A 57,671-nucleotide genomic window follows, 5' to 3' on the forward strand; every position below is an offset into this window, starting at 1 on the left:
ATAAATGATGTTTTAACAAAAGAATTTGCTTGGCGACCATAGCGCTTTGGACCCACCTGATTCCATGCCGAACTCAGAAGTGAAACGAAGTAGCGCCGATGGTAGTGTGGGGTTTCCCCATGTGAGATTAGGACATCGCCAGGCTTTGAATTGCAAAATGCTGAATAGACACTGCGGAGTGGTAGTTCAGTTGGTTAGAATACCGGCCTGTCACGCCGGGGGTCGCGGGTTCGAGTCCCGTCCACTCCGCCACTTTTTCTTAAATTAAGAAAAATACAATTTACTTTTTGAGCCAAGAAAAGTAATATAAACAAAGTTTTAGGGGTGTAGCTCCAATTGGCAGAGCAGCGGATTCCAAATCCGCGTGTTGGGAGTTCGAATCTCTCCACCCCTGCCATATTAAGGCCTTAGCAGAAATGCTGAGGCCTTTTTACTTTGTAGGCTTAAGAGACGGTGTCAAAGCAGCGGATTCCCCTAATACCAAAATAGCGCGTGTTGAAAATTCGAATCTCTCCACCCCTGCCATATTAAGGCCTTAGCAGAAATGCTGAGGCCTTTTTACTTTGTAGGCTTAAGAGACGGTGTCAAAGCAGCGGATTCACCTAATACCAAAATAGTGCGTGCTGGAAGAGCGAATCTCGCCACCCTTGCTATATTAAGGCTCTAGCAGAAATCCTGGAGCCTTTTTGTTTTGATGGTTTTGCTGGAAATTATGAATACCAGTTATATTCAAATTTCATTCAAGGCACTAAGTTTACTTAATATCTTATGGTAGAGTGATGTATCAACAAGAGGGAGCACTATGAACACTGTTATTGAAACCATGCTGAGCCATCGCTCTATCCGTAAGTTTACTCAACAGGCAATTTCATTTGAGCAGCTAGATACTATTTTGTCTGCAGGTATTTCTGCTTCATCATCCAGCTTTCTACAAACCACATCGATTATTCGAGTTACTGATCCACAAAAGCGTAAAGCGCTAGCTGAATTTGCTGGCGGACAACAATACGTTGAAACGGCGGCTGAATTTTTGGTTTTCTGTATTGATTATCAGCGTCACTTCCAACTTTCTCCTGAAGTAAAACCTGAATTTACTGAGCTCACATTGATTGGGGCAATTGATGCCGGGATCATGGCGCAAAATACCTTATTGGCTGCGGAATCGTTAGGATTAGGTGGTGTGTATATCGGTGGTTTACGTAATGCACCTAAAGAAGTTGATGAATTATTAGGGCTGCCTAAATATTGCGCTGTGATGTTTGGCATGTGTTTAGGTCATCCCGATCAAGATCCGCAAATTAAGCCGCGTTTACCACAGAAAGTCATGGTTCACCAAGATTCTTATCAGCCGTTATCTGAACAAGATATTGCGGAATATGATGCTGAAACTAGTCATTACTATCAGACACGTGGCAGTAATCAGAAAACCGGTTCATGGTCAGATCATATCCATGGTCGTTTAAGTAAAGAGTCACGCCCATATATTCGTGACTACTTGAACTCTAAAGGACTAGCGACTAAATAAACCTCGCTTGTAGCCATAGAAAAAGGCCTGACGATAAAGTCAGGCCTTTTGACATTTTGCGTAGTGGAATGGTTATGCCAAACCCTGAATCACTACAAATTTTTCTAGCAACTCTTCTTCCGTTTCAACATGCTCAGGGTCGGTAATGATGCAATTATTAATTGGGCATACCGATTGGCATGTTGGCTTATCGTAATGTCCTTTACATTCAGTGCATAAGTTATGATCAATTTCATAAATGCTGTCACCCATGCTGATTGCACCATTAGGGCATTCTGGGTCGCACATATCACAGTTGATACACTTATCTGTAATTAATAAGGCCATATTACTTCGCATCTACTGCATCATTTACGGGGTTACGCGTGTTTTGACCGTTCGATAAGTTACGCATAAGAAGTCCATAACTTAAATCCAAATCTTCAGGAACAGGAATAAACACAAAGTGACCATTGCCTTTTGCGTCATCCACTTTTTCTGATTTACGGTTTTCCATCTCTTCTAAAGTGAAGTTGATATTACCGTTTGGTGTCATAAGCTCTAAGCTATCACCTAATAGGAATTTGTTTTTCACTTCGACTTCTGCTAAGTAGCCACGACGTTTACCTGTAAACTCGCCAACAAATTGTTGAGAATCGGAAACCGAGTAGCCGTAATCGTAGTTTTGATACGAATCATGGGTATGACGACGTAGGAAACCTTCGGTATAACCACGGTGAGCCAGGCTTTCTAACGTACCCATTAGGCTTTCATCAAATGGTTTACCGGCAACCGCATCATCAATCGCTTTACGGTATACTTGCGCAGTACGAGCACAGTAGTAGAAAGATTTAGTACGACCTTCGATTTTTAATGAATGGACGCCCATTTTAGTCAAACGCTCTACATGTTGAATCGCACGTAGATCTTTTGAATTCATAATGTAAGTGCCGTGTTCATCTTCAAACGCCGCCATTTGTTCTTCTGGGCGATGCGATTCAGAAAGTAGCACAACTTCATCGGTAGGTTTACCTAGGCCAAGGGTGTTGTCTGGACGCTCTTCTTTAACCTCGATCGCTTGTACTTGGCTAGGATCAAATTGCTCAACCGCTTGATTGGCTGGTACGATTTGACCGGCGTCGTTTTCAGTGCCTTTTTCGACTTTATATTCCCAACGACAAGCATTGGTACAAGTGCCTTGGTTTGGATCGCGTTTGTTCATGTAACCAGACAATAAACAACGACCAGAATAAGCCATGCATAATGCGCCGTGCACAAAGATTTCCAACTCAGTTTCAGGGCAATGTTCACGAATTTCCTCTATTTCTTCTAAGGAAAGTTCACGTGATAAAATCACTCGCTCAACACCTTGAGTAGACCAGAACTTCACCGTTGCCCAGTTAACTGCATTGGCTTGAACTGATAAATGGATTGGCATTTCAGGGAAGGCTTCTCGCACCATCATAATTAAACCAGGATCCGACATGATCAACGCATCCGGGCCCATATCAACGACGGGTTTCAAATCACGAATGAAAGTTTTAAGTTTTGAATTATGTGGTTGGATATTACATACCACATACAGTTTTTTACCTAAAGAATGAGCTTCATCGATACCGATTTTGAGGTTTTCATGATTGAATTCATTGTTACGTACACGAAGGCTATAACGAGGTTGTCCTGCGTAGACAGCATCGGCGCCATAAGCGAATGCATAGCGCATGTTTTTTAGGCTGCCAGCAGGAGACAGTAGTTCTGGTTTAAACATAATATATATCTCTAGGTCTGATTTCAGGTCAGATTTATACCACCAAGCGGTATAAATTAGGGGAGCGAATTTTACGCCAAGTTAAGAAGAAAAGCGAGAAAAGCACAGGATAAGTAGGGAATAAAAAACAGCAGGGCTTGGTTATGTCACAAAGCCCTACATCGTTGGGAGCACATTATTAATCGTTCTTCGGTAACCCACCTAGTGCATCAAACAGTTGCGGTAAAAAGGCATCAAATTCACCACACATTAAAGTGAAATCTGCATCAAAGCGCTGTGCCTGATCTTCGCGTGGAATGTCCTGATTGGTGTCTTTAAGTTCATCGCTGAATTTTAAGCGTTTGATGCTTACGTCAGAAGACAAGACAAATTCAATGTGTTCTTGCCAATCGAGTGCTAACTTGGTGACCACTTTATCGGCTGCAATGTGATTTTGAATTTCTTCCGCGCTCAATTCTTGTTTCTTACAACGAATGATACCGCCTTCTTCCTGCAGTGAATGAAATTCAGCTTCATCTAAAAGTTGGAAGCCTTGCGGTAAGTTACCGGTTTTGACCCATTCCGTTAGGCTGGTTTCAATTGAAACTTCGGGGATAGCAGGCACAACAGGAAGACTACCTAAGGTTTTGCGTAGTAAAGCTAATGCATCTTCCGCTTTTTTACTGCTGCTAGAATCTACCACAATAAAACCAAGTTTTGGCATGATTAAAATAGATGTAAAGTTATGACGACTAAACGCTCGTGGTAATAAGTCGATTAAGATTTCATCTTTAAGATCGTCTTTTTCTTTTTTCTTAAGAGATCGACCTTCTTGTTGTTCAAGCAGATCAATTTTATCTTGCAGAGAGTCTTTAATAACGGATGCTGGTAGAAGTTTCTCTTCTTTTTTAGCTTTGATCAGAATGTGATCACCAGCAATATGAGTTAATACATCTGAGTGCTTATTTAGTACGCTCGTCCAGCCAAACTTTTGCTTATCTTGGCTACCACAAGGCGTGAACTTAAATTCAGCAAGTTGAGATTCTAGTTTATCAACATCAAAGTTAATTTCACGATTGAAACGGTACACTAAACAATTCTTAAACCACATAACTCTCATACTCAGTCTGGAAATTGGACGCCTATCATAGAAGATTTATTCGCTTAGTCAAAGCTAAGGGGAATATTCGAGAATAGTGCTGACTTAAAGCAATGGTTGCTGTGACAAAATAACCATGATTGGTTGACAGTTATATGAAAATTACTTTGCAGGAGTCACAAAACTGTCATACTTAAGACACATAATAAGTAGCAGATTAATTTTGGCTAATTTAAATTAGTAAAGTAGACGCGAAAGGATTTTTGGGTATGTCGAGAAGAATTTTGGTTGTTGAAGATGAAGCTCCTATCAGGGAAATGTTATGCTTTGTTTTAGAGCAAAAAGGTTACCAACCAGTTGAAGCTGAAGATTACGATACCGCCATTAATAAATTGTGCGAACCTTATCCTGATTTGATTCTATTAGATTGGATGTTACCAGGTGGTTCCGGTATTAATTTTATCAAACACCTCAAGCGTGAAGAGTTAACTCGAAATATTCCTGTTGTAATGCTTACAGCACGTGGTGAAGAAGAAGATAAAGTTCGCGGTTTAGAAGTAGGTGCGGATGATTACATTACGAAACCTTTTTCACCTAAAGAATTAGTTGCTCGCTTAAAAGCGGTTATTCGTCGAGTCACACCAACAGCAATAGAAGATGTTATTGATGTGCAAGGGTTAAAACTCGATCCTGTTTCTCACCGTGTGACTGCGAATGATTCTCCACTCGACATGGGACCAACAGAGTTTAAAATGTTACATTTTTTCATGACACATCAAGAGCGTGTCTATAGTCGTGAACAGTTATTGAATAACGTTTGGGGCACTAATGTTTACGTTGAAGATCGTACTGTTGATGTGCATATTCGCCGTCTAAGAAAAGCATTAGAACAAGAAGGTCACGATAAACTTGTTCAAACCGTACGTGGTGCAGGTTACCGTTTCTCAACGCGAGCTTAATTTATACTTTATCCGAATGACGGAGTACTGAACTGAATGGTTGAAAGGTTAACCAGAAAAAAGCTAGCTTGGTCGCTGGCTTTTTTTTACCTTCCGTGGTTAATAATTGGCTGGTTTTTTGGTTATATGGGGTGGTTATTGTTTGCCGCTACCGTATTACAATTATTATGGCAATTGCATAACCAAATACGCTTATCGGAATGGTTGTGGGATGAAAAACGTCTGAGCCCACCTTCAGGAACGGGGCATTGGGAACCTGTATTTAACGGTATTTATCGCTTACAACAAAAGCAACGCCGTCGTCGAAAAGAGCTCGCTAATTTAATTCGTCGTTTTCGAAATGGTGCTGAATCTTTACCCGATGCTGTGGTGGTATTTCGTAGTGAAGGTAATATTGTATGGTGCAATAAACTGGCTCAATCATTACTTGGTTTTCGTTGGCCGGATGATTCAGGTCAACCGATTGCCAACTTAATTCGTACGCCTGATTTCATAAAATATCTTTCTAAGCAAGACTTTACTGAACCGCTTGAAATGCTATCTCCACTTACACCTGAGCGTATTTTAGAATTGCGTATAGTGCCTTATACCGATGGTGAGCACCTGATGGTGGTGCGTGATGTGACGCAATTAAAACAACTGGAAGGGATGCGTAGAAACTTCTTTGCTAATGTGTCACATGAATTAAGAACACCGATGACTGTTTTACAAGGTTATCTAGAGATGACAGAAGACCCTGAAATATTAGCAGGGCCAATGTGGTCAAAAGCTCATGGTGTGATGACGGAACAATTGTCTCGCATGAATGCTTTAGTCGAACAATTGCTGACACTCTCAAAGATTGAAGCAGCACCAATTCATGAGCTTGATGAAATCGTTAATGTACCCGCGATGTTAGACATTTTAGAAAAAGAAGCCATAGCGTTAAGTGGCGATAATAAACATAAAATCGTGTTTGATATCGATAAACAAATGACGGTATATGGTGATGAAGAACAATTACGCAGTGCTATTTCCAATTTAGTGTATAACGCCGTTAAGTACACTCCAGCGGGAGCAGATGTACATGTTAAATGGTATGAAACGGTTGATGGCGCATGTTTGTCGGTTGAAGACTCTGGAGATGGAATTGAGCCTCAACATATTAACCGATTAACTGAACGCTTCTATCGAGTCGATAAAGCTCGCTCTCGGGAAACTGGTGGCAGTGGGCTTGGCTTGGCTATTGCTAAACATGCATTAAGCCACCATGAGTCTTATTTAGAAATCACCAGTGAAGTTGATAAAGGTAGCTGCTTTTCGTTCGTATTACCTAAGAAGCTTGTAGCTCGTTCAACGTCATAACGTGTCAAGGAATAATATGCGTAACGCAGTACTCGTTTGTTTGATCGCCATACTTTCAATGCCTTGTTTCGCAAATGAAATGGTTAGAGATGAGCTTGATACTTATCATAAAGTATCAGGAATGTCAGGAACGATATCTTCTGTAGGTTCGGATACCCTTGCGACATTAACCTCTGTGTGGGCAGAAGATTTCCAACGTATTTATCCTAATATTAACATGCAACTTCAATCTTCTGGATCATCAACTGCGCCAACAGCTTTGACCGAGGGAACATCACAACTCGGCCCAATGAGTCGTCCTATGAAAGCCAAAGAATTGGAGGCTTTTGAGCGGCATTATGGATACCCACCTGTTCAATTAAAAATTGCCATTGATGCAATTGGTATTTTTGTTCATAAAGATAATCCAATTAAAGGTTTGAATTTCTCACAAGTTGATGCCATTTTTTCATCAACATTGAAATGTGGGGCGACTGAGCCATTAAATAAGTGGCAACAACTAGGTGTAGATACCGACTGGGCTAAACTAGGCTTTCAACTTTTTGGTCGTAATTCGGTATCAGGCACTTATGGTTATTTTAAGCAACATGCATTGTGTAAAGGTGACTTTAAAAGGCAAGTGAATGAACAACCCGGCTCAGCTTCTGTTGTGCAATCTGTCGCTTCTTCAATTAACAGCATTGGCTATTCTGGTGTGGGTTATCAAGTATCAAAAGCGAAATTGATCCCTATTGCTCTTGAAGGGCAAGATTATATTTATCCAACTCGAGATAATATTTTAGATGGTCGTTATCCACTCGCTCGTTATTTATATGTTTATGTAAATAAAAATCCATTAAAACCTCTGCCTCGACCACAGGCTGAATTTTTAAAGTTTATATACTCTAAACAAGGACAAAGAGGGGTGGAGAAGGATGGTTATGTTCCGTTATCGCGTGAACTGGCCAATGCTCAACTGCAGAAAGTCGGCTTGCGTTAATTTATTAGAGAAGTCATTCTAAAAATGATAAACGTTTTCTAAGCAGCTTGCTTTAATCTCTAGAAATAAAAACAGCCTTGAAAAAGGCTGTTTTAACGATCAAAAAAGTTACCATGGCAATAAAGGGTATGTTGCTTTAAAAGCTTAGATTCCAGCCAGCATTAATCCAATATTGTTGTTCTGTTTGTAGATCGGCATGTAATAAGCGATTGTTATCTAACCAATCTTTATCCTCACAAGTCAGCTTCCAGAGTTGATCGCCACCTTCTTCATTTTTCTCGTCATTTACCGTTTCTATTGAAAGGGTTAATTTTGGCAGTTCGTTTTCTTCTTTTCTTTGTCCATTAACGACGATCGCTAAACGCAATATGGCAATTAAAGGCAGTATTTGTTTTTTCTTATAAATAGTTAATTCTGGCATTTCTTGCAGTTTAAGGGCTTTACGTTGAAAGCGAACTAATGCAGCAAGGACTTGTTGCTGTTCTTGGTTAAACCCCGGCATATTGGTGTGTTGAAGGATATAAGCAGAATGACGGTGAAAGCCTTTATAGCTAATACTAAGTCCTACTTCATGTAGCAAGGCTCCCCAAGATAGTAAGCTGCAAAGCTCACTTTTAGGTTTTATATCGAGTTCTGATCCTACTTGCTTTAAAAAGCGCTCTGCTTGATTACGTACATTTTGGGCATGGTTAACATCAACTTGATGTTTATCGGCAAGGTTTTCTGCAGTGCGCATGCGAATATCAGAACGTTGGAATCGCTCTTCCATTTCATACATTAAACCTTCACGTAATGCACCATCGGAAAAATGTAGTTGTTTGATGCAAAAAGACTCAAATATAGCTAATAAAATCGCGACACCAGCAGCAAATACAGGTTTTCGTTCATCGGTTAAACCTTCGAGCTTAATATCATCAATTTGGTCTAGTTTGCACAACTCTTCAACCAATTGATTGAGTCGTTCTAAGGTTATGATGCCATCTTCATGCCCCATTCCAATGAGAACTTCTCTGATTGCTTTTATCGTCCCCGAAGATCCTATTGCTGCATCCCAGCCTAATTTTTTGTATGGCTTACATAAGGCTTCTAACTTTTGTTGAGCGGCTAAGGTAGCTTTTGAGAAGTTCTTTTTGGATAACTTCCCATTGTGAAAAAACTTATTGGTATAACTGACGCAACCTAATTGTTTGCTATTGAGTAGTTGTGGCTCAAAGCCAGTACCAATGATCATTTCAGTACTGCCACCACCGATATCAATAACAAACTTTTTTTCCCATTCTGGTTGAGTATGAGCAACACCTAGATAAATTAAGCGTGCTTCTTCAACACCAGCAATCACTTCAATTGGAAAGGGCAGTACATGACGAGTACGAGAAAGAAATATATGAGCGTTATTTGCCTGACGCAGTGTGTGGGTTGCCGCGATTCTAACGTTATCGGCATCGAAGCCTTGTATACGTTCAGCAAACATGGCCAGACAATCTAAGCCTCGTTGTATCGAAGTATTGTCTAAGTTCATATGTGAATCCAAACCATCAGCTAACCGAACACGTTGTTTATGGCGACTAACAATTTGCAAATCATGCCCGGTGACTTTAGCCACTACCATGTGAAAACTGTTTGAGCCTAAATCTATAGCGGCAATATGCCTAATACTTGGTTCAGTTGGTAGATTCATAAATACCTATTTATTCTGTTTTTAAACGAGACTTTCTTTCAATTTGCTTTAAATAATCATAAATAGCAATTTGTGAACGGACTTTTTTTCGATTACCACGTGGTACATAGCTGTTACTCATTTCTTTATCAATACGTCTGGCTTTGACGGTATCAATAAAATGAATATTGAGAATATCGATGATCCGTTGCTTTAATCTTTGAGAATGGATAGGGGTTGCGACTTCAATTCGATAATCTAAGTTACGTGTCATCCAGTCGGCTGAAGAAATATAAACTTTTGGATCGCCATCATTTTCAGTCACAATTACCCTAGGGTGTTCTAAAAAGCGATCGATGATGCTGATGACCGAAATATTCTCACTAACTCCTGGGATTCCTGGAACGAGTGAGCACATTCCGCGAATGATCATGCGAATTTTAACACCAGCATTGCTCGCTCCATACAGCTTATTGACGAGTCCTTTATCGACTAAGTTGTTTACTTTTAAGGTGATACCTGCAGGACGACCTTCTTTCGCAATCGCTATTTCACTGTCTATCAACTTATAAATTTGTTGCCGAGCATTACGCGGTGACACCATAAGCTGAGTAAAACGCACTGGACGATATGGATTTTCAATATAACCAAAGACATTACGTACTTCAGCGGTTAATTGTGGATCTGCGGTTAATAAAGCGAAGTCGGTATAAATTCGAGCAGTTTTTTCGTGAAAATTACCCGTACCAATATGAGCGTAGCGCTTTAATTCATCATCTTCTCTACGAGTAATGAGTAATAACTTTGAGTGTATTTTTAATCCTGGGGCACCGAAAATAACATGAACACCAGCATCCGTTAGTAATTTAGCCCATTCAATATTGGCTTCTTCATCAAAGCGAGCTTGTAGCTCAACCACAACGGTGACTTTCTTTTTGTTATGTACAGCATCCATCAATGAATTCATCAATTTTGAGTTCTTCGCAACACGATAAATATTGATTTTGATACTGATCACTTTAGGGTCAAAGGATGCTTGCCGAACTAACTCGGTAATATGGTCAAAACTATGGTACGGGTAATACAATAAAATATCTTGCGCGCTGATGGCTTCAAAGTTATTTGGATATCCATCAAAGTCAGCACATTTAAGAGGAACTAATGGTTTGTTTTCTAAGTAATCTCTTCCCACATTAGGAAAACCAGTGAAATCTTTGAAGTTATGATAACGACCACCAGGAATTAAGCTGTCATAGCTACTCATATTGAGCTTTTCACATAAATATTTCAGAAGATCTTCCGGCATATCTCTTTGATAGACTAGTCGTACAGGCATAGCGGTAAGACGTTGATTGACCCCTTCAGACATCTGCTCTAATAGACTGTGTTCAACCTCATGCCGTAAATCATATTCAGCGTCACGAGTCATAGTCATGGTGTAGCTATTGAGTTCATCGTATTCAAAGAAGCCTTTGAAAATATCATCAAGACAAAAGCGAATAATATTATCAAGTAATATTATGGTTTTACGTCTCTTCCCTTTTTGCTCCGGTACCATAATGAAGCGTGGAAGATGATCGGTTGGAATATCAATTAAGGCATAATTCTTTTGATCTTGATGAATAATTTCAACAGTAAGATAGGAATGTTCATCCTTTAAAAAACTCAGTACATCGGTATCTTTATTCATTAAAAATGGGGTGATGTGAGGAAGCACTTCTCGTTGGAAGTATTTTTTGATCCATTTTTGTTGAGATTCTTGTAACTGTGATTCATTGACTAAAAATATGCGGCGTCGGGCCATTTCGAGTATTAATTCGTTATACAATTCGTCAAATTTTTGGTTAAGCTTTAATACTTTCGACTGCATCTTGGTTAAAAGGTGTTTAGGGCTGTCGTTGCTACTACTTTCTTGGCTGATTAAAATGCGGCGTTTTACATCAGCAAAGCGAACTTTATAAAACTCATCTAAATTACTAGAAAAGATCCCTAAAAAACGCACACGTTCAATCAGCGGAACTGTTTTGTCGGCCGCTTCTTGTAAAACGCGTTCATTAAAAGATAGCCAACTTAGTTCTTTTTCTATGTAGAGTTTCTCGGAGCTCATTGTACCATCCAGCATGTATTAGTGGAGAAGAGGAGAGAGAATGGAATCCTTTACCATATCTAAGAGTAAGTTAGTGGTTTTTTGTGACATTTTTATTTCAATGAGGCTTATATAAAGAAGCAATAGCAGTAAAATCAAGCACAAATCAAAGTATAGTAATAAAACTGTCACACAATCGACATATTATGTCATCAATCAAAAAAGGTAATGTGGAACATGGCTCAAGTCGATACTTTCTTTCAACAACGAGATAAAAGGCGCTGGCTGACAGATCGCTTTGCAAGCTCGGTGATTAAACTGGGAGGTATCAGTGTTCTTATCGCTTTAGTATTACTGATTTTCTATTTGATTATGGTGATTGCACCAATATTTTCTCCTGCAACCATAAAGTTAAAAAGTGAATATTTACTTACGGATAATCACACCATAAATAAAACCGTTGCTGTTGGTATAGATGATGATGGTAGAACGGCTTTTCGTTTTACTGAAGATGGACAATTGATTTTCTTTGTACTAAACCAATCCTTGAATTCTCCTATTGAGACAAATCAAAATAACACTCCGTTATTGGTAAACCAAATTGTTGACCACCCAGTAGCCTTCAAGGAGGCTGAAACCAGCTCTCGTTGGTATGCTTATACTGATAACCAAGGAGGGATCTACGCGGTGCGACCTAAGTTTTCGACTGTGTTTACCGCGGGTGGGCGTCAATCTTCCCCAAGCTTTAGTTCTTTTGCTGATACCCCGGTTTCCCTCGATAGTGATGGGGTAGCGATTCGTCAGTTTGATTTTTCTATACAGACAGATCAGGCGACCTTTATTGGTATTAACCAAAATGGGGAATGGCGTGCTCTCGGTTATCAAAATTCTTCACAATTTGGGGATGTTGAGTCACATTGGCAAAGTACTCCACTTAACCTGCCCACGATATCCTCAAAGGTGACTGATTTTGTTCTCACACCAGATGGAAAAACACTATATGTGTTATATCCTGATTCGATTAGTGTTTTAAAGCGTAATGATGTGGGTTTTCAACTACGAGAAACTGTCGCTTTAGAGAATGCTTCTACTAAGCATGATACTCAAAAAGAAAAGTCATCATCGGTACAAGGTGTTAATTTAGATCTACTTCCAGGAGCTTACTCCGTTTTGATCACTCAATCCGATGGTAAGGTTTCCCAATGGTTTGATGTGTTGAAAGATGGTAAGCGTCAGTTTACTCAAATTCGTGATTTTGATTCAGGAAGTAAAGCAACACCGGCTTTTGTTTTACCGGAGTTTTACCGAAAAGGTTTTTTTCTATTTGATGACACTGGCCGAGTAAATAATTTTTATACCACATCTGATAATAAAGTGTTTTCGAAAAAAATTGCTCAAACGCCTCCTATTACAGCTGCAACGTCACCTAATGAGCAGTTTTTAATGACCGCATTTCAAGACAAATTATCGCTATTTAAGATAGATAATCCTCATCCAGATATTACCTTTACCTCTTTGTGGCAAAAAGTCTGGTATGAGGGGTATCCTGAGCCTGAATTTATTTGGCAATCTACTGCTGCTAGTAATGATTTTGAAGCGAAATTTAGCCTGGTTCCTATCGCTTTTGGTACTTTAAAATCAGCATTATTTGCTATGATTTTTGCCGTGCCAATTTCAGTTTGTGGCGCGGTTTATACTGCGTATTTTATGACGCCAGGGATGCGCCGTTATGTAAAACCGACAATCGAGTTAATGGAAGCCCTGCCGACGGTGATTATTGGTTTTCTTGCTGGCCTATGGTTAGCCCCAATCGTTGAGTTAAATTTATTAAATACCGTACTGTTTATAGTGTTGTTGCCTATGGTTATTCTACTTACAGCACTATTGTGGCAAGCGGTTCGAAAATTTACTGGGCTCGGTGAATATCAAGGTTGGATAGCTTTATTTTTAGTGCCTGTAATGATGGGGTTTGCATGGTTAATATTCAGTTATGGTCATTACTTTGAATCTTGGCTATTTGGTGGAGATGTTCGGCTATTTATGGCCAATATGGGCGTCGATTTTGATCAAAGAAATGCATTAATTGTCGGTTTTGCAATGGGGTTTGCGGTGATCCCAACCATTTTTACGATTGCTGAAGATGCTATATTTTCGGTACCAAAACACTTATCTGATGGTGCTAGTGCACTTGGTGCGACCCCGTGGCAATGTTTAACTACTGTGGTTTTAGTAACGGCATCCCCAGGGATATTCTCAGCGGTAATGATGGGATTAGGGCGTGCGGTTGGTGAAACTATGATTGTCTTGATGGCAACTGGTAATACCCCTGTGATGGATTGGAATATTTTTGAAGGTATGCGTACGCTGTCCGCTAATATTGCGATTGAGATGCCGGAATCGGAAGTTGGAAGTTCTCATTTCAGGTTGTTGTTTTTATCGGCTTTTTTATTGTTTATTTTTACCTTTGTCGTCAACTCGATAGCAGAGCTAATCCGTCAACGTTTAAGGGATAAGTACAGTGCTTTATAGCTCAACGACAAAAGGTTGCTTGATATTTGGAGTCAGGGGGCTGCAATGTTAAGCGGTTATCAATTTACTTGGATTAAATCTGGCAATCCTTGGGTATGGCTGACAGCTGGTGCTGTGAGTATTAGCCTTATCTCAGTATTAGGTCTGTTGTTATTAATTGGTTGGAAGGGGCTGGTGTACTTTTGGCCTACGCCTTTATATCAATGGCAAGACGAGCATGGTCAGCACTTGATAGGTCAGATTTATCAGCAAAATTATGTTTCTCTTGATCAGTTATCAAATCAAGATAGGCAGTGGCCAGACTCGGTATTGCAATCAGGGCAAGCGCAGAGATTATCGATCAAAGTGGCTAATCGCGATATTTATCCACGAGATTTTATTTCGGTATTAGAAATAGATTTGCATCACCAAGATACACCTCAAGATCTTGCTGTTTTTGAACGTACACGTTCTGGGGACTTTTTTGGTCAACCCGTGTCACTTGAAAGTGAAGGGCATGTTTATAAAAACTCACTACCTAAGCACATTGGGCTTGCTCTACAAAGTGCTGATGCGGTTCGGGATCAAATTGATGATGTTTTGCAAAATGAGTTGCAAGGAGTAACTCAACAACTGAATAAGTTACGAGTTGAGAAGCGATTAAAGCAGCAAGAAGGTCAAGCGACAGCCGCTTATCTCAAAACCTTATATCAACGCCAAGATGAATTAGAGGCTAAGTTTACTCTGGCTGAAAATAAGATCTTAGCATTACAAGAACAATTATCATCAGCACGAGTGTTAGTGAAAGATATGAAAGGTGAGATTATTTCCTTACCTTTAGAGTCAATATTGGATGTTTGGTATCCCAATGCAATGAGTTGGGTTGAAAAAGCTCATCATTGGGCTAAGCAAGTTGGAAAATTTTTACTCGATAACCCAAGAGAATCGAATTCAGAAGGAGGGGTATTTCCTGCCATTTTCGGTACAGTATTATTAGTTATTATCATGTCGGTGGTGGTGATGCCTCTTGGTGTGATTGCTGCTATTTATCTGCATGAGTACGCTAGAAATACGATGCTAACACGACTGATTCGGATCTCGGTGGTTAATCTTGCCGGTGTCCCATCGATTGTCTATGGTGTATTTGGTCTAGGTTTTTTTGTGTATACCATAGGCAGTTCGATTGATGAGCTGTTCTACTCTGATACATTACCGACACCGACGTTTGGTACTCCTGGTTTGCTATGGTCTGCTATGACGTTAGCAATATTAACCTTACCTGTGGTGATCGTTGCCACAGAAGAAGGGCTTGCTCGTGTCCCTAACTCTGTTCGGCATGGTTCTTATGCTCTAGGGGCAACCAAGTTTGAAACGCTATGGAGGACCGTGCTGCCTATGGTTAGTCCAGCGATCATGACGGGATTAATTCTCGCAGTTGCGAGGGCAGCTGGGGAAGTCGCACCTTTGATGCTGGTGGGGGTAGTGAAACTTGCTTCTAATTTACCGGTTGATGGTAATTTCCCATACTTACATTTAGAAAGAAAATTTATGCATCTTGGCTTTCACGTTTATGATGTTGGTTTTCAAACGCCGAATATTGAGGCGGCAAGACCGTTGGTGTTTGCGACGTCATTTTTATTGATCACTGTAGTGGTAGGTCTCAATATCACTGCGATTATGATCCGTAATAATTTACGTGAAAAGTTTAAGATATTAGGAAACGATTAATATGCTTTCGATTCATTCGGCACTTGGATATCCAGAACCTTTAGATGTTCATAAGCTAACCGAAAAACAAACGGCAATTTCTATTGATGCTTTGAACTTGTTTTACCATAAAGCTCAAGCTTTGAAAGATATTAGTATGCGTATTCCTAAAGGTAAGGTGACGGCTTTTATCGGGCCTTCTGGTTGTGGTAAATCAACTTTATTGCGCTGTATTAACCGTATGAATGATTTAGTGGATGGTTGCCGAGTAGAAGGAGAGGTTCTTTTAAATGGTAATAATATTTATCACCCTAATGTCGATGTCGCGAGTTTGCGTCGACGAGTGGGGATGGTATTCCAACGTCCTAATCCTTTCCCTAAATCGATTTATGAAAATGTGGTGTATGGATTACGTTTGCAAGGGATAAAAGATTCTCGTTCTTTAGATGATGCGGTTGAACGTTCATTACGAGCGGCAGCCTTATGGACTGAAGTAAAAGATCGTTTACATGAAAATGCTTTTGGATTGTCAGGTGGTCAACAGCAACGTTTAGTGATTGCTCGGGCTATCGCCATTGAGCCTGAAGTCTTATTACTTGATGAGCCGACATCCGCTTTGGACCCTATTTCGACTTTGACGATTGAAGAGTTGATTTCAGAATTAAAAACAAAGTACACAGTGGTGATTGTTACACATAACATGCAACAAGCTGCGCGAGTCAGTGATCACACTGCTTTTGTGCATATGGGACAACTAGTGGAATATAGTGATACTGATTCGATCTTCACATCGCCAAAAATGAAGAAAACCGAAGATTATATTACTGGCCGATACGGTTAAATAAGGATTTTAAATAACATGCAACTTGGTCGTCATATTTCGGGGCAGTTTAATGTCGAACTTGAGTCTATTCGTACTCACGTATTAGCGATGGGAGGCTTAGTTGAAGAGCAGCTTTCATTGGCATTACACGCATTGTATAAACATGATTCTCAATTAGCGACTAAGGTTAAGCGTAATGATGACAAAGTGAATCAAATGGAAGTGGCGATTGATGAAGCTTGCACACGCATTATTGCTAAAAGGCAGCCAACCGCAAAAGATTTACGTTTGGTAATGGCGATCATTAAAACTATTTCAGATCTTGAACGAATTGGTGATGTCGCGACCAAATTGAGTCATGTCGCACAAGAAACATTTGCTCCGAAACAAGAAACGCTGATTGTTTCAGTCGAAGCGTTTGGGCGCATGGCCGTCAATATGTTACATCAGGTGTTAGATGCTTTTGCTCGTATGGATGTACAAGCCGCCGCAACGGTATATCGTATGGATGATAAACTGGATGCGGAGCATAAAAAAGTTCAACAGCAGATGATCAATTTTATGATGCAAGACCCTAGTTCAGTGCCCAAAGTCATGCAGATTGTTGCCTGTGCTCAATCGATTGAAAGAGTTGGCGACCGCTGTCAAAACATCTGTGAATATATTATTTACTTTGTACAAGGTAAAGACGTTCGTCACGATAAAGAGTATTTAGAATCTTTAATTTAAGGTGAGTGTTGACCTTTTCACTGTGAAAATGACGATCAATCGAGATCGCCATATTGATTCGGTTGGAATGTTAGTCTGAAATGACCGTTTTTTTAAATGTTATTGATAGTCTGTTTCACCGATTGAATCGTTTGTTTATTGGTTACCGGAATTGCAAAGTCATCGACTGAATCTGACCCCATTTTAGCGCTATCAATGTGAAGTTTCATATGGCTAGGGCGGGTTGTCTTTCCAGAAAGGTGAATCTCGTGAATGCCAGTCTGCTTAATTATTTGTGCTGCGTTATCAATGTTGACACCTGCGCCAGCCATAATTGAAAATCGGCCTTGGGCTTGTTCTACCATTTCAGCGATAACGTTAATACCTTGTTTTGCTGTACTTGCCAACCCGGATGTTAATATACGCTCACAACCTAGTTCAGCGATATCTTCTAATGCTTGTTTAGGATCGCGACATTGATCGATGGCTCGGTGAAAGGTCACCCCCATGCCGGATGCTGCTTCGATAAGTCGCTGACAAATCATTTTATCAACATCACCTTCAGCGGTAAGTGCACCAATCACAATACCTTGCAAGCCAGCTTGTTTGGCGCAAAGTACGTCTTCTAGCATCGACTCAACATCTTGCTCACTATACAAAAAGTCACCTTGTCTAGGGCGAATCATCGCGTAAATAGGAATGCTCGAGTATTGCGCGGCTTTTTTCATAAAACCATAGCTAGGGGTTAAGCCTCCTAACGCAAGTGATGAGCATAGTTCAATACGTGTCGCCCCCCCCTCAATCGCAAGGTGTAGGGATTCTAAATTATCAATACAGACTTCTAATTCGATGGTCATGATAGGCTGCTCTAAGCTAATAAATTGATGGTGTATATCCAGTAATTTCAAGATGTTGTGAATTCTGCATCTCGAAGTCATTTGGGTATATTGTAGAATAAAAAAAGCCCTGCACAATGGCAGGGCTCAATAAATCATTTAGGCGAGATTATTTTTTGCCTAGGTCATCTGAGTGCTCAGATAGGAATGAAGCAACACCTTTTGGAGATGCATCCATACCTGCTTTACCTTCTTCCCATTGTGCAGGGCAAACTTCACCGTGTTTTTGGTGGAAGTTTAGTGCGTCAACCATGCGTAGCATTTCATCGATATTACGACCTAGAGGAAGGTCGTTAACTACTTGGTGACGTACAAGACCATCTTCGTCGATTAGGAAAGAACCACGGAAAGCAACGCCTGCTTCTGGGTGCTCAACATCGTATGCTTTAACGATTTCGTGTTTAACGTCAGCAACTAGAGGGTATTTAACTTGGCCGATACCGCCGTCAGCGATAGCCGTGTTACGCCATGCATTGTGTGAGAATTGTGAATCGATAGAAACACCGATTACTTCAACGCCTTTAGCTTGGAAATCTTCGAAACGCTTATCGAAAGCGATTAGCTCTGATGGGCAAACGAATGTGAAGTCTAGAGGGTAGAAGAAAACAACGGCTTTCTTGCCTTTAGTGAATTCTGCAAAGTTGAATGAATCAACAATTTCACCGTTACCTAGAACTGCTGCTGCTGTGAAATCTGGGGCTTGACGACCTACTAGTACCATTTTATTGCTCCTAAATTTTGCTTTGATATAAAAATCAACACTCAAACTTCTGTGTCTGAGCTTGGTTTCAACGAGACAAACTATAGTACAAGTTGTAGTATGAAAAAAAGCGAAATAAACCGATTAACTTAATCGAAAAAAGCGATTATCTCTAATTTGTGATCACACCATGGTTTCACTACAACTTCATCGAAATTTAATATGACTAAATGGCCTAGTTTAAAACAATTACATTACCTAGTGACGCTTTATGAAACGCGTCACTTTAGCGAGGCTGCAGAACGTTGTTTTGTTAGCCAATCAACCTTAAGTAAAGGTATTCAAAATTTAGAATCCTTGATTGGTTGTCCACTTTACGAAAAAAAAGACAAAAAGAGTCCTTTAGTTTTTACTTTAGCGGGCAAGCAAGTGGTGAAACAAGGACGAGAATTATTAGCTAAAAGCCAAGATTTACTTGAATTAGGCTCGTTATGCCAGGGCAACAATATGCAAGGCCAATTACGAGTTGGCTGCATTCCTACTATTGCTCCGTTTTTACTTGGTGACTTGGTACAAGAAGTGAATCAACGCTTTCCACAACTGACGTTATTACTACGTGAAGATACCACGAGCAATTTATTAAAAGCGCTGCGTAACGGCGACTTGGATGTGTTGATCTTGGCGATGCCAGTGGATATTGATGGTATGGAATGTCGAATTGTTGGCCAGGATCCATTTCGTATGATCATCAGTCGAGAGCAAGCCGGCTCTATCCGCATTCCTTTGCGTTATGATGATCTGCCAGATGAATCGGTGTTCTTGCTTGAAAACGAGCATTGTTTAACCGAGCATGCGGTGTCGGCATGTAAGTTAACTAAGAAAGAAAAAATCAACCCATTTTCTGCTACTAGTTTACATACATTAGTGCAAATGGTTGCTAATGGATTAGGCACTACCTTTATTCCTCAAATGGCGATTGACCACGGTTTAGTGGATAACCAAAACATTGTTGTGATTGAGCCACCGGGAAAAAGTGCTCACCGTCAAATTGGTTTGATTTGGCGACCAAGCTCGAATCGCACGATGACCTTTGAAACATTAGCCAATGTGGTAGAAGGTTTACTTTGATTCAAAGTCCATCAAACTCTATACTAGCGCCAGATTTTTACACCGCTAATATCCAAATTGAATAATTGTTTAGCCTTAAAAAAGTGACCCCTCATGCAAGTATCTGATTTTGACTTCGATTTGCCCGATGAGCTCATCGCTCGTTACCCTCAACCGCAGCGTACTGCAAGCCGACTATTACAGTTAGATGGTAATAGTGGTGAACTAACAGATGGTAAGTTCACAGATGTGTTGGATCTCGTTCAGCCAGGGGATTTAGTGGTATTCAATAATACTCGCGTAATTCCAGCGCGAGTATTTGGTCGTAAAGAGTCAGGCGGTAAAATTGAAATCTTGGTCGAGCGAGTATTGGATGAACATTCGATTCTTGCTCATGTACGTGCGTCAAAATCTCCCAAACCAGGTAATGTGCTATTTTTAGGTGAAAATGATGAATATCAAGCCACTATGGTTGCACGTCATGAGGCATTATTTGAAATTCATTTTGAGCATGAAAAAGGTGTGTTCGACATTTTAAATGAAATTGGTCACATGCCATTGCCACCTTATATTGATCGTCCTGATGAAGATACTGATAAAGAGCGTTATCAAACCGTCTATAATCAAAAACCAGGAGCGGTTGCTGCACCAACCGCTGGGCTGCATTTTGATAATGAACTTTTAGATGAAATTAAAGCCAAAGGTGTCGAGTTTGCGTATGTGACTCTGCATGTTGGCGCAGGTACTTTTCAACCAGTTCGTGTTGATGATATTAATGATCACCACATGCATTCTGAATATGTGGAAGTACCACAAGAAGTGGTTGATGCGATTGCTGACACTAAAGCTCGTGGTGGTCGAGTTGTTGCAGTGGGGACGACTTCGGTGCGTTCATTAGAAAGTGCGGCGCAAGATGCTAAGCAAAAGGGCACAGAATTGGCTCCTTTTTTTGGTGATACCGAAATTTTCATCTACCCAGGTTATGAATACCAGCTGGTGGATGTCTTGATCACCAACTTCCACCTGCCAGAGTCGACGCTAATTATGTTAGTGAGCGCTTTTGCCGGTTATGAGCATGTGATGAATGCCTATCAGCATGCTGTACAACAACAATATCGCTTCTTTAGCTATGGCGATGCGATGTTTGTAACGAAAAAGCAGTAATGGGTATCTAGTTCCTAGTTTCTAGGAAAAGACGAAAAGCTCGCTGTTTGTCGTTATCACATCGATATATTGAGTTAAGTAATAAATTGTTAGCGCATAACTTTCTAGGGACTAGTCACTAGGGCCTAGAAACCTAAGCGCTTTTATATCGTTGGACTGTTTATCCGACATTTTGGAGGCTTCGTGAAATACGAACTAATTAAAAAAGACGGCGTTGCTCGTCGTGGACGCTTAACCTTTAAGCGCGGCTCTGTTGAAACCCCTGCATTTATGCCTGTGGGTACTTACGGGACAGTAAAAGGCATGACGCCAGAAGAAGTGAAAGATACTGGTGCAGAGATCTTGCTAGGTAATACTTTCCACTTATGGCTTCGTCCTGGTCAAGAGGTCATGAAATTACATGGTGACTTGCATGACTTCATGAACTGGCAAGGTCCTATCTTGACCGATTCAGGCGGCTTCCAAGTATTTAGCTTAGGTAAAATGCGCAAAATCACCGAAGAAGGTGTGCACTTCCGTAACCCTGTGAATGGCGATCGCATTTTCATGGACGCTGAAAAGTCGATGGAAATTCAAAAAGATCTTGGATCTGACATCGTGATGATTTTCGATGAATGTACTCCATACCCTGCGACCCATGAAGAAGCGCGTAAGTCGATGGAAATGTCATTACGCTGGGCGCAACGTAGTCGTGATCATTTCGACAAATTGGAAAACCCAAATGCCTTGTTCGGTATTGTTCAAGGCGGTGTATACGGTGATCTTCGTGATGTATCAGTAAAAGGGTTAACCGAAATTGGTTTTGATGGCTACGCAGTAGGTGGTCTTGCGGTTGGTGAACCTAAAGAAGATATGCACCACATGCTAGAACATACATGCCCACAATTACCGGAAGACAAACCTCGTTACTTAATGGGAGTTGGCAAACCGGAAGATTTAGTTGAAGGTGTACGCCGTGGTATTGATATGTTCGACTGTGTGATGCCAACTCGAAATGCGCGTAACGGGCATTTGTTTGTAACAGGTGGCGTGGTTAAGATTCGTAATGCGTCACATAAAACGGATACATCACCGCTTGATCCACATTGTGATTGTTACACTTGTAAGAATTACTCGAAATCCTACTTACATCATCTTGACCGTTGTAACGAAATTTTAGGTGCGCGTTTAAACACCATTCATAATCTTCGTTATTATCAACGTTTAATGGCAAGCATCCGCCTTGCAATTGATGAGGATCGTTTTGAGGAATTTGTACAAGAGTTCTATGCTCGTCGTGATCGAGAAGTACCACCATTACAAAAAGAACTACGAATGAGTGATTCATCACAATAACATCGTATTTTAAGTGGGTTAAGCTGCTCTTTGCCTTGAAAAAAGTAAAGAGCACCCCAATCTAAAAACAAATTATCAAAATCAGAAAAAGGAAATGTTTTAATGAGCTTATTTATTTCAGAAGCACACGCTGCAAGTGCAGGCCCAGCTGGCGGTGGTATGGAAATGTTCATCATGCTTGGTATGTTTGCGCTTATCTTTTACTTCATGATTTATCGCCCACAAGCGAAACGTGTAAAAGAGCATAAAAACCTTATGGCATCAATGTCAAAAGGTGATGAAGTGCTAACTGGTGGTGGTCTTGTAGGTAAAATCGTTAAGATTTCAGACGATAATGACTACATCCTATTAGCTTTAAATGAAAATAATGAAGTAACAATCAAGAAAGATTTCGTTACTGCTGTGCTACCGAAGGGTACACTTAAGTCTCTTTAATTATAGTTAGCTAGCTATAAAAGCTAAAGGATACCCGCTGTGCTAAACCGTTACCCGTTATGGAAGTATCTGATGGTGGCTGCTGTCATCTTAATCAGTGCGCTCTACGCCCTTCCAAATATTTACGGTGAAGATCCTGCGGTACAAGTCACTGGGGCGCGTGGCGCCTCAGTTGACATGTCTACACTGGATTCTATTAATACCGTATTAAAAGAAAACGATCTTGAAACCCAATCTGTTGCATTAGAAGACGGTTCTGTTCTTATTCGTTTTAAAGATACTGATTCTCAAATTACTGCTCGCGATGTAATCAACCAATCAATGGGAAAAGATTATATTGTTGCTTTAAACCTTGCCCCTGCGACACCGAATTGGCTTGATTCAATCGGTGCAACCCCAATGAAGCTTGGCCTTGATTTACGTGGTGGTGTTCACTTCTTAATGGAAGTGGATATGGATGCTGCGATGGAAAAACTCGTTGGCCAACAAGAAGAATCTTTCCGTAGCGATCTTCGTGATGAACGTATTCGTTACCGTGCTATTCGACCTTCCGGTAAGGACGCTGTTGAAGTTGTTTTACGTAATGAAGAACAACTTGAACAAGCGAAGAGCATCCTTGCTGATAAGCATCGCGATATGGTGTTTACTGAAGGCAAAAACAACGCATTGATTGCTAAGTTTAATGAAGCTCGTTTACTTGAAATTCGTAACTACGCTGTTGAGCAAAATATTACAATTTTACGTAACCGTGTTAATGAGCTAGGTGTTGCTGAACCTCTTGTCCAGCGTCAAGGTGCAAGCCGTATCGTAGTTGAATTACCAGGTGTTCAAGATACTGCTCGCGCTAAAGAAATTTTGGGTGCTACAGCAACACTTGAATTCCGTCAGGTTGATGATAAAGCTGATTTGGCAGCTGCAGCGGCTGGTCGTGTACCACCAGGTAGTGAAGTTAAATTTGATAAAGATGGTCGTCCGGCAGTATTGAAAAAGCGTGTAATTCTTGGTGGCTCAAGTATCACGGATGCAAGTTCTAGTACCGATGAGTATGGTCGCCCTCAAGTAAATATTTCTCTTGATAGTGAAGGCGGCAATAAAATGGCTGACTTCTCAAAGAAAAATATTGGCAAGTTAATGGCGACAGTCTTTACCGAATATAAAGACAGTGGTAAACGCACACCAGAAGGTAAAGTGATACTAGCTAAGCACGAAGAGGTGATTAACCAAGCGACTATTCAATCTGCTTTAGGTCGTAGCTTCCGTATTACTGGTATTGATTCAGCGGCAGAAGCGCACAACTTAGCACTCTTATTACGTGCTGGTGCCTTGATTGCGCCAATTTCAATCGTAGAAGAACGAACTATTGGTCCATCAATGGGGCAACAAAACATTGATAAAGGTATTCAAGCTTGTATCTGGGGTATGGTGGCAGTAATGCTCTTCACTCTGATCTACTACCGTCGATTTGGCTTTATTGCCAACATGGCATTAATGGCTAACTTAGTGTTAATTATTGGTGTGATGTCTTTGATTCCAGGGGCAACAATGACCTTACCTGGTATTGCCGGTATCGTGTTAACCGTTGGTATGGCTGTTGATGCGAACGTGCTTATCTTTGAGCGTATTCGTGAAGAACTGAAAGAGGGACGTAGTCCTCAGCAAGCGATTCACCAAGGTTATGCCAATGCCTTTAGTACCATTGCAGATGCAAATATTACCACGCTTATCACCGCAATAATTTTATTTGCAGTGGGTACAGGTGCGATTAAAGGCTTTGCGGTTACTCTGTCTATCGGTATTTTAACGTCTATGTTTACGGCTATTATCGGCACACGTTGTGTGGTTAACCTGATGTATGGCGGCAAGCGTAATATCAAGAAATTGTCGATCTAAGGAAGAGTCATGTTTCAAATATTGAAAACTACCAAAGCGATCGACTTCATGCGTTGGTCTAAGTTTGCCTTTGTGTTCTCTGGCCTAATGATCGCTGCATCTTTGTTTACCATTTCAACTAAATGGTTTAATTGGGGGTTAGACTTTACTGGTGGTACTTTGATTGAGGTGTCATTTGAACACCCTGCCAATCTACCAGTACTACGTGAAGCACTAGCTAAAGATGGCTTTGCCGATGCCACAGTTCAAAACTTTGGTTCTGCACATGATGTGATGGTGCGTATGCGCCCACGTGAAGATGCAAAAGGTGAAGTGATAGGTAACCAAGTACTTGAGTCATTAAAACAAGGTACTGGTGATCAAGTTACACTTAAGCGTATTGAATTTGTTGGACCTAATGTTGGCGATGAATTAGCGGAAGCGGGTGGTTTAGCTATTCTGATTTCACTGCTTTGTATCTTAATGTATGTATCTATGCGTTTTGAGTGGCGTTTGTCTGCTGGGGCAGTATTAGCATTAGCGCACGATGTGACTATTACACTAGGTATCTTTTCATTGCTACAAATTGAGATAGACCTGACCATCGTGGCAGCATTGTTGACGGTAGTGGGGTACTCACTCAACGATACCATCGTAGTATTTGACCGCATTCGTGAGAACTTCCGTAAGATGCGTAATGGTCTACCAGGTGACATCATGAACAACTCAATTACACAAACGTTAAGCCGTACTTTGATTACTTCTGGTACAACTTTGTTTGTAGTTATTGCATTGTTCACTCAAGGTGGTGCGAATATTCACGGTTTTGCACTGGCATTATTACTTGGTATTACCGTAGGTACTTATTCATCCATTTACGTGGCCTCTGCACTAGCGTTAAAACTAGGCTTAACACGTGAGCACTTGATGCCAACACAAGTTGAGAAAGAAGGTGCAGACCAAGAGTCAATGATACCTTAATCTTGTAATCGTTTAACTGATCAAGGCTTTGAATTTCATTTCAAAGCCTTTTTTATATCGAGAAACCAGAAAGCGGACAAATAAAAACGCCCGCTGAGAGTATCAGCGGGCGTTTATCCTATGATAAGAATGAGTTACTTCATCATACCTTCGTTAGAGTGCTCACGAACGTGTTTAAGGATGTGTTTCACACCACGTGCGCTTGAAGCGACTAAGTTACCAGAAGTAAGGTAGTTAGTACCGCCAGCGAAATCAGTCAAAATAGCACCGGCTTCACGAGCAATAAGCTCACCTGCTGCGATATCCCAAGGTTTCAAACCTAGTTCAAAATAACCATCAACACGGCCAGACGCTAAATAACATAAATCAAGAGCTGCAGAACCAGTACGACGGAAATCTGAGCATTCTGTAAACAGGCCACCAACGATTTTTACAAAGCTTTCTGCATGTTGTTTTTGTTTAAATGGAAAGCCAGTTGCAAGAATAGCGCCATTCAAATCTTTAATTGGGTTTATACGTAGACGAGCGTTGTTTAATTGAGCACCAGAACCACGTTGAGCAGTAAATAGCTCATTACGAATTGGATCGTAAACACAAGCAACTTCAGTTTTACCGCGCATGCGCACAGCAATTGAAACTGAGAAGTGAGGGAAGCCTTTTACAAAGTTATTAGTGCCATCCAGTGGGTCAATGATCCATTGAACATCAGTATCTTTACCTTCAATTGAACCGCCTTCTTCACCTACGATGCAATGATCAGGGTAAGACTTTTTGATGGTATCGATAATCAGTTGTTCTGCTTCTTTGTCGACGTTTGTGACAAAGTCGTTCTGACCTTTTTGAGCAGATTCAATCTTGTCAGTGTTTTCTAATGATTTTGCAATATGGTTGCCAGCCATTCGTGCAGCACGAATAGCGATATTTAGCATAGGATGCATATAATTTTCCCAACGGATGTTAAAGAACGAAAAAGCGGCGTGCAGTATACCAGAGTTTATCTAAATAGAAAGCGTCTATTTTTTGCTCACTCGTAAATTGTCTAGGTTAAGGTAGCATTTATTTGGTTTGGAGTATGATATTATGCGGTTAATTTTCACTATGGCGAAGACTGCTATGTTAGACAATGTAAAAGTAATTTTAGTCGGCACCTCACATTCAGGGAATATCGGTTCTGCAGCAAGAGCAATGAAGGTGATGGGGTTAACTGAATTAGTCTTGGTTTCACCACAGTGTCAAGTCGATGAACAGACACTATCTTTGGCATCTGGTGCCGGTGATGTGGCGGAAAATGCACGCATTGTAGAAACCTTAGATGAAGCGGTGTCAGACTGCGAATTAGTCGTTGGGTCAAGTGCTCGCTCTCGTACACTTGAATGGCCAATGCTTGAGCCTCGCGAGTGTGGTGAAAAATTTATTCAAGAAGCTGAAAAAGGCAAAGTTGCTTTAGTCTTTGGCCGAGAAAGAACCGGCCTAACCAATGAAGAGCTGCAAAAGTGCCATTATCATGTTTGTATTCCTGCAAACCCTGAATATAGCTCGCTTAATCTAGCGATGGCGGTACAGACTTTAAGTTATGAGATCCGTATGGCTTGGCTTAACAAGCAAGCTGGACAATACCCGGAACCAGTCACTGAAGAGTACCCGAGACATAAAGAATTAGAATTATTTTATCAGCACCTTGAAAACACCATCTTGAAGACCCAGTTTATCTCTAAAGATAAACCAAACCTGGTGATGAATAAATTACGTCGCTTGTTTAGCCGGGCTCGTCCTGAAGTTCAAGAATTAAATATGCTACGAGGCATTTTAACTTCGATTGAAAAGTCTATTTCTGATAAAAAATAGTTACTTACGAATACCTGACTAAAATAGTCAAATGAATACTTGACCATTTTAGTATGGTATGGAATCATAGTCCCCACATACTTACTGTGGGTACGGTGCATATGAGACTTACATCAAAAGGAAGATACGCGGTAACAGCAATGTTGGATGTGGCTTTACATTCAAACCAAGGACCTGTGCCATTAGCGGATATCTCAGAACGCCAAGGGATTTCATTATCTTACTTGGAGCAACTTTTTTCACGATTACGTAAAGCCGGTTTAGTGGCGAGTGTACGTGGTCCAGGTGGTGGTTACCGCCTTGGTATCGAAGCGGATCAGATCGCAGTCGGTACTGTGATTTCAGCCGTTGATGAATCGGTTGACGCAACAAAATGTCAAGGTAAAGGCGATTGCCAAGGTGGCGTACGCTGCTTAACTCATACCTTGTGGCATGATTTGAGTGCTCGCATTAGTGAGTTCTTAGATGGTATTACGCTTGGGGAACTTATGATGAACAATGAAGTTCTTGATATCTCTGAGCGCCAGAATATTGAGCTAATAGTGAATAACAGCTTTGGTAATAACAATTACGCTTCAGAAAAGAATGACAAAGCGGACACTGTTGGTATGAATGCTCGCCTTTAACGTGAGCGAAAAGTTTTCACATTGGAGTAAAGAATGAAACTGCCTATTTATTTTGACTATTCAGCGACATGTCCGGTTGACCAGCGTGTGGCGGAAAAAATGGTTCAATTTATGACGATGGATGGCACCTTTGGTAACCCAGCATCGCGTTCTCACCGATTTGGTTGGCAGGCAGAAGAAGCAGTTGATCATGCTCGTGAGCAAATTGCAGACATCTTAAATGCAGACCCACGTGAAATTGTATTTACTTCTGGTGCTACAGAATCAGATAACCTTGCGATTAAAGGTGCTGCGCACTTTTATGGTAAGCAAGGTAAGCATATCATCACTTGTAAAACTGAGCATAAAGCTGTGTTAGACCCATGTCGTCAGCTAGAGCGTGAAGGTTATGAAGTAACATACCTTGAGCCTGAAAGTAATGGCTTAATTGATATCGAGAAATTTAAAGCAGCATTACGTGAAGATACTGTTCTAGTTTCTATTATGCACGTCAACAATGAAATCGGTGTTATTCAAGATATCGAAGCAATTGGTGAATTATGTCGCGCAAATAAAACAATTTTTCATGTCGATGCAGCACAATCAGCAGGTAAATTACCTATTGATACTAAAGAATTAAAAGTTGATTTGATTTCTTTATCTGCACATAAAATTTATGGCCCTAAAGGTATTGGTGCACTTTATGTTCGTCGTAAACCGCGCATCCGTTTAGAAGCACAAATGCACGGTGGTGGCCATGAGCGAGGTTTCCGTTCTGGTACTTTAGCAACTCATCAAATCGTTGGTATGGGTGAAGCTTTTGCCGTCGCTAAACAAGATATGCAAAAAGATTATGACCATGCGTTAGCACTGCGTAATCGCTTGTTAGACGGCATCAAAGATATGGAAGCGGTGACAATTAATGGCGATCTTGAGCAGCGCCTACCAAACAACTTAAATGTAAGCTTTGCTTTTGTTGAAGGTGAATCATTATTGATGGCGCTAAAAGATCTTGCAGTATCTTCGGGTTCTGCATGTACATCTGCCAGCCTTGAGCCTTCATATGTATTACGTGCGCTAGGGCTAGATGATGAATTAGCACACAGCTCAGTTCGTTTCTCTTTTGGTCGTTTTACGACAGAAGAAGAAATTGACTATGCCGTTAAACAAATTCGTGTAGCAGTAGACAAACTCCGTGACATGTCACCATTATGGGACATGTACAAAGAAGGGATTGATTTGAACACCGTTGAGTGGGCTCATCATTAATCTCAAGGAAGTCGAGAATTCGAGGTAAACATTATGGCGTATAGCGAAAAAGTAATTGAACATTATGAGAACCCACGTAACGTCGGTTCTTTTGATAAAGAAGATCCTTCTATCGGTAGCGGTATGGTAGGTGCTCCAGCTTGTGGTGACGTTATGAAACTACAAATTAAAGTATCACCAGAAGGTATTATCGAAGATGCGAAATTTAAAACCTATGGTTGCGGCTCTGCTATTGCATCAAGCTCGTTAGTAACTGAGTGGGTTAAAGGCAAAAGCCTAGATGAAGCGGCTTCAATTAAAAACGCTGAAATCGCAGAAGAGCTGGCATTACCACCAGTAAAAGTTCACTGTTCAATTCTTGCAGAAGATGCAATTAAAGCGGCAGTGTCGGATTATAAAAAGAAACATCAGCAATAATGTTAAATTAGGGGAAGGACTCTCCTTTCCCTATTTGACTTAGGCATCTTTTAAATTTTCATCCTATTTATTGATATACACAAGGTTGCAGTATGGCCATCACCATGACAGACGCGGCAGCAAATCGCGTAAGAACATTCCTGGAAAACCGAGGCAAGGGCATTGGTCTTCGTTTAGGTGTAAGAACAACAGGGTGTTCTGGTATGGCCTATGTTTTAGAGTTTGTCGATCAACTTAACGAAGAAGATCAAACTTTTGAACATGATGGAGTAAAGATTATAATTGATCCTAAAAGTTTAGTTTACCTTGATGGCACCGAGCTTGATTTTGTCAAAGAAGGGTTAAATGAAGGCTTTCAATTTAATAACCCTAATGTGAAAGGTGAATGTGGTTGTGGTGAAAGCTTCAACGTATAATCCTTAATATTAGGAACGATGGCACTCTAAATAGGGTGCCATTGCCATTTTAAGCGTCGGTGACGAATCATTACGGTTATGTTATTGGCCAAGTAGTAGGCACGAATTATTGCTATGAACCATTTTGAATTATTTGGCTTACCTAACCAGTTTGAGTTAGATAATAATACTTTGTCTGAAACGTTCCGTGATCTCCAACGTCGTTTTCATCCTGATAAATTTGCCTCCGCTTCCGAGCGTGATCGTTTAATGGCAGTGCAGAAAGCTGCAGAAATCAACGATGCTTACCAGACTTTAAAATCACCCATTTCTCGAGCAGAATATATCCTTGCTCTACAAGGTATTGATATTCGTGCTGAACAGCAAACAATGAGTGATCCTATGTTCTTAATGGAACAGATGGAATTGCGAGAAGAAATTGAAATTATCGCTCAATCTAATGAGCCAGAAAGTGCTTTATTTGATTTCGATAGTAAAATTCAAACAATGTATCAACAGCAACTCGCACAATTAAAAAAACAGCTTGAAAGCGAGCAGTGGGATAGCGCTGCGGATGGTGTTCGAAAGCTTAAGTTTGTTAATAAATTAAGATATGAAATCGAGCAACTTGAAGATAAGTTGCTTGGTTAAAGCTTTAGAGTTAATGCTTGTTTAATCTCTATTAGCCAATATAGAAAGGATAGTTCCGAATATGCTACTTCAAATTGCAGAACCTGGTCAAAGTGCCGCACCACATGAGCATAAGTTCGCCGTAGGGATTGATTTAGGTACTACCAACTCTCTTGTTGCCGCAGTAAGAAGTGGCTCATGCACTCCTTTGGTTGATGAAAACCAAACCGCAATTTTGCCTTCAGTGGTTCATTATTCTCAAGATGGCGTGTCAGTTGGTGCACAGGCAAAACAAAAAGCGCAACAAGATCCAAAAAATACTATTAGTTCAGTGAAGCGGCTTATTGGTCGTTCACTTGACGACGTTCAATCGCGCTATACCGACCTACCTTATCAATTTCAAGCGAGTGATAATGGTCTACCACTTATTCAAGTTCCTACTGGTTTAGTCAATCCTATTCAGGTTTCAAGTGAAATTTTAAAAAGCTTAGTTGAGCGAGCGGAAAGTACTCTGGCCCATGAGATAGAGGGCGTTGTGATTACTGTTCCAGCTTATTTTGATGATGCTCAGCGTGCAGGCACTAAAGATGCTGCTGAGTTAGCTGGATTGAAAGTGCTTCGTTTATTGAACGAACCAACTGCCGCTGCGATAGCTTATGGGTTAGATTCAGGCCAAGAAGGTGTGATTGCTGTTTATGATCTAGGTGGCGGTACCTTTGATATTTCACTATTACGTCTATCAAAAGGTGTATTTGAAGTGCTGGCTACGGGCGGCGATTCTGCACTAGGTGGTGATGATTTTGATGATCTTTTATTAGGTTATTTTAAGCAGCAAGTTGGTCAGCTTGATAAATTAAGTGCCGAGCAGCACCGAGTCTTATTGGATGCGGCAACTCAAGCCAAAATCGGTTTGTCAGATAATCAACAAGTTAGTGTTGAAGTACTGGGTCAAACTATTACGTTAACCCGAGAACAATTTAATGACATTATTCAGCCTCTGGTTAAAAAAACCTTACTATCATGTCGTCGTGCATTAAAAGATGCCGATGTGACTGCAGAAGAGGTCAGCGAAGTTGTGATGGTAGGCGGTTCAACTCGTACTCCACTTGTACGTACTATGGTTGGTGACTTTTTCGGCCGTACACCTTTGACTAGCATTAACCCAGATGAAGTTGTGGCAATTGGTGCCGGAATTCAAGCGGATATCCTAATCGGTAATAAACCCGATTCAGACATGCTGTTATTGGATGTGATCCCGCTTTCCCTTGGTATCGAAACCATGGGCGGCTTGGTTGAGAAAATCATTCCACGCAATACCACTATTCCTGTTGCTAAAGCGCAAGAGTTCACCACATTCAAAGATGGTCAAACCGCTATGTTAGTTCACGTCGCACAAGGTGAGCGTGAAATGGTTGATGATTGTCGTTCACTAGCTCGTTTTACTCTAAATGGTATTCCGCCAATGAAAGCGGGGGCAGCGCATATCCGTGTGACTTATCAAGTTGATGCTGACGGATTGCTTTCAGTGACGGCAATGGAGAAGAGTACTGGCGTACAAGCCGATATTCAGGTGAAACCTTCTTACGGTTTAAGTGATACTGAAATCGCCGATATGCTGAGATCCTCAATGACTCATGCTAAAGAAGACATGCAAGCTCGTGCGTTAGCTGAGCAAAAAGTTGAAGCAGACCGAGTGATTGAAGGCTTATTAGTTGCTCTACAAGAAAATGGTGAACAGCTACTAAGTAAAGAAGAATACTTAGCACTAGAAGACTCGGTAAGAACTTTGATCCAACTACGTAATGGTCAAGATGCTGATGCGATTGAGCAAGGAATTAAAAACACTGATAAAGCCAGCCAAGAATTTGCATCGCGTCGAATGGATGTATCAATTCGAGCGGCATTAGCTGGACAGTCAGTCGATAATATTTAATTAATGGATATTGGTTAAGAATACTTAACCAGTTGCATAGACAATATATTATAAGTAAATAAAACTTATAATAACTCTATTGAAGTAGGATGAATTATGCCTAAGATTGTTGTATTACCTCACGAAGATTTATGCCCAGAAGGTGCAGTATTAGAAGCACAAACAGGGGAATCAGTATTAGATGTGGCATTGAAAAATGGCATTGGCATTGAGCATGCTTGCGAAAAATCATGTGCATGTACCACTTGCCATATTGTGATTCGTGAAGGATTTGATTCATTAGAGGAAAGTGAAGAATTAGAAGATGATATGTTAGATAAAGCTTGGGGGTTAGAGCCTGAATCTCGTTTAGGTTGCCAAGCGAAAGTCGCAGATCAAGATTTGGTGGTTGAAATTCCTCGCTACACCATCAACTTAGCATCGGAAAATCACTAATAATATCTGGTAGAGCAAGGAGTAGCACATGGGATTAAAATGGACGGATTCACAAGATATTGCCATTGAACTCGCGGATAAATTTCCAGACCTTGATCCTCAGACCGTACGTTTTACGGATATGCACCAATGGATCACGGAGCTTGAGGATTTTGATGATGAACCCAATCGTTCCAATGAAAAAATCTTAGAAGCTATTTTACTTTGTTGGTTAGATGAAATTTAACCGTAGGTATAACACTCTCGATTTTCATTTATATAAAGCCTCTTCGGAGGCTTTTATTTTGTCTGAAGATTTTTTAGAGTAAAAATACCCAGATCAGTTGTAAATAAAGGTCAAAGTCACAAGTTATCACGGCTATTATGATACTTGTGATGATTAGCATTATGATATAGCTTAGCTTTATACCTTTCGTACTTAAGTATAAATCTAATTTATATACCCAAGTAACTTCAAGATACGAGTTTCAGTAGGAATAAAACAGACTGTGTGCTTGTATCTTCTCAAATAATGACAGCCTATTTGGTTTTAAGGGCTCCCCAGACATTTAGGTAAGGAGTAAAAATGTCAACACAACTATCAGTGAGTATTACTCGTGAAGCCGCTCCAGCGCAATGGGGCGAAAAGGCACTACTTTCTTTTTCTGCCGACGGTGCGATGATTCACTTACCATCAGCATCTGATTTTGATTTGGCACAACGTGCAGCACGTAAACTTGACTCACAAGGTATTAAACATGTTGAGCTGACCGGTGAAAGCTGGGATTTGGAAACGATCTGGGCTTTTGTTCAAGGTTTCCGTTCTTCAAAAAAAGGTAATAGTGTTACTTGGCCTCAATTAGATAATGAAGCGCAATTAGAGCTGGAAGCACGCATTAAGGTAACTGATTGGGTTCGTGACATTATTAATAGAAGCGCCGAAGAAGTAGCTCCTCGCCAATTAGCCACTATGGCAGGTGAATTTATTAAATCTGTAGCCCCAGAAGGCAGTGTTAGCTACAAGATCATAAAAGATAAAGATCTGTTAACCGAAGGTTGGGAAGGTATCTATGCAGTAGGTCGAGGCTCTGAGCGTACCTCTGCTATGTTACAACTCGACTTTAACCCAACCGGCGATGATGACGCACCAGTTTATGCTTGTTTGGTAGGTAAAGGGATCACGTTTGACTCAGGTGGCTATAGCATTAAAGCATCTGGTTTTATGGATTCAATGAAAGCAGATATGGGCGGTTCAGGTACTATTACCGGCGGATTGGCATTAGCGATTGCTCGTGGATTGAATAAGCGTGTGAAACTTATCTTATGCTGCGCTGAAAATATGATCTCCGGTCGCGCATTAAAACTAGGTGATATCATTACTTATAAAAATGGTAAGACTGTTGAAGTCATGAATACTGATGCAGAAGGTCGCTTAGTATTAGCCGATGGCCTTATGTATGCTAGTGAGCAAAAACCAAAGCTGATTATTGATTGTGCCACCTTAACTGGTGCAGCCAAAAATGCGTTGGGTAACGATTATCATGCTTTACTCACTTTCGATAACAAGCTTGCACAGAAAGCTCTAAAAAGTGCAGAGCAAGAATCAGAAGGTTTGTGGCAATTACCGTTAGCCGATTTCCATCGTAATATGCTGCCATCAAACTTTGCCGATATGTCGAATATCTCGTCAGCGGCATACAGCCCTGGTGCAAGTACAGCCGCCGCCTTTTTGTCTTATTTTGTCGAAGATTATAAAAAAGGTTGGTTACACTTTGACTGCTCAGGTACTTATCGTAAATCATCAAGTGATAAGTGGTCGGCAGGAGCAACAGGGATGGGCGTAAGAACGTTAGCTAGAATTTTGATAGATCAAGCAAAATAACTACACAAAATAAGCAAACTAACCACAACATAAAGCTTAGGGGGAGTCATTTTCTCCCTCTTGCTGACTAAAATAAAAATAAGACCAAAGGATTTTATATGGCTTTAGAAAGAACATTCTCAATCATTAAGCCCGATGCGGTTGAACGTAATCTCATTGGTGACATTTATCAACGAATGGAAAAAGCTGGGTTGTCGATTGTTGCTGCTAAAATGGTGCATTTAACAGCAGAGCAGGCGAGTGGCTTTTATGCTGAGCATGAAGGTAAACCGTTTTTTGAGCCATTAAAAGAATTTATGACATCTGGACCGATTATGGTGCAAGTATTGGAAGGTGAAAATGCCATTGCTCGTTACCGTGAGTTAATGGGAAAAACCAATCCAGAAGAAGCTGCTTGTGGTACTTTACGTGCAGATTATGCGCTTAGCATGCGTCATAATTCTGTTCATGGCTCGGATAGCCCAGAATCGGCAGCACGTGAAATTGAATATTTCTTCCCTGAATCAGAAATTTGCCCACGTTAAGCATTAGAATTTTATTCAGATAGAATTCCACTATACTTAAGAGACCAATAAGGTCTCTTTTTTTATAGACGTTTTGTATTTAAGGGCACCGTTTTGTTAGCGACGTTTATTCAACCCCAATTTACTTGTCACTTCACTGATACCCTAATGGCTTGGCGTACAGTTATTTGAACAGTACATACTGAACAAACCTTGTTGTGAGTGTATAAACCCTGTACAATTCGCGCCCTTATTTATCGTTCCATTAGTGAGAAAACCATGACCATGACAAAAGTAAATCTGCTGGATTTTGACCGTAAAGGTTTGCGCCAGTTTTTTACCGAAGAGCTGAATGAAAAGGCATTTCGTGCCGATCAGATCATGAAATGGATCTACCATTTTGGTTGTGATGATTTCTCACAAATGAGTAATATCAATAAAGCGCTTAAAGCCAAACTAGAAGCGCGTTGTGAAATTCGTGCCCCTTATGTATCTGAAGCTCAGCATTCGAATGATGGCACCATAAAGTGGGCAATGCGTGTTGGCGATCAAGATGTTGAGACGGTTTACATTCCTGATGGTGATCGTGCGACGCTATGTGTGTCATCTCAAGTTGGTTGTGCACTCGCTTGTACGTTCTGCTCGACCGCGCAACAAGGCTTTAACCGTAACTTAAAAGTGTCCGAAATTGTTGGCCAAATCTGGCGAGCATCACGTGAAATTGGTTTAGAAAAAGTAACTGGTCGTCGCCCAATTACCAATGTGGTAATGATGGGAATGGGCGAACCATTACTGAATATGAAAAACTTGATGCCATCTCTGGAGATCATGCTTGATGATCTTGGTTTTGGCTTATCTAAACGCCGTGTGACGGTTTCTACTTCTGGCGTGGTTTCTGGCCTTGACCAAATGACCGGAAACATTGATGTGGCACTTGCGATCTCATTGCATGCGCCTAACGATGAGTTGCGCAGCCAGATTATGCCAATTAACGATCGCTGGGATATTCAGGATTTCTTAGAGTCAGTTCGTCGCTATATTGCTACTTCAAATGCCAATCGAGGCAAAGTGACGATTGAGTATGTTTTACTCGATCACGTTAATGATGATATGGAACATGCTAGGCAGCTCGCAGAGTTGTTAAAAGATACCCCGGCAAAAATTAATTTAATTCCATTTAACCCTTATCCTGGGTCACCATACAAAAAGCCAAGTAATTCTCGTATTGACCGTTTTATGAAAACCTTAATGCAATATGACTATACGGTGACGGTACGTAAAACTCGTGGTGATGATATTGATGCGGCATGTGGCCAGCTTGTCGGAGATGTGATCGATCGAACAAAACGTACAAAGCAGAAACAGCAAGGGGAACCTATTCCTGTAAAAGCCGTCTGATAAATATAGATGGTATTGGTTCCCACTCCTAAATTAGGTGGAATCCAATGTTTTCTATAAAAAAGTTAGTTTTTACTTTAGTAGTTAGTTTCTTAGTTGGTTGTGTTACAGTGACCGACAAGCCAAACACTGCTAAATTTGATAATATAAAAGCGTCGGAAGCAAGAATCTCATTAGGTTTGGGGTACTTGGAAGAAGGCAATATGGTGAAAGCTCGAGAAAACCTTGAGATGGCTGTTAAATATGCGCCTTCTTATTATCGAGCTTTGAATTCGGTAGCGTATTATTATCAACGAGTTGGTGAATACGAATTAGCTGAAGAGGCTTATGAAGATGCATTGGATAGTTCTCCTAAAAATGGGGATGTCTTAAATAACTACGGTGCATTTTTATGTCGACAAGGCGAGTATGAAAAAGCGGATGAATTTTTTAACCGCGCGATAGAGCAACCTTATTATTACTTAGTCGCAGCCAGTTATGAAAATGCTGGATTATGTGCCCTAAAAAGTGGTGATAAGGAGAAGGCAAGGAATTATTTTTCTCGTGCTCTTGATCATGATCCCAGCAGGTCTCAGTCGTTATTACAATTGGCTGAGTTGGAAATCGAAAAGGACGAGTTTTCCGATGCAAGGGTTCGACTATTAAAGTTTAATAAGAGATATGGGTACCGTCCAGTTAGCTTAGGCTTGTTAATAAAACTAGAAAACAAAGCCAATAATCCTGAGCTAGTGTCTAAATATGGCAACATACTTAAGACTAAATACCCAGACTCTGTCCAATATCAGAAGTACAGGCAGAATGAGTACTGAAAATAACGAGTTAGAGCAAAAATCAGACAATCACAAAATCCTTCCTGGTGAAATATTACGCCAAAGAAGAGAAGAATTAGGGTTAACTCAGAAGGACATTTCTGAACGTTTACGCTTAAAAGTATCTGTGATTGAAAATATCGAAAGTAATCATTTCGATAGCCATCATGTAGCCACATTTATTCGTGGCTATTTTCGATCTTACGCTAAGGCCGTTGGCATCAAAGAGAAAGATATCCTTGCAGCTCTAGAAGAGTCGGGAAGAGGGCAGCATAAAGAACAGCCTATGCATAGCTTTTCTCAAAAAACCAAGAAACAACAACATGATAATCGTATCATGCGTTTAACTTGGGGGATCTTAGTTGTCATCATCGGGATCTCATCAGTATGGTGGTGGCAGAATCACCAACTTGACACATTATCCCCTTCATCTCTGTCTTCTCAGCAACAAGAAAACGCTGTGAGTGAGCCTGAACAAGTAGAAGGTGCTCCAAAAGAGCTTGCTTCTGAAGAAGATGTAATCGCTGAATTATCAACCCCATCGGAACTAGGTTCTACAGAGGCAGGCGATAATCAGCCTGAAGTAGACACTCAATCAGAAGCGATAGAAACAGAGCAAGTTTCATTGGGTGACAATGCCGTTGAATCCTCAGAGACGCTAGGATCTACCCAAGCAGAAAGCCAAGATGTTGCTCAAGATTCAACACAACAACAAACGGATAATGTTCTAGCAATGAACTTTAAAGATGATTGTTGGATACAAGTAAAAGATAGCTCAGGCTCAGTACTTGCGACTGGACTGAAAAAAGCCGGTGAATCTTTAACCTTAACGGGTAAAGCACCTTACTCTATTATTTTAGGCGCTCCTGAAGGCGTGTCTATTTCGTTAGCTGAAGAACCTGTTGATCTTTCTAAGTATACTCCAGGTAAAGTGGCCCGATTGACATTACCGTAGAATTATTATGCAACACGAATCTCCTATTAAACGACGTAAGTCGACCCGTATTTATGTTGGTAACGTGCCAATTGGTGATGGTGCACCTATTGCTGTTCAGTCAATGACTAACACTCGCACTACTGATGTTGAAGCAACTGTCGCTCAAATAAAATCACTTGAGAAAGTGGGCGCGGATATTGTTCGCGTATCTGTACCGACAATGGATGCAGCAGAAGCCTTTAAGCTAATTAAACAACAAGTGAATGTTCCTCTTGTCGCGGATATACATTTTGATTATCGCATTGCGTTAAAAGTAGCGGAATATGGTGTTGATTGCTTAAGAATTAACCCTGGTAATATTGGTAATGAAGACCGTATTCGTGCAGTTGTTGATTGTGCTCGCGACAAAAATATTCCAATTCGAATTGGTGTTAATGGCGGCTCTTTAGAGAAAGAAATTCAACAAAAATATGGTGAACCTACTGCGGAAGCATTAGTGGAATCAGCAATGCGTCATGTTGATATTCTTGATCGCCTGAACTTTGATCAATTTAAAGTCAGTGTGAAAGCCTCTGATGTATTCTTAGCCGTAGATTCCTATCGCTTACTGGCAAAACAGATCGACCAACCATTACACCTAGGGATCACCGAAGCCGGTGGTGCTCGTGCTGGCTCTGTTAAATCGGCTGTTGGCCTAGGTATGCTGCTAGCGGAAGGTATAGGCGATACGCTACGTATTTCTCTGGCCGCTAATCCTGTTGAAGAAATTAAAGTTGGTTTCGATATATTGAAGTCGCTGCGTATTCGTTCTCGTGGCATTAACTTCATCGCATGTCCTACCTGTTCACGTCAAGAGTTTGACGTTATTGGTACAGTTAATGCGCTAGAAGAACGTTTAGAAGACATCATTACTCCAATGGATGTTTCTATTATTGGTTGTGTCGTTAATGGCCCAGGTGAAGCTGAAGTTTCGCACATGGGTATCGCTGGCGGTAATAAGAAAAGTGCGTTTTATGAAGATGGTAAACGTCAGAAAGAGCGCTTTGATAATGATAATGTTATCGATCAACTAGAAGCGAAGATTCGCGCCAAAGCATCCATGTTAGATAGCAATAACCGTATTGATATCAGCCACATCGATAAATAATCACCTATACGAATATAAACGGTAAAGACTGTGACTAAAATAATTCAAGCAATTCGAGGTATGAACGACTGCCTTCCGACACAATCTCCACTTTGGCATAAAGTTGAAGACGCTGTGAAGCGTGTCGTTAGCTCTTATGGATACAATGAGATCCGTATGCCAATCGTTGAGATGACGAACCTATTTAAGCGTGCAATTGGTGAAGTCACCGATGTGGTTGAAAAAGAAATGTACACCTTTGAAGACCGTAATGGCGATAGCTTAACTCTGCGCCCTGAAGGAACCGCAGGTTGTGTACGTGCTGGAATTGAAAATGGTTTGATTTATAACCAAGAGCAACGTTTGTGGTACATGGGTCCAATGTTCCGCCATGAACGTCCACAAAAAGGTCGTTATCGCCAATTCCACCAAGTCGGTGTTGAAGTTTTTGGTTTACAAGGACCGGATGTTGATGCGGAATTGATTATGATGACTGCGCGCTTATGGCGTGAGTTGGGGATCGATAAGCATGTTCGTCTTGAATTAAACTCGATTGGTTCTTTAGAAGCTCGTCAACACTACCGTAATGTCTTGATTGAGTTTTTAGAACAGCATATTGATGTGCTGGACGAAGACTGCAAACGTCGTATGTATACCAACCCTCTGCGTGTATTGGATACTAAAAACCCTGAAATCCAAGCAATTTTAGTCGATGCACCTCAATTAGCTGATTATCTTGATGATGACTCAAAAGCCCACTTTGCTGGTCTATGTGAATTACTCGATGCTGCGGGCATTGAATACCAAGTTAATCAACGTTTAGTTCGTGGTTTAGATTACTACAATAAAACGGTTTTTGAGTGGATTACCGAAAGCTTAGGCTCACAAGGTACCGTTTGTGGTGGTGGTCGTTATGATGGTCTAGTTGAACAGCTTGGTGGTAAACCGGCTCCAGCAGTCGGTTTTGCGATGGGGCTTGAGCGTTTAGTCTTAATGCTAGAAACCTTAGAGCTTAATGACACTCGTAAAGCGGTTGATGTTTATTTAGTGACGGCAGGTGAAGGTACTTTAGTTAATGGTATGAAGTTTGCTGAGCAATTACGTGAATCAGTACCGGGACTTCGTCTTATGACTCACTTTGGCGGCGGTAACTTTAAGAAGCAATTCAAACGTGCGGATAAAGTAGGCGCAACTATTGCACTGGTATTGGGTGAAAATGAAGTAGCAGAGCAAAGTATTGTGGTTAAAAATCTCGCTGGTGGTGAACAACAAACTATGCCGCAAGCCGATGTTGCTGCTCATTTAGCTAACATTATTTAATTTTATTGAGTCGATTTATTTAAGAGGACAGGACGTGAGTATCTACGACGCTGATGAAGAACAACAAGTAGAAGCAATTAAAGATTGGTGGCAAGCGAACGGTAAAGCCGTGATTATCGGTGTTGTTGTTGGTATTGGTGGCATTTTGGGGTGGCGTTACTATCAAGACACCCAAACGACGGCGCAAGAAACCGCATCGCATGGTTATACGGCCATCGTTTCGAATATTGAGGCGAAAGGTATTGATGCTGCTGCATCAGCGCAAGAGTTTATTGATAATAACGATAAAACGGCTTATGCGGTTTTAACTGCATTACAACTAGCAAAAGTACAAATCGATGCTGATAAGCTTGATGATGCTCTTACTCAGTTAAAATGGGCTCAAGCTAATACCAAAGATGAAACCTTAACGCCAATTATCGCTTACCGTACTGCACGCGTACTCGCGGCACAAGGTGACTATGATAATGCGATTAAAACAGTTTCAGATGTGAAATCAGAAGCTTGGAAGGCAAGAAACCAAGAGCTTATGGGTGATATTTATCTGCTAAAAGGTGATAAAGACGCCGCAATGAAAGCATATACTCAAGCACAACAAGATGGTTCAACCAATCAAGCACTACAAATTAAACTTGATGATCTTGCAAAGTAAGGGATGTCTTGCATGAAGAAAATGTTCAACCGCAGCTTAGCGATTTCAGCTATTGCACTTGCTCTACTCGGCTGTTCTAGCGAAGAAGATACGATTGTGATGGCACCGCTACCAGTCGTAAACAGCCAATTTACTCCGACAACTGAGTGGAGTGCTTCTATTGGTGATGGGGTTGGACATTATTTTTCAAAACTTTCTCCAGTGTATGCTTATGACAAAGTATTTGTTGCGAGCCGAGATGGTGAAGTCAAAGCACTGGATCCTGATACTGGCAAGACTCTCTGGGAACAAGATTTATCAGAAGGTGGCCCAGCTCGTTTATCCGGCGGTTTAACTGCTTCTTATGATAAGTTATATATCGGTACTGAAAATGGCGAAGCGTTTGCTCTTTCGGTTGAAGATGGTTCCATTGTTTGGCAGCAGAAAGTCGATGGTGAAATCTTAGCAAAGCCATTAGCCGATGAAAGCCTAGTGATGTTGCATACCAGTAAAGGCTCTCTGGTTGCTTTAAAGCAAGATTCCGGAGAGCAAGTGTGGGATATCAGCAATGAAGTACCTAACTTAACCTTACGTGGTGATAGTTCTCCTGTTTCTATTTCAGGGGGGGTATTTTGGGGGATGGCAAATGGCCGTCTTGCTGCAGCATTGATTCAACGTGGTCAGTTATTGTGGCAACAACCGATTGGTACTCCAAAAGGCTCAACAGAAATTGATCGTCTCGTCGATGTTGATGCTAGCCCATTAATTATCGGCGCTAACCTATACGCCGTTGGTGTCAATGGTCAGTTGGTAGCGATTGATTTACGTTCAGGTGCGCCAATGTGGAAACGTACTTATTCTTCTGCAACCGATCTTGCAACTGATGCTAGTCGTATTTTTGTTGTCACCGATAAAGATCATATTTCAGCGGTAGATATCCGTAGTGGTACTGAAATTTGGAGCAATGAATCTCTAGAATATCGTCAGTTAACCGCACCTGTGATGATCGGTAATTACTTAGTTGTGGCAGATGGAGAGGGTTATCTACATTGGCTAGATAGAACTTCTGGTAAATTTGTTGCTCAACAGTTAATTGATGATGAAGGAATCGCGGCCGCACCAATTGAAACAGATGATGGTTTTATTATCATTGGTCGTGATGGCGATATAAAGAAAATGCAGATCCCTGAAGGATCGTGATATAATCTGCGCCCCTGATTTTATCAGTATGAGTAATCGGCTCCTATCCAACTCGGATTATAGGAGCCGTTGTTATTCTTAGCTATGCTATTTAAGTGGCTAACTAAGAATGTTGAATAGATTGAGTAGTTATAGGTAACCATCATAATATAGATGATCATTACCTATAACTACTGATGTGATTTTAAAGATTGTAGAGGTAAATATGATTCCTGTAGTGGCTCTAGTTGGGCGTCCAAACGTTGGTAAATCCACGTTATTTAATCGTCTTACACGTACACGTGACGCACTGGTGGCTGACTTTCCAGGCTTAACTCGCGATCGTAAATATGGTCAAGCTAAATCGGGTGAACATGAGTTCATCGTAATCGATACTGGTGGTATCGATGGTACTGAAGATGGCGTAGAAACCAAGATGGCAGAACAGTCATTAGCAGCGATTGAAGAAGCAGATGTCGTTTTATTTATGGTCGATGGCCGTGCTGGCCTAACTGTTGCCGATGAAGCGATCGCTCGTCACCTGCGTATGCGTGAAAAACCAAGCATGCTAGTTGTTAATAAAGTCGATGGTATTGATGCTGATGCGGCAAGCGCAGAGTTTTGGCAGCTAGGTATGGATAAGATTTATCAAATTGCCGCTGCGCATGGGCGTGGTGTAATGAGCTTAATTGATAAAGCATTAAAACCATTTTCAGATGAACTTGCAGCAGAGCAGGCACTACTTAATGGTGGAATTGAAGATCTTACTGGCGATGTAGATGTAGAAGAAGAACAGCTTGAATACACTGAAGAGCAAGCTGAAGCTGAATTCAAACGCTTACAAGATCAACCAATTAAACTTGCTATCATTGGTCGACCAAATGTTGGTAAATCAACGCTCACTAACCGTATTCTAGGTGAAGAGCGTGTCGTAGTTTACGATATGCCAGGGACCACTCGTGACTCAATCTATATTCCAATGAAGCGTGATGAGCGTGAATATGTGCTGATTGATACTGCCGGTGTTCGCCGTCGTAAGCGTATTAATGAAGCTGTTGAAAAGTTCTCGGTCATTAAAACCTTAAAAGCAATTGAAGATGCTAACGTTGTCCTAGTCATCATTGATGCTCGTGAGAATATCTCAGATCAAGATCTTAGCTTATTAGGTTTTGCGCTAAATGCCGGCCGTTCGCTCGTGATTGCGGTTAATAAGTGGGATGGTCTTGATACAGATGTCAAAGAACGCGTGAAGAAAGAGCTAGATCGTCGTTTAGGTTTCGTTGACTTTGCTCGAATTCACTTTATCTCTGCGTTACATGGTACGGGTGTTGGGCACCTATTTGAATCAGTACAAGAAGCGTATAAGTCTGCCACGACACGTGTTGGTACTTCTGTGCTAACTCGTATCATGAAGATGGCTCAAGATGATCACCAGCCGCCGCTTATTCGTGGCCGCCGTGTGAAGATGAAATATGCCCACGCTGGTGGTTATAATCCGCCAATCGTGGTTGTGCATGGAAATCAGGTAAAAGATTTACCAGATTCATACAAACGCTACTTGATGAATTATTTCCGTCGTTCTCTAGAAATTATGGGCACACCAATTCGTATTCAATTCCAAAATAGTGAGAACCCATTTGAGAATCAAGCGCCAACCAAAAAAGCGGGCTATTCTGAAGAGCAGAAGCGTAAGCGTATGGTAAGTTTGATTAAGCGTGGCCGTAAGAAGTAGTTTTTACTGCATTCACTATAATCTCTAACTTTAAATACCACTCAATTGAGTGGTATTTTTGTATGTCAGTCTATTTATCTAATACCAATCGCACTAATTAACCTCAGCTGCGGATAACTAGAAGTCACTCAATACAGCACTTTAGGCGTCTAACTTCGTTAAAATCAACGCAATAGGCAAGCTATTGACTTATGATTTTGCCTTGTTATCCATCCCAAATTGCAGCATTGAGAGAAAGTCATCAATCCTAGATGCCTGACAGATGTTTTTATCATTTTTATATCAGTGTGTTAGGTTAATTATTGTGACACTCTTATCCGAAGTTGAGGTTAATTATCTGATCATTTTTGTTTGTTAAAAGACTCGATCACTTCGTAAGAAATTTTTATTGTAGAATGACTACTTATCGAAAATTTCCGCCTTGTTATCAAGCCTTTTACTTACGCAATTTCTGACCATCTAATTAGTGTGATTGGTATTAAACGTAGTTAGACGCTAGAAGAGTAGTATTGAGTCGCTCTAGTTATCCAAATCTGGGTTATCTAGATAAGTACGTAGGAAGCATGAATTATAATTAGAAGTCACTTCTCCTGTAAGACGATGATCTTTTGGTTTAATAGCCTAAATAGCGTTTTGTGGAATATTTAAAATATCGGATCATGGCGTTTTAAATTAATATTTTAGATTATTGTGCTTTTTAAAATTGAAATGCAGAACATGTAACTTATGCTTTCGGTATATGGTGATATAAATATTCTTAATGGGGTAGATCGCTGATCACGAGGTAGAAAGCGGAAGATCGGTGAAAGATCTATTTATCTTATTTGAAGTCAGTAAATTTTTTGTCTTGATGGATAATAATACTATTGAGTTAAATCTACAGGTATTTTTATTGAGGTGATAATGAAGCAGGATTTATGTCCTTCCTGTCAGGAAGAGTTAACCTTCAAAGTTAGTGGCAGCGTGAGAGGGGAGCAGTATCTATGTCATGCATGCCAGCGTATCTATACACGTGTCGCTAAGTGTCCAGACTGCCAACAAACGGCAGAAAAAATACAGGCTTGTGGTTCGGTGAGCTATTTCTGTTCTCATTGTAATGAACTGAAGTCTAAAACGCGTATTCAATTTGAATATAATGATGCTCTTTAAACTGGAAGCGGCTAATTTTTTACGACGTTTATTAGCCGTATAGCAGCTAGGTACAAAAACATCGAGTCATAATGAACTCCTCGCTGAATTTAAATTTTGTCGTTACTTTTGGTATCAAGGTAGATGGATTCAAAATCTTCCGGAGAGAGCGGGCGATCCCAGTAATAACCTTGCATAAAGTCGCAATGCAATGATTGTAGATTTTGACAGATATCTAAACTTTCCACCCCTTCAGCAACCACTTTCAAGTCTAACATTTTACCTAGTGATACAATGCCTTTAACCAGTTGTTCTGATTTTTTAGAACTGTTTAAGCTAAAGATAAAACTTTTGTCGATTTTTACGATATCGATCGGGAAGTCGTGCAAGTGGCTCAAAGAAGAAAATCCCGTTCCAAAATCATCCAGAGCGATTTTTACTCCTAGCTGAGAGAGTTCTTGGCAGTGCTTCATCACTTGTTGCTGATTATCAAGTAATGCGGTTTCTGTTATCTCTAGTAGGATGCTATCGGGGTTAATTTGATATTGCTTCAATTTCGCTTTGATCTTATCGGAAAAATCATCTTGGCTAAACTGAGTACTAGAGATATTAATACTGATATAAAAGCCTGGGGGATTCTTCTTGTGCCAGCGCTTTAAACTTTCAAGCGCCTGATCGATGATCCAATCACCGAGTTTCACCATCGCACCACACTTTTCCGCTAAGGGGATGAATTCATCAGGGGAGATCATCCCTAATTTTTCATTGTTCCAACGAACCAAGGCTTCACAACCCACAATCTGATTTGTTTCGGCTGAGATGATAGGCTGATAATTTAAATAGAACTCATTCTTTTCAAAGGCACTTGGAAACTGTTGAGTTATTTCATAATGATGCTGGCGTAATTTTTGCTGGTCTGGATTAAATATATGAAATGCTTTTCCTGAACAAGCTCCTTGAGTACAAGCAACCGTTGCCATATCAAGGACTTCTTCAAAAGGATGTGCATTATTGTAAGAGAAAGCACAACCAATACTGATTGGAATGGTAATTTTTTTATCGTTTAAATTGAGTGGAGAAGAAAATAATTCGTGCAGTAAACAAGCTAGGTTCTCAGTTTTACCGGCTAATGTATCGGGTAGTTGAGAGCTAACAACTAATATCATTTCAGAGTTACTGATGTAGTAGATTCCCACATCTTCCGGAATACAATTTTTTACTTGTTTATAAAACTCTTGAGTTAACCTCTGTGCATCAATTAAGCCTAGATTATCTCTAATATCAAATGCCTGAATATTGCGAATGAAGAGAATAGATAAATTGAGATTATCTTTATGTGAATACTTATCTCGACATAGCGATTGAGTCGGTAAATTGGTCAATGAGTGATAATGATCTCGCTCTTGAAGTTCATCATTTAATTTCAGGTTTTCAATGTGCATTGCCAGTGAGCTTTCAATTGAGCTAGCCAGTAACTGAACTAAGCGTTGAAACTTATCATCAAACTCTCGTTCTTTATTATCTAAAATGCAAAAAGTGCCGAAGGTGCTTCCATCTGGAAAATGGATCGGCAAGCCATAATAAGCCACCATGCCAAGCTTGATATCAGGATTGTTTTTCCATTTGTCTAGTTTTAGAGCATTGGAAACATGCAGAGGAGAATCTGTTTGTACCACATGATGACAATATAGGTTATGACATAAGGTTTCCTTATCACCAATCTGGTAAGGGTTATCAACCTCATTGCTGTTGGTGGCTATGACTTCCATACTATTGGCATTTTTACGCATAATAAGCGCTACCGGTACTTCGGTAAGATCTGCAACCAAGTTTACGATTTCTTGCCATAGTGATGGCCAAGTTTCTTTATGCTGATTCAAATCAAGCCTCGCTATTGGAATGCATAGTGATTAAAAAAATACTCATACAACAACTGAGTATATATCACCATCAATAAATTTCGTGTTAATTGTCTCTCCAGAGCGGAGCTGTTTAGCATCAGTGATCAACTTGCCATTTTTATCTCGTGTTATCGAATAACCACGCTTTAAAGTGGAAAGAGGGCTAACAGTATCGAGTTTTTCAGCTTGAAGAGAAAGTCGATAGTGTTGATTCAATAAATATTGGTTAATTGCTTGAATCAATCGTTCTTTATTATTTTTCAAGTGATATTGATTGCGCTCAATAGATTTATTGGGCGAATAAAAATTGAGTTTTTGTTGTGCTCGATCTAATTGGTTTCTTGATTGTGCCAATTTCCGAGTTAAAGCTTGTTGCATACGCGAAGAAAGGTCATCTAACTTTTGACTTTGTTTTTCTAACTGGTAGCGAGGATGCTGCTTTTCTAATGCAAATTGTAGTCGATTGAGCTGCGTTTTTTTCTGATGGCTATAATGACGCCAGGCACTCATTAACGCTTGTTGCTTGCTTAAAATGGTTTGTGCTTTATGACTATTATCTCGGCTAACTAATTCTGCCGCAGCAGATGGTGTCGGTGCACGAACATCTGCAACAAAATCGGCAATGGTGACATCAACTTCATGGCCAACTGCACTGACAATCGGGATCTGGCTTGCGGATATGGTTCTTGCCACTATTTCATGGTTAAAACACCATAGATCTTCTAGTGAACCACCGCCTCGTCCTACAATTAAAATATCGCATTCATTACGGCTGTTCGCTCGACCAATCGCTTGAGCAATTTTAAATGCGGCGTCTTCGCCCTGTACCGTAGTAGGGTAAATAATGACTGGTAGGCTAGGATCACGACGCTTCAAAACATCTAATATGTCATATAAAGCAGCGCCAGTTTTAGAAGTGATAACGCCGATGCGTTTGGGATTAGCGGGTAACGGTTTTTTTAGATGCTGAGCAAATAACCCTTCACCCGCTAATTTCATTTTTAATTCATCGAACATTTGTTGTAAGCGACCATCGCCTTCAGGCTGCATATTTTCGACGATAAGCTGATAGTCGCCACGTGGTTCATATAAAGATAAACGGGCTTTAACGAGAACTTGATTACCATTAAGCGGTTTAAAGCTCACTCGTCGGTTATTACCTTTAAACATGGCACACTTAACTTGAGCTCGTGTATCTTTTAAAGAGAAATACCAATGACCAGAAACGGGCGCTGAAAAGTTCGATAGTTCACCAATAAGCCATACAATGCCCATCTCATTTTCAAGTAGCATTCTGACTTCGGCATTTAAACGAGAGACGGTAAAAATATTGGGATTAGAATGTAGAGTCATCGGTCGCCATTTTTAGATCAAAAAGAGGTAAGCAATCGATTTTATTATAGCGTTAGTTGGATTTTGAGCCTAATTAAGTTGTCGATTATCTGAGAAAAAACACATTTAATAAGCTCAATAAACAAACGATTTTTAACCATATTTTTTATCGATAAATTTATTGATGAAAATATCATAAAGAAACTAACAAAAACGTCTAGTCAAACGATTGCGTGAGGCGTATAATCCCGCTGCAATATCAAATCCCAAATTCATTTTGTTATGCGAAACGATGAAATGAGTTTATCGCGGAGAGCTAAAGCTCAATGCGGGATTTATTCCTCCAAAACTCTTATGTGAGATATTGCAATGTTACGAATCGCTAAAGAAGCTTTAACGTTTGATGACGTACTGCTCGTCCCAGCACACTCTACTGTTCTTCCAAATACAGCTGATCTTCGCACTCAGTTGACCAAAAAGATCACCCTTAATGTCCCAATGATCTCTGCCGCTATGGATACGGTAACAGAAGCTCGTTTGGCTATTGCTCTAGCTCAAGAAGGCGGAATCGGTTTTATTCACAAGAATATGTCGATCGAGCAACAAGCTGAAGAAGTTCGCTTAGTAAAAATTTACGAAGCGGGTGTGGTTAGCAATCCTGTGACTATCCGTCCTGATGAAACCATTGCTGATGTGAAAGCATTAACCGAGAAACACGGTTTTGCTGGTTTTCCTGTTGTGACAGAAAGTAACGATCTTGTTGGTATTATTACCGGTCGTGACGTGCGTTTTGTAACCGATTTAACGAAAACCGTTGAACAAGTGATGACACCAAAAGATCGCCTGGCTTCTGTTAAAGAAGGCGCATCAATGAGTGAAGTTCAACAATGCATGCAAGCACATCGAGTTGAGAAAGTATTAGTAGTAAATGATGCTTTCCAACTTTCTGGCATGATCACCGCAAAAGATTTCCAAAAAGCAGAACGTAAACCTAACGCTTGTAAAGATGAGCGTGGCCGTTTACGTGTTGGTGCTGCCGTTGGTGCGGGTGCTGGTAATGAAGAACGTGTTAAAGCGCTAGTTGAAGCGGGTGTTGATGTACTATTGATTGATTCTTCTCACGGTCATTCTCAAGGTGTTCTTGATCGCATTAAAGAAACTCGTGCTCTATATCCTGATCTGCAAATCATCGGTGGTAATGTAGCAACGGCTGCTGGTGCTCGTGCACTCATTGATGCCGGTGTAGATGCGGTTAAAGTCGGTATCGGCCCTGGTTCTATTTGTACTACTCGTATCGTAACGGGCGTAGGTGTTCCACAAATTACTGCGATTTCAGAAGCGGCTAGCGCAGCAGCTGAATTTGGCATTCCTGTGATTGCTGATGGTGGTATTCGTTTCTCTGGTGATATCTGTAAAGCGATTGCCGCTGGCGCATCTTGCGTGATGGTGGGCTCAATGTTCGCAGGTACTGAAGAAGCACCGGGTGAAGTCATTCTTTTCCAAGGCCGTTCTTACAAGTCTTATCGTGGTATGGGCTCACTAGGCGCGATGTCTCAAGGTTCATCAGACCGTTACTTCCAATCGGATAATGCGGCAGACAAGCTAGTGCCAGAAGGTATCGAAGGTCGCATCGCTTATAAAGGTCGTCTAAAAGAAATCATTCATCAACAAATGGGTGGTTTACGTTCAAGCATGGGCTTAACTGGCAGTGCAACTATCGAAGATATGCGTACTAAAGCCGAATTTGTTCGTATTTCTGGTGCCGGCATGCAAGAGTCGCATGTGCATGATGTACAGATCACCAAAGAAGCACCTAACTACAACAGAATGTAAGTTTTGAATCTATGGGTAAAGTGAGTCATTCGATGAAGCTTTACCCTGATAATATTTTAATGGTGCGAGTGATTGAGTTTAGATAAAGAGGAACTAGTCTTTTCGAAACTCGAAACTCGAAACTCGAAACTCGAAACTCGAAACTCGAAACTCGAAACTCGAAACTCGTACCACACCCACTTTGATTAGATTATTAGAGAACACTAATGACAACCAATATCCATGCTGAACGCATTTTAATTTTAGATTTTGGCTCTCAATACACCCAATTGATTGCTCGTCGTATCCGTGAAATCGGTGTGTACTGTGAATTGTGGAGCTGGGATGTAGACGAAGCGGATATCCGTGAATTTAATCCAAACGGTATTATCTTATCGGGCGGCCCAGAAAGTGTGACGGAAGCAGGTTCACCTCGCGCTCCTGAGTATGTGTTTAATGCAGGTGTACCGGTATTTGGTATTTGTTACGGCATGCAAACCATGTCAGAACAACTTGGCGGTAAAGTAGCGGGCTCAAATGAGCGTGAATTTGGCTATGCACAAGTGAAAATGGTTGAAGAGTGTGAACTATTCAAAAACATTGAAGATGCGATCGCTGAAGATGGCAAACCACTGCTTGATGTATGGATGAGCCACGGCGATAAAGTTGTCGAGATCCCAAGTGATTTTACTAAAGTTGCTCAAACCGATACTTGTCCATACGCAGCAATGGCCAATGAAGCAAAACGTTTTTACGGTGTTCAGTTCCACCCAGAAGTCACGCACACTCGCCAAGGCTTACGTATGCTTGAGAACTTTGTGCTGAATATCTGTGGCTGTAGCAAACTATGGACACCATCTTCAATCATCGAAGACGCAGTTGCTCGTATTAAAGAGCAAGTGGGCGATGATGAAGTGATCTTAGGTCTTTCTGGTGGGGTAGATTCATCGGTAGTGGCGATGCTTATTCACCGCGCGATTGGCCCTAAACTGACTTGTGTATTCGTTGATAACGGCTTATTGCGTTTGAATGAAGCCGAGCAAGTAATGGAAATGTTTGGCGATCATTTTGGTCTTAACATCATCCATGTTGATGCTGAAAACCGTTTCCTAGATGCGCTAGGTGGTGAAGCTGAGCCAGAAGCGAAACGTAAGATCATTGGCCGCGTATTCGTGGAAATCTTCGATGAAGAATCGAAGAAACTGAAAAATGCGAAATGGTTAGCGCAAGGTACAATTTACCCGGATGTGATTGAATCAGCGGCATCGAAAACCGGTAAAGCGCACGTGATTAAATCACACCATAACGTTGGCGGTCTACCTGATGATATGGCAATGGGCTTGGTTGAACCATTACGTGAATTGTTTAAAGATGAAGTGCGTAAGATTGGTCTAGAGCTAGGCTTGCCGTATAACATGCTTTACCGTCATCCGTTCCCAGGTCCAGGCTTAGGTGTGCGTGTACTCGGTGAAGTGAAAAAAGAATACTGTGACTTACTGCGCCGCGCTGATGCCATCTTTATTGAAGAGCTTCATGCTGCGGATCTTTACAATAAAGTATCGCAAGCCTTTACGGTATTCCTGCCTGTACGCTCGGTTGGCGTCATGGGCGATGGCCGTAAATACGATTGGGTAGTGTCACTACGTGCTGTTGAAACGATTGATTTCATGACCGCACATTGGGCGCACCTACCGTACGATTTCCTAGGTAAAGTCTCGAACCGTATCATCAACGAAATCGATGGTATTTCACGTGTGGTTTACGATATTTCAGGTAAGCCACCCGCTACGATTGAATGGGAGTAGGGCTTACTATAATTAGTGAGTTAAGTTTTCCCAACTAACTATAATCCCAGTCAGTTCACAGAATTGACTGGGATTTTTATTGGGTGCAGCTGAACAACATTGGATGCGCTCCAAAGATAAAAGCTATTACCAATAAAATGAGATGCTAGCCGTTTTGCTGCCACAAAAATATACAGGTAAGGAATGGTTCATCGGGCCGAATGCGGTCCATGAACTTATTATGGTGAGGGTGTAATTTGTTTCTGGGCACAAATGAATCGCTCTGGCCCTGTCCTCCCGCACATGAGCCTAAGCGAAGAAGATGCGGGATCTCGCTTTCACGCAAGTTTCATTGGTGTGACAGATTTCGGATAATTCGTTCCTTATTTGCGGAATGGCAGGTTTTAGAATAGCCAAAGTCTAAAGTATTTCTTAGGTAAAGAAACAAACTCGTTTTGGACAGAAACGATTTAGGGTTATTGAGCTAAACCGCTTTTATTCGATTAGCTGAAGTATCTTGACACCTTAAATGTTTGTTATGCGCTACTTGCGATTACCTTAAACCAATACCATAATTAGGTACTATTTGGTATTAGGAGATTGCAATGGCTAAAAATACTAGCATCACTCTCGGCGAACACTTTGATGGCTTCATCAGTAACCAGATCCAAAGTGGACGCTATGGCTCAGCAAGTGAAGTAATTCGTTCCGCTCTACGTTTACTCGAAACACAAGAAACGAAAATGAACACTTTACGACAACTACTCGTTGAAGGTGAAGAAAGTGGTATGGCTGATTATGACCTCGATTCGTTTATCAGTGAACTAGATAACGAAGAGAGAAAATGAAACCATTCCAAATAACCAACAAGGCAAAATCTGATTTAAAAGATATTGCCTTGTTTACCTCCCGCAGGTGGGGCCGTGAGCAACGAAATATTTATCTCAAACAATTCGATGAATCATTTTGGCTACTTGCTGAAAATCCTGATATCGGTAAAACTTGTGATGAAATCAGAGATGGCTACCGAAAATTTCCACAAGGAAGCCATGTTATTTTTTATCAACAAATTGGTAGCCAAAACATCCAGATCATCAGAATCTTGCATAAGAGTATGGATGTGAGTCCAACCTTTGGCGCATAACGAGGCTGTAGGATTACTCCATTCTTGAGAAAATACAGCAATTACTAAAAATAAATAACCAAATAAAACAATAAGTTAAACATGGCGTTTCTTATGAAATTACTAGAATAATGAATTATTCTACAGCCTCAACGCCCGCTTAAGGGGTGAGTGAACGTGTGCCATGCTTGAGCGAAGCGAGTTCGGCACGCGTTCACGAATCCCTCTTGAAGCGTTTGTTAGTTGCTTTTTCTATAATAACTAAACATAGGTCTGCACACTTTGAAAAAATGTACTCAAAAGGCAAATCTCTATTGTTTGAGTGAACTACAAACCCCTTCGAGTTTGCTTCCACAATGTCTCCATACACTGACTCACACATAACAGTGATAGAAACCCCATCAAGTACATCGCTGCTCTTAACTGGAATAGTGTACCTATACATAACTTCACTAGATGAAGCACTAACGCAAAAAGGTAACGATGTTGAAACGTCTTTTCTTTGAGGTAATTTCTCTTCGATTACCTTTGAAAAATCGTTGAAATGGGTAATTTCAATATCTTCATTTTCTAAGTGCAGTGTGATTTTTTTGAGGATGGCAACACCATTGCCGTCATTAATCAACCTAAATTCTCGAGTTAGCCATTCGTCGCGAACATCTGCAGAAAAATACGTATGAATAATTGGTAGCAACTCTTTCCTATTATGCTGTCGTTGAACAAAAAGCGTTGTACAAGCAACAATTAGTGCTAGTAAAACTAAGAATGTTTCCATTATTCCTCCGAATTTTGATTCGCAACTAACAATTTAATAGACGGAAAAAATCCATATAGTCTTTCCGTCTATCTTCCCAGTCACTTTTTGTAACAGCAAGCTAAACAACTAAATTTATTCATAAAGTAAGATTTATCTCATATTCACTCAGCATAAAATGCGGAAATAATCCGTATAGTTCACCAAAGCCAACTCATAGTGAAGAACTGTGGATTTTCTCAGTACTCTTTCTAACTCACTTTGGGGCAAAAATGAGTTTCCCCCTCCGTCACCCCGCACATGAGCCTAGGCGAAGAAGATGCGGGGTCTCGCTTTCACGCAAGTTTCATTGGTGTGAGAGATCCCGGATAACTCGTCCCTCGTTTCCGGGATGACGAGTTTGAGGGGAGCTAACACTTGGATCATTAAGTGATTTCGGGGCATAAATAAGTTACTCACACCAACCCTCCCTTAGTTGTATGTGCCTAAAGAAAAAGCTATTCCAATATTCAGTACCTGATAATTAGATTCCTGCTCTCGCTTAGGCTCGGCTGGAATGACAATCCAATAATGTGCGTTCGGCCATGCTACTCGCTTGACGAAAAGTGATTGCAAGCCAAGTAGCGACTTCTCATAAATAGGCGTTATTATCAAAAAAGCATGTTACTGATGTAAATGTCCTGTTATGATTTGTGCGTAATAGTCGGGGGGCCAGTATTGGCTGAGATCGAAATTCGAGACCCGTAGAACCTGATTCAGTTAGCACTGACGTAGGGAACTATAACGCTTTGCCATTCGCCGAATCATATCGGTAACCTTTGCGAATCTGATCCTCGATCCTTCCCAATGACGGCCAAAGTCAGTTCCTATACGTCGGTAATAGGAGTGGCAATGGCGAATTCTTCAATACCGCGTAATCCTCAACAAATACAAATATTTTTATTCCAAGCCCCTTGTGTGCCTGTGATCTCAGCAGCTCATCATGTCAGCTTAACTCGCTTATCGATAATCCAGCGTAATACCATTGCGATAACGTTAGGTTTTAGTTATGTCGACTAAAGCTACGTCTCCTAGAGCGACAGCTCCTAGAACAACGTCTCTTGAAACTACGTCTTCTAGTGCAATGCCGACTAAAACCATCGGCATTCAGCTTATTAACGCTTGTTTGCAATATAAGGATAGCCAAGCGCCGACGCTTTCAGGCATTAATATGACGATTCCAGCTGGGCAATGGACGGTGTTGCTGGGCCGAAGTGGCTGCGGTAAAACGACGATTCTTCGCTACCTAGCGGGTTTATTAGATGACAAAGTTGAGTGGCAGGGCGAGCTGATTACTACCGATAACTTACTTTTAACTGAACATATCGCGTATATGGCTCAGCAAGATCTGCTGCTGCCGTGGCTCAATGTGTTGGATAACGTGTGTTTAAGTTCGCGCTTTAATCATTCACAACGCGACTTACATAAAGATCAGCCACGTGCGCTCAAACTATTACAGCAAGTAGGGCTGGTGGATTATTGCTATGCCAAGCCGGATCAACTTTCAGGTGGGATGAGGCAACGTGTCGCACTTGCTCGCACCTTAATGCAAGACAAGCCCGTCGTTTTGATGGATGAACCTTTCTCCGCATTAGATGCAGTGACTCGCCACAAATTACAGACTTTATCAGCCGATTTATTGAAAGATAAAACGGTGGTTTTGATTACTCATGATCCGCAAGAAGCGGTTCGGCTAGCCAATCAATTGTATGTGCTGCAAGGAAGCCCGGCCAAAGCGCAACCCCTTGCTGTGCCAGAGTCAGCTATTCCTCGTGTGCTGGATGGTGAGTGTGCCGCCTTACAACATGCGATTTTGCAGCAGTTGGAGAAAGATTATGAGTGAGATGACTCAATACCAATCACTTTCTCGCCGAGTGAGTCAAAAAGAGCGGGTGACTCATCCTGCGTTACGTTTGTTAGTTACGGTTGTGGTGATTCTCGGCTTGTGGCAATTGATTGTCGTTATGTTTGATATGCCGAGTTTTATTTTGCCTGCGCCTGTTGATGTACTGGACAAACTCGTCACTCGATATGATGTCTTGCTTAAACACACTTGGGTGACTGCACAGGAAATTTTGTTAGGTCTTGCACTTGGTTTATCGATGGGATTGCTATTCGCCTTACAAATGTTGATGTTTGAACCGCTCAAACGTTGGTTATTACCGATTCTTATTGCTAGCCAAGCGATTCCAGTCTTTGCCATTGCGCCAGTACTCATGCTTTGGCTCGGATATGGCATTGCATCGAAAGTTGTCATGGCAGCCATCATTATATTCTTTCCTGTGACCACTTGTTGTTATGACGGTTTGCGTAATACCCCAACGGGTTATCTTGATCTTGCCAAAACCATGGGCGCTTCTAAGTGGCAGTTGTTACGTCATATTCAATTACCAGCGGCGTTGCCAACATTAGCTTCTGGGATTCGTGTTGCAGTAGTGATCGCACCAATTGGAGCGGTAGTCGGGGAGTGGGTAGGGTCGAGTGAAGGCTTAGGGTATTTAATGTTACAAGCTAACGCTCGGATGATTATCGATGAAATGTTTGCCGCATTATTTATTTTGGCAATGCTGTCGATCTCCTTGTATTTCCTCACCGATAAATTATTGAAAGCGGCTATTCCTTGGGAAAGCAAATGATTAGGCCCTTGGGAAAGCCAATAACTAGGCAACAGACCCTAATATATCGTAAACCAACAGGACTATTTAATAAGGAATGATTCGTGAAAATAAACAAATTGATCAGCGTTGTCACTTTAGTTACCTCGCTTATTTCGGCTAATGCGCTTGCCGCAGACAAAGAAATGACTTTAATGTTGGATTGGTTCGTCAATCCAAATCATGGCCCCATTGTGATTGCTAAAGAGCGGGGCTATTTCAAACAACAGGGATTAAAAGTCAATATTCAAGAACCTGCGGATCCGAGTACTCCGGCTAAGTTGGTAGCGGCAGGCAAGGTTGATATGGCGATTTCATACCAACCGAGTTTAACCATTGATGTCGCTGCTGGTTTGCCTTTAATTCGCTCGGCAACCCTTATTGCCACACCGCTTAATACTTTGATGGTGCTTGATAACGGAAAGAATGAAAAGCTTGCAGACCTTAAAGGTAAGAAGATCGGCATTGCTATTTCCGGCAATGAAGGGGCAACCGTTGGCACTATGTTAGC

52 protein-coding genes, 2 tRNA genes, 1 rRNA gene, 1 pseudogene and 1 riboswitch (1 of these 57 running past the window's edge) are annotated in these 57,671 nt (G+C 40.9%); of the genes and pseudogenes, 45 read left to right on the top strand and 11 right to left on the bottom strand.

Features of this window, described 5'->3' with window-relative positions; translation table 11 throughout:
• The first annotated feature begins 28 nt into the window (after positions 1–28).
• From rrf to nfsA, 4 genes are all read left to right on the top strand, one after another.
• Positions 29–144, top strand: a 5S ribosomal RNA gene (gene rrf / locus QQJ93_RS12355).
• 31 nt (positions 145–175) lie between these two features.
• Positions 176–252 (top strand) — tRNA-Asp (locus QQJ93_RS12360).
• Between the two features lie 68 nt (positions 253–320).
• Positions 321–397: transfer RNA gene (locus tag QQJ93_RS12365), tRNA-Trp, on the top strand.
• 405 nt (positions 398–802) lie between these two features.
• Complete coding sequence (gene nfsA, locus QQJ93_RS12370) at positions 803–1,525, top strand: oxygen-insensitive NADPH nitroreductase (protein ID WP_089123521.1); 723 nt, start codon at positions 803–805, stop codon at positions 1,523–1,525.
• Positions 1,526–1,597: 72 nt separating this feature from the next.
• Here the strand turns inward: nfsA and QQJ93_RS12375 are convergent, their stop codons facing one another.
• From QQJ93_RS12375 to rdgC, 3 genes are all read right to left on the bottom strand, one after another.
• Positions 1,598–1,852, bottom strand: a complete 255-nt coding sequence (locus tag QQJ93_RS12375; RefSeq protein WP_089123622.1) for a YfhL family 4Fe-4S dicluster ferredoxin — start codon at positions 1,850–1,852, stop codon at positions 1,598–1,600.
• 1 nt (position 1,853) lies between these two features.
• Positions 1,854–3,272, bottom strand: a complete 1,419-nt coding sequence (trhP, locus tag QQJ93_RS12380; protein WP_089123520.1) for a prephenate-dependent tRNA uridine(34) hydroxylase TrhP — start codon at positions 3,270–3,272, stop codon at positions 1,854–1,856.
• 178 nt (positions 3,273–3,450) lie between these two features.
• A complete protein-coding gene (gene rdgC, locus QQJ93_RS12385; RefSeq protein WP_089123519.1) occupies positions 3,451–4,362 on the bottom strand; it encodes a recombination-associated protein RdgC in 912 nt (303 codons plus the stop codon).
• A 257-nt stretch (positions 4,363–4,619) separates the two neighbouring features.
• Between rdgC and phoB the strand changes: the two genes are divergently transcribed.
• The 3 genes from phoB to QQJ93_RS12400 are packed head-to-tail and all read left to right on the top strand — an operon-like array spanning position 4,620 to position 7,632.
• Entirely contained in the window at positions 4,620–5,309 is a 690-nt protein-coding gene (gene phoB, locus QQJ93_RS12390; protein WP_089123518.1) for a phosphate regulon transcriptional regulator PhoB, read from the top strand.
• A gap of 36 nt (positions 5,310–5,345) precedes the next feature.
• Positions 5,346–6,653: a phosphate regulon sensor histidine kinase PhoR gene (phoR, locus tag QQJ93_RS12395; protein WP_089123517.1), complete on the top strand. Its 1,308-nt coding sequence runs from the start codon at positions 5,346–5,348 to the stop codon at positions 6,651–6,653.
• A 16-nt stretch (positions 6,654–6,669) separates the two neighbouring features.
• Positions 6,670–7,632 carry a PstS family phosphate ABC transporter substrate-binding protein gene (locus tag QQJ93_RS12400; protein ID WP_089123516.1) on the top strand — a complete coding sequence of 321 codons (963 nt, stop codon included), beginning with the start codon at positions 6,670–6,672 and terminating at the stop codon, positions 7,630–7,632.
• A gap of 136 nt (positions 7,633–7,768) precedes the next feature.
• On the opposite strand, the gene ppx is transcribed toward QQJ93_RS12400, so the two are convergent.
• Both ppx and ppk1 read right to left on the bottom strand, forming a co-directional pair.
• The gene (gene ppx / locus QQJ93_RS12405) at positions 7,769–9,310 is read right to left on the bottom strand and encodes an exopolyphosphatase (protein ID WP_089123515.1); all 1,542 of its coding nucleotides are present in this window, start codon (positions 9,308–9,310) and stop codon (positions 7,769–7,771) included.
• Between the two features lie 10 nt (positions 9,311–9,320).
• Positions 9,321–11,396, bottom strand: coding sequence for a polyphosphate kinase 1 (gene ppk1, locus QQJ93_RS12410; RefSeq protein WP_089123621.1), 2,076 nt, complete (start codon positions 11,394–11,396; stop codon positions 9,321–9,323).
• 216 nt (positions 11,397–11,612) lie between these two features.
• Here ppk1 and QQJ93_RS12415 point away from each other — a divergent pair, with 216 nt between their 5' ends.
• The 4 genes from QQJ93_RS12415 to phoU are packed head-to-tail and all read left to right on the top strand — an operon-like array spanning position 11,613 to position 17,142.
• Positions 11,613–13,904 (top strand): ABC transporter permease subunit, encoded by a 2,292-nt coding sequence (locus tag QQJ93_RS12415; protein ID WP_089123514.1) that lies wholly within the window; start codon positions 11,613–11,615, stop codon positions 13,902–13,904.
• Positions 13,905–13,949: 45 nt separating this feature from the next.
• Positions 13,950–15,611, top strand: a complete 1,662-nt coding sequence (gene pstA, locus QQJ93_RS12420; protein ID WP_089123513.1) for a phosphate ABC transporter permease PstA — start codon at positions 13,950–13,952, stop codon at positions 15,609–15,611.
• Position 15,612: 1 nt separating this feature from the next.
• Positions 15,613–16,431, top strand: coding sequence for a phosphate ABC transporter ATP-binding protein PstB (gene pstB, locus QQJ93_RS12425; protein WP_089123512.1), 819 nt, complete (start codon positions 15,613–15,615; stop codon positions 16,429–16,431).
• An 18-nt stretch (positions 16,432–16,449) separates the two neighbouring features.
• Positions 16,450–17,142, top strand: coding sequence for a phosphate signaling complex protein PhoU (gene phoU, locus QQJ93_RS12430; protein WP_089123511.1), 693 nt, complete (start codon positions 16,450–16,452; stop codon positions 17,140–17,142).
• A gap of 92 nt (positions 17,143–17,234) precedes the next feature.
• Here phoU and QQJ93_RS12435 read toward each other — a convergent pair whose 3' ends face one another.
• The gene (locus QQJ93_RS12435; RefSeq protein ID WP_089123510.1) at positions 17,235–17,978 is read right to left on the bottom strand and encodes a copper homeostasis protein CutC; all 744 of its coding nucleotides are present in this window, start codon (positions 17,976–17,978) and stop codon (positions 17,235–17,237) included.
• Between the two features lie 148 nt (positions 17,979–18,126).
• Positions 18,127–18,738, bottom strand: coding sequence for a peroxiredoxin C (locus QQJ93_RS12440; protein ID WP_089123509.1), 612 nt, complete (start codon positions 18,736–18,738; stop codon positions 18,127–18,129).
• A 201-nt stretch (positions 18,739–18,939) separates the two neighbouring features.
• Between QQJ93_RS12440 and QQJ93_RS12445 the strand changes: the two genes are divergently transcribed.
• The 6 genes from QQJ93_RS12445 to secF all read left to right on the top strand — a co-directional run bounded on the left by QQJ93_RS12445 (position 18,940) and on the right by secF (position 25,608).
• On the top strand, positions 18,940–19,845 hold the full coding sequence (locus QQJ93_RS12445; protein WP_089123508.1) for a hydrogen peroxide-inducible genes activator: 906 nt from the start codon (positions 18,940–18,942) through the stop codon (positions 19,843–19,845).
• A 93-nt stretch (positions 19,846–19,938) separates the two neighbouring features.
• A complete protein-coding gene (gene queA, locus QQJ93_RS12450; RefSeq protein ID WP_089123507.1) occupies positions 19,939–20,988 on the top strand; it encodes a tRNA preQ1(34) S-adenosylmethionine ribosyltransferase-isomerase QueA in 1,050 nt (349 codons plus the stop codon).
• A 183-nt stretch (positions 20,989–21,171) separates the two neighbouring features.
• Complete coding sequence (gene tgt, locus QQJ93_RS12455) at positions 21,172–22,323, top strand: tRNA guanosine(34) transglycosylase Tgt (RefSeq protein ID WP_089123506.1); 1,152 nt, start codon at positions 21,172–21,174, stop codon at positions 22,321–22,323.
• 102 nt (positions 22,324–22,425) lie between these two features.
• Positions 22,426–22,758 carry a preprotein translocase subunit YajC gene (gene yajC / locus QQJ93_RS12460; protein ID WP_089123505.1) on the top strand — a complete coding sequence of 111 codons (333 nt, stop codon included), beginning with the start codon at positions 22,426–22,428 and terminating at the stop codon, positions 22,756–22,758.
• A gap of 39 nt (positions 22,759–22,797) precedes the next feature.
• Positions 22,798–24,648, top strand: coding sequence for a protein translocase subunit SecD (secD, locus tag QQJ93_RS12465; protein ID WP_089123504.1), 1,851 nt, complete (start codon positions 22,798–22,800; stop codon positions 24,646–24,648).
• A 9-nt stretch (positions 24,649–24,657) separates the two neighbouring features.
• The gene (gene secF, locus QQJ93_RS12470; protein ID WP_089123503.1) at positions 24,658–25,608 is read left to right on the top strand and encodes a protein translocase subunit SecF; all 951 of its coding nucleotides are present in this window, start codon (positions 24,658–24,660) and stop codon (positions 25,606–25,608) included.
• Positions 25,609–25,742: 134 nt separating this feature from the next.
• Here the strand turns inward: secF and suhB are convergent, their stop codons facing one another.
• On the bottom strand, positions 25,743–26,546 hold the full coding sequence (gene suhB, locus QQJ93_RS12475; RefSeq protein WP_089123502.1) for an inositol-1-monophosphatase: 804 nt from the start codon (positions 26,544–26,546) through the stop codon (positions 25,743–25,745).
• 175 nt (positions 26,547–26,721) lie between these two features.
• On the opposite strand from suhB, the gene trmJ reads away from it, so the two are divergent.
• From trmJ to QQJ93_RS12575, 20 genes are all read left to right on the top strand, one after another.
• Positions 26,722–27,453 carry a tRNA (cytosine(32)/uridine(32)-2'-O)-methyltransferase TrmJ gene (trmJ, locus tag QQJ93_RS12480; protein WP_089123620.1) on the top strand — a complete coding sequence of 244 codons (732 nt, stop codon included), beginning with the start codon at positions 26,722–26,724 and terminating at the stop codon, positions 27,451–27,453.
• Positions 27,454–27,554: 101 nt separating this feature from the next.
• Positions 27,555–28,079, top strand: coding sequence for a Fe-S cluster assembly transcriptional regulator IscR (gene iscR, locus QQJ93_RS12485; RefSeq protein WP_089123501.1), 525 nt, complete (start codon positions 27,555–27,557; stop codon positions 28,077–28,079).
• Between the two features lie 33 nt (positions 28,080–28,112).
• Entirely contained in the window at positions 28,113–29,327 is a 1,215-nt protein-coding gene (locus QQJ93_RS12490) for an IscS subfamily cysteine desulfurase (protein ID WP_089123500.1), read from the top strand.
• A 33-nt stretch (positions 29,328–29,360) separates the two neighbouring features.
• Positions 29,361–29,744: a Fe-S cluster assembly scaffold IscU gene (iscU, locus tag QQJ93_RS12495; RefSeq protein WP_089123499.1), complete on the top strand. Its 384-nt coding sequence runs from the start codon at positions 29,361–29,363 to the stop codon at positions 29,742–29,744.
• A gap of 92 nt (positions 29,745–29,836) precedes the next feature.
• A complete protein-coding gene (gene iscA / locus QQJ93_RS12500) occupies positions 29,837–30,160 on the top strand; it encodes an iron-sulfur cluster assembly protein IscA (protein WP_089123498.1) in 324 nt (107 codons plus the stop codon).
• A gap of 114 nt (positions 30,161–30,274) precedes the next feature.
• Positions 30,275–30,790 carry a co-chaperone HscB gene (gene hscB / locus QQJ93_RS12505; RefSeq protein WP_089123497.1) on the top strand — a complete coding sequence of 172 codons (516 nt, stop codon included), beginning with the start codon at positions 30,275–30,277 and terminating at the stop codon, positions 30,788–30,790.
• A 61-nt stretch (positions 30,791–30,851) separates the two neighbouring features.
• Positions 30,852–32,702, top strand: coding sequence for a Fe-S protein assembly chaperone HscA (gene hscA, locus QQJ93_RS12510; protein WP_089123496.1), 1,851 nt, complete (start codon positions 30,852–30,854; stop codon positions 32,700–32,702).
• A gap of 96 nt (positions 32,703–32,798) precedes the next feature.
• On the top strand, positions 32,799–33,137 hold the full coding sequence (fdx, locus tag QQJ93_RS12515; RefSeq protein WP_089123495.1) for an ISC system 2Fe-2S type ferredoxin: 339 nt from the start codon (positions 32,799–32,801) through the stop codon (positions 33,135–33,137).
• Between the two features lie 28 nt (positions 33,138–33,165).
• A complete protein-coding gene (gene iscX, locus QQJ93_RS12520) occupies positions 33,166–33,363 on the top strand; it encodes a Fe-S cluster assembly protein IscX (RefSeq protein ID WP_089123494.1) in 198 nt (65 codons plus the stop codon).
• A gap of 339 nt (positions 33,364–33,702) precedes the next feature.
• Positions 33,703–34,998, top strand: coding sequence for an aminopeptidase PepB (pepB, locus tag QQJ93_RS12525; RefSeq protein ID WP_089123493.1), 1,296 nt, complete (start codon positions 33,703–33,705; stop codon positions 34,996–34,998).
• Between the two features lie 98 nt (positions 34,999–35,096).
• The gene (gene ndk / locus QQJ93_RS12530) at positions 35,097–35,522 is read left to right on the top strand and encodes a nucleoside-diphosphate kinase (protein ID WP_089123492.1); all 426 of its coding nucleotides are present in this window, start codon (positions 35,097–35,099) and stop codon (positions 35,520–35,522) included.
• Between the two features lie 258 nt (positions 35,523–35,780).
• Entirely contained in the window at positions 35,781–36,899 is a 1,119-nt protein-coding gene (gene rlmN / locus QQJ93_RS12535) for a dual-specificity RNA methyltransferase RlmN (RefSeq protein ID WP_089123491.1), read from the top strand.
• A gap of 47 nt (positions 36,900–36,946) precedes the next feature.
• Entirely contained in the window at positions 36,947–37,708 is a 762-nt protein-coding gene (gene pilW, locus QQJ93_RS12540) for a type IV pilus biogenesis/stability protein PilW (RefSeq protein ID WP_089123490.1), read from the top strand.
• On the top strand, positions 37,698–38,663 hold the full coding sequence (gene rodZ, locus QQJ93_RS12545; RefSeq protein WP_089123489.1) for a cytoskeleton protein RodZ: 966 nt from the start codon (positions 37,698–37,700) through the stop codon (positions 38,661–38,663). The genes pilW and rodZ overlap by 11 nt, the downstream gene beginning before the upstream one ends.
• Positions 38,664–38,670: 7 nt before the next feature.
• On the top strand, positions 38,671–39,792 hold the full coding sequence (gene ispG / locus QQJ93_RS12550) for a flavodoxin-dependent (E)-4-hydroxy-3-methylbut-2-enyl-diphosphate synthase (protein ID WP_089123488.1): 1,122 nt from the start codon (positions 38,671–38,673) through the stop codon (positions 39,790–39,792).
• A 30-nt stretch (positions 39,793–39,822) separates the two neighbouring features.
• Complete coding sequence (gene hisS, locus QQJ93_RS12555) at positions 39,823–41,091, top strand: histidine--tRNA ligase (protein WP_089123487.1); 1,269 nt, start codon at positions 39,823–39,825, stop codon at positions 41,089–41,091.
• A 34-nt stretch (positions 41,092–41,125) separates the two neighbouring features.
• Positions 41,126–41,743 carry a YfgM family protein gene (locus tag QQJ93_RS12560; RefSeq protein WP_089123486.1) on the top strand — a complete coding sequence of 206 codons (618 nt, stop codon included), beginning with the start codon at positions 41,126–41,128 and terminating at the stop codon, positions 41,741–41,743.
• 12 nt (positions 41,744–41,755) lie between these two features.
• Entirely contained in the window at positions 41,756–42,922 is a 1,167-nt protein-coding gene (gene bamB, locus QQJ93_RS12565) for an outer membrane protein assembly factor BamB (protein WP_089123485.1), read from the top strand.
• 205 nt (positions 42,923–43,127) lie between these two features.
• Positions 43,128–44,633, top strand: coding sequence for a ribosome biogenesis GTPase Der (der, locus tag QQJ93_RS12570; RefSeq protein ID WP_089123484.1), 1,506 nt, complete (start codon positions 43,128–43,130; stop codon positions 44,631–44,633).
• Positions 44,634–45,536: 903 nt separating this feature from the next.
• Entirely contained in the window at positions 45,537–45,782 is a 246-nt protein-coding gene (locus QQJ93_RS12575) for a zinc ribbon domain-containing protein (protein WP_089123483.1), read from the top strand.
• 89 nt (positions 45,783–45,871) lie between these two features.
• Here the strand turns inward: QQJ93_RS12575 and QQJ93_RS12580 are convergent, their stop codons facing one another.
• Positions 45,872–47,641, bottom strand: coding sequence for a sensor domain-containing phosphodiesterase (locus tag QQJ93_RS12580; protein ID WP_089123482.1), 1,770 nt, complete (start codon positions 47,639–47,641; stop codon positions 45,872–45,874).
• 42 nt (positions 47,642–47,683) lie between these two features.
• Positions 47,684–49,015 (bottom strand): exodeoxyribonuclease VII large subunit, encoded by a 1,332-nt coding sequence (gene xseA, locus QQJ93_RS12585; RefSeq protein WP_089123481.1) that lies wholly within the window; start codon positions 49,013–49,015, stop codon positions 47,684–47,686.
• 348 nt (positions 49,016–49,363) lie between these two features.
• On the opposite strand from xseA, the gene guaB reads away from it, so the two are divergent.
• From guaB to QQJ93_RS12605, 4 genes are all read left to right on the top strand, one after another.
• On the top strand, positions 49,364–50,827 hold the full coding sequence (gene guaB, locus QQJ93_RS12590) for an IMP dehydrogenase (RefSeq protein WP_089123480.1): 1,464 nt from the start codon (positions 49,364–49,366) through the stop codon (positions 50,825–50,827).
• 206 nt (positions 50,828–51,033) lie between these two features.
• Complete coding sequence (gene guaA / locus QQJ93_RS12595) at positions 51,034–52,611, top strand: glutamine-hydrolyzing GMP synthase (protein ID WP_089123479.1); 1,578 nt, start codon at positions 51,034–51,036, stop codon at positions 52,609–52,611.
• Positions 52,612–53,195: 584 nt separating this feature from the next.
• Positions 53,196–53,438 (top strand): type II toxin-antitoxin system ParD family antitoxin, encoded by a 243-nt coding sequence (locus QQJ93_RS12600; RefSeq protein WP_089123478.1) that lies wholly within the window; start codon positions 53,196–53,198, stop codon positions 53,436–53,438.
• The gene (locus QQJ93_RS12605; protein ID WP_089123477.1) at positions 53,435–53,734 is read left to right on the top strand and encodes a type II toxin-antitoxin system RelE/ParE family toxin; all 300 of its coding nucleotides are present in this window, start codon (positions 53,435–53,437) and stop codon (positions 53,732–53,734) included. Before QQJ93_RS12600 ends, QQJ93_RS12605 begins: the two co-directional genes overlap by 4 nt.
• Before the next feature lie 193 nt (positions 53,735–53,927).
• Here the strand turns inward: QQJ93_RS12605 and QQJ93_RS12610 are convergent, their stop codons facing one another.
• A complete protein-coding gene (locus QQJ93_RS12610; protein ID WP_089123476.1) occupies positions 53,928–54,488 on the bottom strand; it encodes a hypothetical protein in 561 nt (186 codons plus the stop codon).
• A gap of 673 nt (positions 54,489–55,161) precedes the next feature.
• A riboswitch (TPP riboswitch) is annotated at positions 55,162–55,261 on the top strand.
• Positions 55,262–55,358: 97 nt separating this feature from the next.
• On the opposite strand from QQJ93_RS12610, the gene QQJ93_RS12615 reads away from it, so the two are divergent.
• From QQJ93_RS12615 to QQJ93_RS12630, 4 genes and pseudogenes are all read left to right on the top strand, one after another.
• Positions 55,359–55,526: a hypothetical protein gene (locus QQJ93_RS12615; RefSeq protein ID WP_160117488.1), complete on the top strand. Its 168-nt coding sequence runs from the start codon at positions 55,359–55,361 to the stop codon at positions 55,524–55,526.
• 64 nt (positions 55,527–55,590) lie between these two features.
• Complete coding sequence (locus QQJ93_RS12620) at positions 55,591–56,349, top strand: ABC transporter ATP-binding protein (protein ID WP_089123619.1); 759 nt, start codon at positions 55,591–55,593, stop codon at positions 56,347–56,349.
• A gap of 58 nt (positions 56,350–56,407) precedes the next feature.
• A pseudogene (locus QQJ93_RS12625) lies at positions 56,408–57,142 on the top strand (ABC transporter permease); the annotation flags it as partial.
• Between the two features lie 83 nt (positions 57,143–57,225).
• On the top strand, positions 57,226–57,671 hold the 5' portion of the coding sequence (locus QQJ93_RS12630; RefSeq protein WP_089123474.1) for an ABC transporter substrate-binding protein. 502 nt of this gene lie beyond the right edge of the window; 446 of the gene's 948 nt are visible here — the first part of the coding sequence; the start codon lies at positions 57,226–57,228; the stop codon falls past the right edge of the window.

The organism is Vibrio algivorus, assembly GCF_030161215.1.
In the GTDB taxonomy this organism is placed as follows: Bacteria; Pseudomonadota; Gammaproteobacteria; order Enterobacterales; family Vibrionaceae; genus Vibrio; species Vibrio algivorus.

Coding starts and splice junctions, on each gene's coding strand:
- nfsA (WP_089123521.1), top strand. CDS start 803: ATGAACACTGTTATTGAAACCATGCTGAGCCATCGCTCTATCCGTAAG.
- QQJ93_RS12375 (WP_089123622.1), bottom strand. CDS start 1,852: ATGGCCTTATTAATTACAGATAAGTGTATCAACTGTGATATGTGCGAC.
- trhP (WP_089123520.1), bottom strand. CDS start 3,272: ATGTTTAAACCAGAACTACTGTCTCCTGCTGGCAGCCTAAAAAACATG.
- rdgC (WP_089123519.1), bottom strand. CDS start 4,362: ATGTGGTTTAAGAATTGTTTAGTGTACCGTTTCAATCGTGAAATTAAC.
- phoB (WP_089123518.1), top strand. CDS start 4,620: ATGTCGAGAAGAATTTTGGTTGTTGAAGATGAAGCTCCTATCAGGGAA.
- phoR (WP_089123517.1), top strand. CDS start 5,346: ATGGTTGAAAGGTTAACCAGAAAAAAGCTAGCTTGGTCGCTGGCTTTT.
- QQJ93_RS12400 (WP_089123516.1), top strand. CDS start 6,670: ATGCGTAACGCAGTACTCGTTTGTTTGATCGCCATACTTTCAATGCCT.
- ppx (WP_089123515.1), bottom strand. CDS start 9,310: ATGAATCTACCAACTGAACCAAGTATTAGGCATATTGCCGCTATAGAT.
- ppk1 (WP_089123621.1), bottom strand. CDS start 11,396: ATGAGCTCCGAGAAACTCTACATAGAAAAAGAACTAAGTTGGCTATCT.
- QQJ93_RS12415 (WP_089123514.1), top strand. CDS start 11,613: ATGGCTCAAGTCGATACTTTCTTTCAACAACGAGATAAAAGGCGCTGG.
- pstA (WP_089123513.1), top strand. CDS start 13,950: ATGTTAAGCGGTTATCAATTTACTTGGATTAAATCTGGCAATCCTTGG.
- pstB (WP_089123512.1), top strand. CDS start 15,613: ATGCTTTCGATTCATTCGGCACTTGGATATCCAGAACCTTTAGATGTT.
- phoU (WP_089123511.1), top strand. CDS start 16,450: ATGCAACTTGGTCGTCATATTTCGGGGCAGTTTAATGTCGAACTTGAG.
- QQJ93_RS12435 (WP_089123510.1), bottom strand. CDS start 17,978: ATGACCATCGAATTAGAAGTCTGTATTGATAATTTAGAATCCCTACAC.
- QQJ93_RS12440 (WP_089123509.1), bottom strand. CDS start 18,738: ATGGTACTAGTAGGTCGTCAAGCCCCAGATTTCACAGCAGCAGCAGTT.
- QQJ93_RS12445 (WP_089123508.1), top strand. CDS start 18,940: ATGACTAAATGGCCTAGTTTAAAACAATTACATTACCTAGTGACGCTT.
- queA (WP_089123507.1), top strand. CDS start 19,939: ATGCAAGTATCTGATTTTGACTTCGATTTGCCCGATGAGCTCATCGCT.
- yajC (WP_089123505.1), top strand. CDS start 22,426: ATGAGCTTATTTATTTCAGAAGCACACGCTGCAAGTGCAGGCCCAGCT.
- secF (WP_089123503.1), top strand. CDS start 24,658: ATGTTTCAAATATTGAAAACTACCAAAGCGATCGACTTCATGCGTTGG.
- suhB (WP_089123502.1), bottom strand. CDS start 26,546: ATGCATCCTATGCTAAATATCGCTATTCGTGCTGCACGAATGGCTGGC.
- trmJ (WP_089123620.1), top strand. CDS start 26,722: ATGTTAGACAATGTAAAAGTAATTTTAGTCGGCACCTCACATTCAGGG.
- iscR (WP_089123501.1), top strand. CDS start 27,555: ATGAGACTTACATCAAAAGGAAGATACGCGGTAACAGCAATGTTGGAT.
- QQJ93_RS12490 (WP_089123500.1), top strand. CDS start 28,113: ATGAAACTGCCTATTTATTTTGACTATTCAGCGACATGTCCGGTTGAC.
- iscU (WP_089123499.1), top strand. CDS start 29,361: ATGGCGTATAGCGAAAAAGTAATTGAACATTATGAGAACCCACGTAAC.
- iscA (WP_089123498.1), top strand. CDS start 29,837: ATGGCCATCACCATGACAGACGCGGCAGCAAATCGCGTAAGAACATTC.
- hscB (WP_089123497.1), top strand. CDS start 30,275: ATGAACCATTTTGAATTATTTGGCTTACCTAACCAGTTTGAGTTAGAT.
- hscA (WP_089123496.1), top strand. CDS start 30,852: ATGCTACTTCAAATTGCAGAACCTGGTCAAAGTGCCGCACCACATGAG.
- fdx (WP_089123495.1), top strand. CDS start 32,799: ATGCCTAAGATTGTTGTATTACCTCACGAAGATTTATGCCCAGAAGGT.
- iscX (WP_089123494.1), top strand. CDS start 33,166: ATGGGATTAAAATGGACGGATTCACAAGATATTGCCATTGAACTCGCG.
- pepB (WP_089123493.1), top strand. CDS start 33,703: ATGTCAACACAACTATCAGTGAGTATTACTCGTGAAGCCGCTCCAGCG.
- ndk (WP_089123492.1), top strand. CDS start 35,097: ATGGCTTTAGAAAGAACATTCTCAATCATTAAGCCCGATGCGGTTGAA.
- rlmN (WP_089123491.1), top strand. CDS start 35,781: ATGACCATGACAAAAGTAAATCTGCTGGATTTTGACCGTAAAGGTTTG.
- pilW (WP_089123490.1), top strand. CDS start 36,947: ATGTTTTCTATAAAAAAGTTAGTTTTTACTTTAGTAGTTAGTTTCTTA.
- rodZ (WP_089123489.1), top strand. CDS start 37,698: ATGAGTACTGAAAATAACGAGTTAGAGCAAAAATCAGACAATCACAAA.
- ispG (WP_089123488.1), top strand. CDS start 38,671: ATGCAACACGAATCTCCTATTAAACGACGTAAGTCGACCCGTATTTAT.
- bamB (WP_089123485.1), top strand. CDS start 41,756: ATGAAGAAAATGTTCAACCGCAGCTTAGCGATTTCAGCTATTGCACTT.
- der (WP_089123484.1), top strand. CDS start 43,128: ATGATTCCTGTAGTGGCTCTAGTTGGGCGTCCAAACGTTGGTAAATCC.
- QQJ93_RS12575 (WP_089123483.1), top strand. CDS start 45,537: ATGAAGCAGGATTTATGTCCTTCCTGTCAGGAAGAGTTAACCTTCAAA.
- xseA (WP_089123481.1), bottom strand. CDS start 49,015: ATGACTCTACATTCTAATCCCAATATTTTTACCGTCTCTCGTTTAAAT.
- guaB (WP_089123480.1), top strand. CDS start 49,364: ATGTTACGAATCGCTAAAGAAGCTTTAACGTTTGATGACGTACTGCTC.
- guaA (WP_089123479.1), top strand. CDS start 51,034: ATGACAACCAATATCCATGCTGAACGCATTTTAATTTTAGATTTTGGC.
- QQJ93_RS12600 (WP_089123478.1), top strand. CDS start 53,196: ATGGCTAAAAATACTAGCATCACTCTCGGCGAACACTTTGATGGCTTC.
- QQJ93_RS12605 (WP_089123477.1), top strand. CDS start 53,435: ATGAAACCATTCCAAATAACCAACAAGGCAAAATCTGATTTAAAAGAT.
- QQJ93_RS12610 (WP_089123476.1), bottom strand. CDS start 54,488: ATGGAAACATTCTTAGTTTTACTAGCACTAATTGTTGCTTGTACAACG.
- QQJ93_RS12615 (WP_160117488.1), top strand. CDS start 55,359: ATGGCGAATTCTTCAATACCGCGTAATCCTCAACAAATACAAATATTT.
- QQJ93_RS12620 (WP_089123619.1), top strand. CDS start 55,591: ATGCCGACTAAAACCATCGGCATTCAGCTTATTAACGCTTGTTTGCAA.